Annotated in this window: 38 protein-coding genes; 20 read left to right on the forward strand and 18 right to left on the reverse strand. The window is 42.2% G+C overall.

Annotation, left to right across the window (positions count from 1 at the left end):
- Window positions 1-750: 750 nt before the first annotated feature.
- Window positions 751-2,160 (forward strand): S41 family peptidase, encoded by a 1,410-nt coding sequence (locus ATH1_RS0109380; protein ID WP_010420640.1) that lies wholly within the window; start codon window positions 751-753, stop codon window positions 2,158-2,160.
- A gap of 282 nt (window positions 2,161-2,442) precedes the next feature.
- Here the strand turns inward: ATH1_RS0109380 and ATH1_RS0109385 are convergent, their stop codons facing one another.
- On the reverse strand, window positions 2,443-3,216 hold the full coding sequence (locus tag ATH1_RS0109385; RefSeq protein ID WP_010420642.1) for an ABC transporter ATP-binding protein: 774 nt from the start codon (window positions 3,214-3,216) through the stop codon (window positions 2,443-2,445).
- Window positions 3,213-3,953, reverse strand: a complete 741-nt coding sequence (locus tag ATH1_RS0109390) for an MlaE family ABC transporter permease (RefSeq protein ID WP_010420644.1) — start codon at window positions 3,951-3,953, stop codon at window positions 3,213-3,215. Before ATH1_RS0109390 ends, ATH1_RS0109385 begins: the two co-directional genes overlap by 4 nt.
- A gap of 346 nt (window positions 3,954-4,299) precedes the next feature.
- Between ATH1_RS0109390 and ATH1_RS0109400 the strand changes: the two genes are divergently transcribed.
- On the forward strand, window positions 4,300-5,373 hold the full coding sequence (locus ATH1_RS0109400) for a mannose-1-phosphate guanylyltransferase (protein ID WP_010420649.1): 1,074 nt from the start codon (window positions 4,300-4,302) through the stop codon (window positions 5,371-5,373).
- A 231-nt stretch (window positions 5,374-5,604) separates the two neighbouring features.
- On the opposite strand, the gene porN is transcribed toward ATH1_RS0109400, so the two are convergent.
- The 7 genes from porN to topA all read right to left on the reverse strand — a co-directional run bounded on the left by porN (window position 5,605) and on the right by topA (window position 15,382).
- Window positions 5,605-6,516 (reverse strand): type IX secretion system ring subunit PorN/GldN, encoded by a 912-nt coding sequence (gene porN, locus ATH1_RS0109405; protein ID WP_010420652.1) that lies wholly within the window; start codon window positions 6,514-6,516, stop codon window positions 5,605-5,607.
- A gap of 34 nt (window positions 6,517-6,550) precedes the next feature.
- Window positions 6,551-8,104 (reverse strand): type IX secretion system motor protein PorM/GldM, encoded by a 1,554-nt coding sequence (gene porM / locus ATH1_RS0109410; RefSeq protein WP_081467437.1) that lies wholly within the window; start codon window positions 8,102-8,104, stop codon window positions 6,551-6,553.
- Window positions 8,105-8,143: 39 nt separating this feature from the next.
- Window positions 8,144-9,115 (reverse strand): type IX secretion system motor protein PorL/GldL, encoded by a 972-nt coding sequence (gene porL / locus ATH1_RS0109415; protein ID WP_010420658.1) that lies wholly within the window; start codon window positions 9,113-9,115, stop codon window positions 8,144-8,146.
- A 33-nt stretch (window positions 9,116-9,148) separates the two neighbouring features.
- On the reverse strand, window positions 9,149-10,477 hold the full coding sequence (porK, locus tag ATH1_RS0109420) for a T9SS ring complex lipoprotein PorK/GldK (RefSeq protein ID WP_010420661.1): 1,329 nt from the start codon (window positions 10,475-10,477) through the stop codon (window positions 9,149-9,151).
- A 33-nt stretch (window positions 10,478-10,510) separates the two neighbouring features.
- A complete protein-coding gene (locus tag ATH1_RS0109425) occupies window positions 10,511-11,626 on the reverse strand; it encodes a PorP/SprF family type IX secretion system membrane protein (RefSeq protein WP_010420664.1) in 1,116 nt (371 codons plus the stop codon).
- Between the two features lie 14 nt (window positions 11,627-11,640).
- Complete coding sequence (locus ATH1_RS0109430; protein WP_010420667.1) at window positions 11,641-12,813, reverse strand: arginase family protein; 1,173 nt, start codon at window positions 12,811-12,813, stop codon at window positions 11,641-11,643.
- Window positions 12,814-12,985: 172 nt separating this feature from the next.
- A complete protein-coding gene (topA, locus tag ATH1_RS0109435; RefSeq protein ID WP_010420670.1) occupies window positions 12,986-15,382 on the reverse strand; it encodes a type I DNA topoisomerase in 2,397 nt (798 codons plus the stop codon).
- Between the two features lie 347 nt (window positions 15,383-15,729).
- On the opposite strand from topA, the gene ATH1_RS0109440 reads away from it, so the two are divergent.
- A complete protein-coding gene (locus ATH1_RS0109440) occupies window positions 15,730-18,081 on the forward strand; it encodes a penicillin-binding protein 1A (protein WP_010420673.1) in 2,352 nt (783 codons plus the stop codon).
- 173 nt (window positions 18,082-18,254) lie between these two features.
- Here ATH1_RS0109440 and radA read toward each other — a convergent pair whose 3' ends face one another.
- From radA to panC, 3 genes are all read right to left on the reverse strand, one after another.
- The gene (gene radA, locus ATH1_RS0109445) at window positions 18,255-19,625 is read right to left on the reverse strand and encodes a DNA repair protein RadA (protein WP_010420676.1); all 1,371 of its coding nucleotides are present in this window, start codon (window positions 19,623-19,625) and stop codon (window positions 18,255-18,257) included.
- A gap of 834 nt (window positions 19,626-20,459) precedes the next feature.
- Window positions 20,460-20,810, reverse strand: coding sequence for an aspartate 1-decarboxylase (gene panD, locus ATH1_RS0109450; RefSeq protein WP_010420679.1), 351 nt, complete (start codon window positions 20,808-20,810; stop codon window positions 20,460-20,462).
- Window positions 20,811-20,818: 8 nt separating this feature from the next.
- A complete protein-coding gene (gene panC / locus ATH1_RS0109455) occupies window positions 20,819-21,661 on the reverse strand; it encodes a pantoate--beta-alanine ligase (RefSeq protein ID WP_010420681.1) in 843 nt (280 codons plus the stop codon).
- 974 nt (window positions 21,662-22,635) lie between these two features.
- Between panC and ATH1_RS0109460 the strand changes: the two genes are divergently transcribed.
- The 11 genes from ATH1_RS0109460 (at window position 22,636) to glmS (ending at window position 38,008) form a co-directional block, all read left to right on the forward strand.
- The gene (locus tag ATH1_RS0109460) at window positions 22,636-23,436 is read left to right on the forward strand and encodes a glycogen/starch synthase (RefSeq protein ID WP_010420683.1); all 801 of its coding nucleotides are present in this window, start codon (window positions 22,636-22,638) and stop codon (window positions 23,434-23,436) included.
- Window positions 23,437-23,838: 402 nt separating this feature from the next.
- Window positions 23,839-25,320, forward strand: a complete 1,482-nt coding sequence (locus ATH1_RS0109465; RefSeq protein ID WP_010420685.1) for a DUF4270 family protein — start codon at window positions 23,839-23,841, stop codon at window positions 25,318-25,320.
- An 843-nt stretch (window positions 25,321-26,163) separates the two neighbouring features.
- Window positions 26,164-26,784: an ATP synthase subunit E gene (locus ATH1_RS0109480; RefSeq protein WP_010420689.1), complete on the forward strand. Its 621-nt coding sequence runs from the start codon at window positions 26,164-26,166 to the stop codon at window positions 26,782-26,784.
- Window positions 26,785-26,789: 5 nt separating this feature from the next.
- Window positions 26,790-27,653, forward strand: a complete 864-nt coding sequence (locus ATH1_RS0109485; protein WP_010420693.1) for a DUF2764 family protein — start codon at window positions 26,790-26,792, stop codon at window positions 27,651-27,653.
- A complete protein-coding gene (locus tag ATH1_RS0109490; RefSeq protein ID WP_010420696.1) occupies window positions 27,637-29,433 on the forward strand; it encodes a V-type ATP synthase subunit A in 1,797 nt (598 codons plus the stop codon). The genes ATH1_RS0109485 and ATH1_RS0109490 overlap by 17 nt, the downstream gene beginning before the upstream one ends.
- A 184-nt stretch (window positions 29,434-29,617) precedes the next feature.
- A complete protein-coding gene (locus ATH1_RS0109495) occupies window positions 29,618-30,937 on the forward strand; it encodes a V-type ATP synthase subunit B (RefSeq protein WP_010420700.1) in 1,320 nt (439 codons plus the stop codon).
- 90 nt (window positions 30,938-31,027) lie between these two features.
- Complete coding sequence (locus ATH1_RS0109500; protein ID WP_010420701.1) at window positions 31,028-31,630, forward strand: V-type ATP synthase subunit D; 603 nt, start codon at window positions 31,028-31,030, stop codon at window positions 31,628-31,630.
- A complete protein-coding gene (locus ATH1_RS0109505; RefSeq protein WP_010420706.1) occupies window positions 31,627-33,465 on the forward strand; it encodes a V-type ATP synthase subunit I in 1,839 nt (612 codons plus the stop codon). The genes ATH1_RS0109500 and ATH1_RS0109505 overlap by 4 nt, the downstream gene beginning before the upstream one ends.
- Window positions 33,466-33,487: 22 nt before the next feature.
- Window positions 33,488-33,940 (forward strand): V-type ATP synthase subunit K, encoded by a 453-nt coding sequence (locus tag ATH1_RS0109510; RefSeq protein ID WP_010420709.1) that lies wholly within the window; start codon window positions 33,488-33,490, stop codon window positions 33,938-33,940.
- Between the two features lie 217 nt (window positions 33,941-34,157).
- Window positions 34,158-36,143 (forward strand): DUF4954 family protein, encoded by a 1,986-nt coding sequence (locus tag ATH1_RS0109515; RefSeq protein WP_010420712.1) that lies wholly within the window; start codon window positions 34,158-34,160, stop codon window positions 36,141-36,143.
- A 26-nt stretch (window positions 36,144-36,169) separates the two neighbouring features.
- The gene (gene glmS / locus ATH1_RS0109520; RefSeq protein WP_010420714.1) at window positions 36,170-38,008 is read left to right on the forward strand and encodes a glutamine--fructose-6-phosphate transaminase (isomerizing); all 1,839 of its coding nucleotides are present in this window, start codon (window positions 36,170-36,172) and stop codon (window positions 38,006-38,008) included.
- A gap of 109 nt (window positions 38,009-38,117) precedes the next feature.
- Here the strand turns inward: glmS and rfbB are convergent, their stop codons facing one another.
- On the reverse strand, window positions 38,118-39,173 hold the full coding sequence (gene rfbB, locus ATH1_RS0109525) for a dTDP-glucose 4,6-dehydratase (RefSeq protein WP_010420717.1): 1,056 nt from the start codon (window positions 39,171-39,173) through the stop codon (window positions 38,118-38,120).
- A gap of 1 nt (window position 39,174) precedes the next feature.
- Window positions 39,175-40,203, reverse strand: coding sequence for a UDP-glucose 4-epimerase GalE (galE, locus tag ATH1_RS0109530; protein WP_010420719.1), 1,029 nt, complete (start codon window positions 40,201-40,203; stop codon window positions 39,175-39,177).
- A gap of 365 nt (window positions 40,204-40,568) precedes the next feature.
- Here galE and ATH1_RS0109535 point away from each other — a divergent pair, with 365 nt between their 5' ends.
- Complete coding sequence (locus tag ATH1_RS0109535) at window positions 40,569-41,795, forward strand: IS256 family transposase (RefSeq protein ID WP_010420722.1); 1,227 nt, start codon at window positions 40,569-40,571, stop codon at window positions 41,793-41,795.
- A 476-nt stretch (window positions 41,796-42,271) separates the two neighbouring features.
- Entirely contained in the window at window positions 42,272-43,237 is a 966-nt protein-coding gene (locus ATH1_RS0109545) for an HU domain-containing protein (RefSeq protein WP_010420728.1), read from the forward strand.
- An 11-nt stretch (window positions 43,238-43,248) separates the two neighbouring features.
- Here ATH1_RS0109545 and metG read toward each other — a convergent pair whose 3' ends face one another.
- Window positions 43,249-45,282 (reverse strand): methionine--tRNA ligase, encoded by a 2,034-nt coding sequence (gene metG, locus ATH1_RS0109550; protein ID WP_010420731.1) that lies wholly within the window; start codon window positions 45,280-45,282, stop codon window positions 43,249-43,251.
- Between the two features lie 291 nt (window positions 45,283-45,573).
- On the opposite strand from metG, the gene ATH1_RS0109555 reads away from it, so the two are divergent.
- The 3 genes from ATH1_RS0109555 (at window position 45,574) to ATH1_RS0109565 (ending at window position 47,307) form a co-directional block, all read left to right on the forward strand.
- On the forward strand, window positions 45,574-46,488 hold the full coding sequence (locus ATH1_RS0109555) for a S66 peptidase family protein (protein WP_010420733.1): 915 nt from the start codon (window positions 45,574-45,576) through the stop codon (window positions 46,486-46,488).
- A 19-nt stretch (window positions 46,489-46,507) separates the two neighbouring features.
- Complete coding sequence (locus tag ATH1_RS0109560; RefSeq protein ID WP_010420736.1) at window positions 46,508-46,879, forward strand: YraN family protein; 372 nt, start codon at window positions 46,508-46,510, stop codon at window positions 46,877-46,879.
- A 77-nt stretch (window positions 46,880-46,956) separates the two neighbouring features.
- The gene (locus ATH1_RS0109565; RefSeq protein ID WP_029164062.1) at window positions 46,957-47,307 is read left to right on the forward strand and encodes an MmcQ/YjbR family DNA-binding protein; all 351 of its coding nucleotides are present in this window, start codon (window positions 46,957-46,959) and stop codon (window positions 47,305-47,307) included.
- Window positions 47,308-47,344: 37 nt separating this feature from the next.
- On the opposite strand, the gene ATH1_RS0109570 is transcribed toward ATH1_RS0109565, so the two are convergent.
- From ATH1_RS0109570 to ATH1_RS0109580, 3 genes are read right to left on the reverse strand one after another with little or no spacing between them, the layout of a single operon-like run.
- Window positions 47,345-49,723 carry a penicillin-binding protein 1A gene (locus ATH1_RS0109570; RefSeq protein WP_010420741.1) on the reverse strand — a complete coding sequence of 793 codons (2,379 nt, stop codon included), beginning with the start codon at window positions 49,721-49,723 and terminating at the stop codon, window positions 47,345-47,347.
- Window positions 49,724-49,726: 3 nt separating this feature from the next.
- Window positions 49,727-50,746 carry an NAD-dependent epimerase/dehydratase family protein gene (locus tag ATH1_RS0109575; RefSeq protein WP_010420744.1) on the reverse strand — a complete coding sequence of 340 codons (1,020 nt, stop codon included), beginning with the start codon at window positions 50,744-50,746 and terminating at the stop codon, window positions 49,727-49,729.
- A 19-nt stretch (window positions 50,747-50,765) separates the two neighbouring features.
- Window positions 50,766-51,173: an OsmC family protein gene (locus tag ATH1_RS0109580; RefSeq protein ID WP_010420748.1), complete on the reverse strand. Its 408-nt coding sequence runs from the start codon at window positions 51,171-51,173 to the stop codon at window positions 50,766-50,768.
- 196 nt (window positions 51,174-51,369) lie between these two features.
- Here ATH1_RS0109580 and ATH1_RS0109585 point away from each other — a divergent pair, with 196 nt between their 5' ends.
- Complete coding sequence (locus ATH1_RS0109585) at window positions 51,370-51,978, forward strand: riboflavin synthase (protein WP_010420751.1); 609 nt, start codon at window positions 51,370-51,372, stop codon at window positions 51,976-51,978.
- The last annotated feature ends 459 nt before the right edge of the window (window positions 51,979-52,437 follow it).

The following is a 52,437-nucleotide window of genomic DNA, read 5'->3' on the forward strand; positions in this document are numbered from 1 at the left end:
AAATTCAATGACTGAAAAATTTTTGGTCAGAAGGATAAGATAATAAAAATGACAAACAATGTCAATTTCCACAGGTGAAACGAGCATGACAAGGTTTGCCTTAATAGATTATCAGATTTTTAGAAATAAGATTTAAGATGAAATGAACATGACAAAAGTGCCACAAAAGAACATGTATAAAACTCAATCATGCGAGTTCCATCAGGCCAATAACTTAGACTTATTTTATACTGATGAAGAGTTTTGTCTGTTTTTATTCCACGCAAAGGTCGCAAAATTAAAGAACACTAAAATCGCAAAGAAAATTTTGTCTGTTTTTATTCCACACAAAGGTCGCGAAATTAAGGAACGCTAAAACCGCAAAGAAAATCTTTGATGAATGAGTGCAGTCTAAAAAGCATCTTTTTTGTCAAAATCCAGGCGTTTTCAATTTTTGTGCCGGAGTTAACTTGTTGTTAATGAGGATTCATCCGTATAAAATTTATTTTCAAGATCGGATGGAACTCGCATCCAAGGAGTTATACATGTTCGTTTATGACAGACCTTGTCATGTTCGTTTCAAAAATTTAAAACAACAATGAGTTTGGCAACAAAGATGCTTTTTAAACTGGGCTCAAGATTAAAAATATCATTATATTTAGAGCTATTTTTATTAGGGCAGAGGGGTAGAATAACTTTGAACATTTAGGAATTAACTACCCCAATAAGATTGACAAAAGGAATGGAGTAAACAATTAAACATTAAATTCTATGAAAAACAAAAACCTAATTTTAAAGCAACTGTTGATAGCGATTCTTATTTTTCCGCTGATGACCAATTGCTCCGATGAGGATGATGATATAACTCCCTCTCTGCAAATAGACGAAGAAACACTTAAAACCAACAAATTCATCAGAGACACTATGTCTGTTTTCTATTTCTGGAATGAAGAGATGCCCAATATAGACTATACCAGGGAAGAAAATTCTGAAGATTATTTTTACAAATTATTACATGAGGATGACCAATGGTCGTTTATTACAGATGATTACCAGGGGCTAATAAATTATTTTGCCGGAATTCAGAAAAGTCCAGGCTATTCCCTATTACCAATGTATCTGGAGCGTGGCAGCAATCAGGTAATCGCATTTATCGAATATGTTCACAGAAATTCTCCGGCCAGTGAAGCCGGATTGGAACGTGGTGATATGATTTACAGAATTGACGGTCAAATCATGACGGATCAAAATTACTCGGATTTGCTTAGTCGCACTGAATTTGATATTACTCTCGCTGAATTCGATGACTTCTTTGAAGTTATAGAGTTCCCCGAAACTATCCACATAGAAGCACGGGAGATGAATCTGCACCCGGTTTTAAAATCAAGCATTACTGAAACCCTGGGACACAAAATAGGTTATCTCGCCTATTCTTCCTTTATTGCCAATTATGACACTGCTCTGGTTAATGTTTTCAATCATTTCAAGGCTGAGGGAATAACCGATCTGGTTTTTGATTTACGGTACAACGGGGGAGGATCTGTTTCCTCTGCAAAACTGCTCGCCGACATGCTGGTTCCCCCGGGAAATATCGGGAACACATTCATCGAAGAGGTTTACAATGATTTACTTACCAATGAATTTGAAAAAGATCCCGCTTTCTCACCCGACCTGTTAAAAATAAAATTTGAGGCCAATGAGAACAACCTCAATTTGGATAGGTTATATGTTTTAACGACATCGTCCACAGCCTCGGCAAGTGAAATGATCATTTACGGTCTTGATCCATATATGGACATTATTCAGGTTGGAGATACAACTCATGGGAAATATTATGCCTCCTACACTTTTGCAGATGCCCAAAAAAAATGGGCTATTCAACCCATTATTTTACGATCTTCCAATGCTACCAATAATGTAGACTGGTCTATCGGGCTCCCTCCCGATCACATTCTTGACGATCTTTTTTATCTGATGCCCAAATATCAGCTGGGTGATCCAAATGAACTTTTCATGGCCAAGGCCATTTCACTGATTACCGGTGAGCCTTTCATTTATGAAGATTTTGTGAATGGTTTAAAATCAGCCTCAGCAATGCCCGCCGAATCATACAGACTCAGAAACAAGCTCTATCAAAAACGATCTGGAATGTGGGTTGAAAAACCCGGATGGATGAAGTAAAAGTATTTTGAGACGCACATACAATGCTCCCTTAGTTAGAGTATGTCTATAAACTCTCAAAAATTTTTACAAGATGTGTCTCTGCTCAGAAAGTGCCAGTTGCAATGCCTGCCCCGATATCATCGGGGGCTTGCGAAGCAGCTAAGTACGGAATCCAGAGTGTGCTTTTGTTGGTTTTTTATTAAGAAAAACCTTACAAAAGCTACTTCTGGATGAGTATTTGGGCGGCAAGCGGAACTCAGTAAATGACACTTTATGAACAAACACTATTTAAAAAACAGGTTAGCCCTCCCTCTTTGTTTTTGCTATTTCTTCCCGCATCTGTCTCAAAAACCGGGAGGCATAAATAAATTCGTTCAATTTTGAATTATCTGAAGTTAATATGTTTTCTTTTGTCCCCTCCCAACATTTTTCACCTTCCGAAATAAAAACAACCTTTTCACCTATACCCATCACTGAATTCATGTCGTGCGTATTGACGATGGTTGTCATGTTATATTCCTTGGTAATCTCATAGATCAACTCATCAATAACTATAGCTGTTCTGGGGTCAAGGCCTGAGTTTGGTTCATCACAAAACAGGTATTTAGGGTTGAGAGAAATAGCTCTTGCAATAGCAACTCTTTTCTGCATTCCACCACTCAACTCCGAGGGAAAGAGATCATTAACATTTTCCAGGTTTACTCTGTTGAGGCAAAAATTGACCCGATCGTCTTTTTCCGAAGCCGACATATCTGAAAAAACATCAAGCGGAAATCTTACATTTTCTTTCACAGTCTTAGAGTCAAACAGCGCCGACCCCTGAAACAGCATGCCCATTTCTTTTCGAATAGCCTTTCTGTATTTCTCGGACATGGCCGAAAAGTCACGACCATCATAGATGATCTTACCACGATCGATCTCGTGCAGTCCCACAATAGATTTAAGCAACACTGTTTTCCCGGATCCGCTTCTCCCTATTATCAAATTTACTTTCCCAGGTTCAAACAAAGCCGATATGTTTTTCAATACTTCTGCGCCTTCAAACGATTTGTATACATTTTTAACTTCGATCATGCCAGCAACATTTGAGTAAGAATGAGGTTAAATAACAAAATCTGAATACTGCTTACAACAACAGCTCTGGTACTACAGCGTCCTACTTCAAGAGAGCCTCCGGAAGTATAATAGCCCCAATAGCCGGAAATGGTCGCTATCAGGAATCCAAAAACGACCGACTTAATCAAAGAATACACAATATAAAACGGGATGAAAGCATATTGAATACCGTAAATATACTCTGCTGAAGAAACAACCCCTGTAAACACGCCTGCAGCCCATCCGCCGAAAATGCCTATTCCCATACTAATCATTACAAGAAAAGGATTGATAAATACCATGGCTACCACTTTCGGAAAAACGAGATAACTGGCCGAATTAATCCCCATTACATCTAATGCGTCAATCTGTTCTGTCACACGCATGGTTCCTATTTCTGATGCAATATGCGACCCAACCTTTCCGGCAAGTATAAGAGATACTATGGTGGAAGAAAACTCCAGAAGAATAGTATCACGGGCCGCCACTCCCACCGTATATCTGGGAATAATAGGCAACTCGATATTGTAGGCGGTTTGCAAGGTAATGACAGCTCCGATAAAAACAGAAATAATGGCTACTATCCCCAGAGAGCCAATTCCCAAATCATCAATTTCATCAATGATTTGTCGCACAAATATGCGGGGCTTAACCGGTTTTCCAAAAACCCGGACTAAAAACATAAAATACCGGCCTGTATGAAACAAAAAAGTCATCGCAAAAATTTTTTCTAAAAATAGTAACTAAATTAGTGGTACAAAACAAAATTTAACCGGATTATTCCCTGAGTTGAGATATCCTCACCCGGATGCCACTGAAAAATACGTATAAATTTCAACACGAGAATACCTATATGTTGTCCGATGCTTAAAATGACCCATAGTTGAAAAAGATTCCTGAGCCCGGTCTAAAAAGCATCTTTTTTGCCAAACTCATAAAATGCAAAGGTTAATACAAAAAAAGAAAAATAAACGGCATACTTTATGTAATTCATATTCAGCGAAAACATTCGTTTTTTGTACGATTAAGCTCTATTGTAATATATTAAAAAAATAATAAAAGATGAAAAACAACACTTATTGTGTCATAATGGCAGGTGGCATTGGCAGTCGCTTCTGGCCACTGAGCAAAACCAGTACACCAAAGCAGTTTCTCGATATTCTGGGGACAGGAAAAAGTCTTATCCGTCAAACCTATGAGCGGTTCGCACCTTTATGTCCAAATGAAAACATCATTGTAGTAACCAGTCGTGATTACAGCGATATGGTTCTGGATCATCTTCCGGAACTAAAACCCGAACAGGTATTATCAGAACCATTCAGAAGGAATACTGCCCCATGTATTGCCTTAGCCAACAAATGGATCGAAGAGAGAAATCCCGATGCCAATATAATTGTTACTCCTGCCGATCATCTAATCATTAACGAATCTGAGTTTCGACAAGCCATCGAGAATGGAATTGATTTTGTCAGCCAAAACGATGCACTGCTGACACTGGGGATAAAACCACATCGCCCGGAAACCGGATATGGATATATTCAGGCGGGAACCAACGATGACGATAACAGCAACTTCAAAAAAGTTAAAACATTTACTGAAAAGCCCAATGCAGAACTGGCCAGGGTATTTTTTGAGAGCGGAGAATTTTTCTGGAACTCGGGCATCTTTCTATGGTCGTTAAAATCCATTAATAATGCGTTCGACCGTTACTTAAAAGATGTAAAACAATTGTTCGATCCCCTGGAAGCATCTCCTGCCTTCGACATGAAAAAGATTGAGGATGTCTATGCAGAATGCAGAAATATTTCCATCGACTATGGTATTATGGAAAAAGCAGAAAATGTATATGTTCAGACAGTTAATTTCGGATGGTCTGATCTGGGAACCTGGTCCTCGTTGTATGAATATTCTGCTCAGGATAAAGAAAAAAATGCCATCATCAGCGGACAAGTTCTTCTTTACGATACAAATGGTTCTATTGTTAATGTCCCCTCCGGTAAAGTGGCGGTTATTCAGGGTTTGACAGACTATATAGTGGTAGATTCGGGTGATGCGTTATTGATATGTCCAAAACAAAACGAGCAGCAGATACGCCAATTCACCAGTGATATTAAAGCAGAATTCGGTAAAGAATAATAACTGAGCCCGGTCTAAAAAGCATCTTTGTTGCCAAACTCGTTGTTGTTTTAAATTTTGCATCCTCATTAACAGCAAGTTAACTCCGGTACAAAAATTTAAAACGCCTTGATTTTGACAAAAATATGCTTTTTATACTGCACTCATAACTGTATTCACCAAAAGGGGCTGTCACAATTTTGCAACAGCCCCCTTTTGACGTACGTATGATGAGATAAAACAATTAACCCGCTAAAACTCCCACAAGTCTTGTTCCCACTGAAAAATTTCGTTTTCAATTCTTTTGGACTCCAGTATCGCTTCTTTGCCAACCGTATAGTCCTGAATGCCCCTGTTATCATAAACATTAGCTTCCTGGGCTATATAACTGCCAAAATACCGTTTGATGAAAATGTCATCAAAACTCCTTCTCTGAGTATCATTTCGTGGGTTAAAAACTTCGTGCTGCGCCAACAATTCCCGCGCCTCAGGAAAATAAATCCAGAATACCATCTGCTTAAGAACACCTCCTTCTACACCTTCTGCTCCTTCAAAGTCTTCATCTACATACTCTCTGATGGGACACAGACCCAGAATTCTGACATCCAGACGGGAATAGTTTCTGTCGAAATACCATATTTCTTTAACCATAACCTGTTTCACCTCGTGGGTCCGTGGTCCCTGAACAACTTCCTGTTCTACTTGTGTCCCGTCAGCCTGGGTTACCATTACTGTTTTGGGACCGGCTCCCAACCTCTTCAGTATCTCACCTTCATTGTCCATCACTACTTTAAATTCATCGTTAGCATCGGGTGAATAAGCTGTTAATTCGCCTAACCTTCCATCATTCGGATCATCACCAACAACACCTTTCAACAACAAATCTATAAGACTGTAGCGACCATCCATTGGCGTAGTAGGATAATATAAAGGAAGATTCATTTTTTCCCTTAAGTCAACTATTCTCCATACCTTTTTCGACCACAGAACATCGGCTTCCCTTATACTGGGATAAGGAATTGGCTTCCGGTTTTTAACGTGTTTTCGTTCAAACAGCCCGTCAATAGGAAGATTGTCTTCTGCAACCGGTTCCTGTGCCGTAATATTAGAACCGAAAGTTCCCAGAAGACCTATTACCATTAATAAAAGAAGTTGCTTTCTCATCATAAAGAAATTTATACCATTCAAAAATTTTATTCTATCTCAAAGTAAAGTTAATTGAACCCAAATCGCGAACTGAGCCATCGGGTCCTTTGGCTTTGATATTATTAAACATCACCACGCTTCCGGGTGAAGAATTTTCAATCAGGTCCTTCTGATCCGTTGTAATAACAGCACTCTCACTATCTTTAAATACCAGATATCCGTTTCGGATGGTACTGATTGTAAAACTGACAACATTAAATTTCAGATCAAAATCAAAATTATCCATTTCAGCCACCACAATTTCCTGAGCCTTTAACAATGCTTTGTCTATTCGGCCACCTCTCATTCCGGCGACTGTGGCAACCGGGTCAGGTACCCGCTTAACACGAAAATCCTGGCTTCCGAGATTCTGAACTTTTCCTTCAACATTTGCCCTGACCGAAACGATACATTTTTTACCAATAGCATTGGGGCTGGGGTTTACGATATACTGATTAGCTGATAGTTTCCTCATCCTTCCGTTGGTAATCGTAACATCCAGTCTCTCACTGGGAATGCCGGGGGCTGAAACCTTAACCGGATTATCAACCCCGACATAGAAGACATTCATTTTAGTGGGGGAAATTACGACCCCCGGTTCGGAAACAATATACGAGCCACTAACTTCCCTTTTTGTTAAGGCGCCATCGGGCCCTACTATGGCAATTTCACCGCTCCAATGTTTTTCTCCGGTCGATGTGGCAGGAACTTCATAAATGCCCCGTCCGTTTTTGATCGGCAGTTTCTCGCCATTCACTGTAACAATTGGTGGTTGAGTAGTATCCCGTGCGGCAAGCATTATTTCAGCATAATAATTATCGCCCCGCATCACATATTCCGATCGTGGAACAACAATGGCTTCTATACTGTTAAAAGCAAAGGAGCCTTCATCAATTTTTGCATACAAATACCGCACTATGTCCGACTCCATATTTCTTACTTCACTCTGCAACTGGCTCATCATAGCCATACTGGCAGCCAATGGAACATGCTCAAACTTTTCACTTTCCCAACTTTTTTCAACTCCACCCTCTTTGGGAGGATCATGAGGTGTCAATGTCCTGTCAAGAGAGTTTAATAATGTCGTATCCTCTTCGTCAACCATCGCTTTCAATACGTCCCTGAAATGTATAAAATGTTCCTTCAGTTTTTCGCTTCGTTCTCCGCCTCTTTCGGTAATCATAATTTGGGCAGCTACATCCTGATTATCGATGGATTCATAGTTGTAGGGAGTAGCTTCTTTCCCGTCAGCCGCCTGAACAATCTCATATTTTAAATCCTCAATATGTTTATAGAGACTATCGGCTTCTTCCTTTACTTTTAAAGCAGCGAAATACTTATCTCTTACTTTGGCTTCATTTGTCGCATAGGCACTTTGAAATTCGGCATAAGCAAGACTATTCTTCTTTTCCATCGTTTCAATGGTTTTCCTGATACTCTTGTCGACCAGTTTAAATGCCTGAAGCAATTCTCCGGAAACATTGAGAGCTAACATAGCCGTGAGCATAAGATACATCATTCCGATCATCTTTTGTCTCGGCGTTTCAGGACAGTTACCACCACTCATATCAATACAATGTCTTTAGGTTAGTTAATACTTCCCGGGTTATTTTGAGTTGCTCCCCATGTTCATAGCACTGAGCATATTCCCATAAATAGTATTTAATTCTGAAATGGACTGGTTCAATTTGCTCAATTCTTCTTTATAAGCCTTTGCATCATCGACCGATTTATCGAATTGGTCATGAATAGCTCCCAATTTTTCTGTGACATTTTTTGATGCCTCCAGCTGGGCAGAGAAGCTTTTTAACTGCATTTCATAAACCGAGTTTATGGCAGTTAATTGTTTATTCGCCTCAGCAAGTTGCTGATTATAATTTTCAGCATTTCCGGTAACCTGCCCTGCATTTTCATTAATGGTCTGACTAAAGTTTCTGTAGGATGAAACCAGCTCTTTACCCGATTCTTCAATGTCACGGACAATAGTATTTCCTGCTGCAGCCATATTCTCGGCAAGCTGTTTTCCACCTTCGGCTACTTGTTGGGCAGCTGCACTGTAACTTTGGCTCAAATTATCAATCTCTCGAATACTTTTTGATTGAGAATTTGACAATTTACTGACCGATTCGGAAGCCATCTTCATGCTTTGAAGATAACTTTCGGTAGCTAATGACGCATCACTCAGGTCTGACAATTGCCCGGTGGTTGCCGTTAATTTCCGGATTCCTTCTCCCAATTTTTCAACCACTTCCGGCTCCAGTGCACCACTTTCTATCAAAGCTGCAAGATCACTGCCTCCCGAACCTCCGCCACCACGGCGACGGTCCTCTTTGGGTTCCAACCCTACCAACTCCGGATATACGATACTCCAATCCGGCATTTCATGTGGCGGCTCAAACGCCGAAAGAAAGAAGATAATAACTTCCGTTCCCATTCCAATATTCAGCATAAGGCCTGCCATGGGATAATGCTGAATCTTGAACAAGGCTCCCAACAATACTAATGAGGCGCCCCATCCGTATACTTTGGCCATTAACTTTTTATAGACAGGACCCTGAACAAATTCTGAAAGACCCATAAAACCAAATTTTTCTTTTCCAAACCTTAAAACTTAACTTCCTATATAATCACGAACACAGCGGAATCCGATATAAGATTTTGCAGAATCCTGGTACTCATAAGTACGTGCACCGTTCTGCAAAAAGTACCCGATATCTTTCCACGACCCACCGCGGATCACTTTTCTCTTCAACACTTCCGGGTCATCCGGTAGTGCATTATATTTATAGGTAGGACTGATGTCGTGCATAAATCCGTAAGCGGATTCATCATAAGCACTTGAAGTCCATTCGGCTACATTACCAGCCATATCAAACAAGCCAAAATCATTTGGCGCAAAATTGGCCACTGCCATTGTATACATTCCGCCGTCATCTCCATATCGACCACGCAATGGTTTAAAGTTGGCCAGGAAGCATCCCTGATTGTTGCGGGTATAATAGCCTCCCCATGGATATTTATTCTGATCCAGTCCGCCCCGTGCCGCATATTCCCATTCTGCTTCGCTGGGAAGGCGGTAATTCATCACCACAGGCTCACCCTTACTGGCCAGATAATTATTTAATAATTGAGTACGCCAAATGGCAAATGCCGTGGCCTGTTTCCAGGTTACTCCGACTACCGGATATTCGTCAAAACCAGGATGCCAGAAATATTTTTCGGTGAGTGGTTCGTTAAACGAATAGGTAAAATCGGCAATCCAACACAGAGTGTCGGGATAAACCAAAACCTGATCGCTCATAATAAATGCAGAACGATTAGCGATTTCACGTTCCTCTCCATACTGATCAAAAACGACCCCTTCATATTCCTTGGTTTCAAAATTGTACCGGTTGCTTTTTTGGGCTGCCTGTTGAAGATCGACCCACTGATAGTCATATACCAGCTTCCTTGTATCAATCTCTTTTCTCCGGAAAAATCTTTCGTTTTCAGGAAGATACATTTCTTCAAGAATGGGGGCATATTCCTCATCATCCCATTCAATTGGTTCGCTCCAGTTGAGGTAAGGCGGATCGATGGGATTACCGAATTCATCCTCAGCAATAAAAAACTCTTCGAATTGCTGACCCAATAAACGTCGGGCAATAGAATCGCGAACCCAGTAAACAAACTGGCGATACTCGGTGTTGGTAATCTCGGTTTCGTCCATCCAAAATGAAGGTACCGATATCGTCCGCTTCTGCGAATTCATGGTATAAGCCATGTCCTCATCAGCAAGTCCCATATTAAAACTGCCTTGTGGAATAAAAATCATTCCATAAGGATCGGGCTCATAAAAAGCCGCTTTCCGTGACACACCGACGAGTTCTCCTCCACCGGATTTGCCACATCCGTATAAAAATGTGACGACGATGATACTTAGGGTAACTACTTTCTTCATAGTATTTCGGATAATCAATTTTGTTCCTGTTTATTATAAGAATCTTACACTTTTATATTTCTTGCTTTGCTTATTTATATTCAAATCGAACGAGTAACCGACAATGATCTCGTGTGATCCGTTACTCCCTGCTTTCGATAGAGCGGATGTTGAAATGTCGTAACTGTATCCGGCCCAAACGCCATTGGATAATTTTAATCCTGCCAGTAACACAACAGCATCCTGATATCGATAAGTAATTCCTGCCCAGTACTTATCATTAAAATCAACATTCAGATTCCAGTCGATTTGCCAGCTTCCACCTCCAACCCGGGCGTAAACTGACGGCTTCAGGTCATATCTGCGCTCATTGGGGCTAATGGTATAACCTCCGGTTAAAAACACAGAGCGATGGATGTATACGTAAAAATCCTCCTGAAAGTTTGGTTCGGGTGCAAATAAATGCTGAATTCCCAATCCGGCATACAATTTATCTCCCTGAAAAAAAGCTCCAAGGCCAAAATCAGGAGTAAATCCGCTTACTTCTTCGGCAGGTATTAGCGGATCATTTTTATCGTGATAATGACTTTCCGGAATGTCCGGGATGATCACGCCGGTACCATCGAAACTCTGACTAATCACTCCGGCCGACAGGCCAACTCCCAATCTGCCTGCCGGAAGCAGAAACTGCCTTGCAAATGAGGCTTTGATAAACAAATTGGAAAACAATCCAATGTTATCATTCATCACTTCAAGACCCACGCCTGCTCTTTTCCCAAAAATATCAAGAGCTGCATCTGCTCCTGCTACCGTTGTAACCGGAGCTCCTTCCAGTCCTGTCCACTGGTTGCGGTTTGCCACGATCACATTCATCTGCCCGCTGCTGCCGGCATACCCCGGATTACCATTCAGCAGGTTGAACATATTCTGACTAAACATTGGATCAAACTGGGCAAAAGCGTTGGCTGATATGCAAAATAAAATAAAAAAAATAATACCCCCACTCCCAATCTTGTTAAAAAAGAGGGGTACCTGTTTTAAAAACAAATTTCGCAAAACAACCAAATGACTAATGAACAGGCCCTTGAAACTATTAAAAGAACGTATATTATTTGTGCTTTTTAATAAATCCATATACTGAATTTCCCCGGTAAAGGTTTCGTTTTTCATACAGAAACTCGAAATTATCGTTTGGTAATTTCAGGATTACCGGCTATTCTGATAAAATGTCGCCACCAAATTTGCGGAAGCTCTTTGTTTAATGCCAATTTATAATCGTCCGCATGGCATGGAACAATTTTACCACCCTTTTTGTCCGGCACGTTTATCCACCATCGGTCATTCGCCGGATTATGATAAAACTTAAGGGTTTCATCATACTCCTCAAGGTAAACCGCTTTCAATTCATACTCCTCAATGGGCTTAAGAGGATAATCTCCTTCTTTGGCTCCACATCCTTCCAGAAAATGCCAAACCATCTGGGCAGCGGTCACTTGCGACATTTTATCCTCTTTATCAAGGCTGATGTCAAAAAGCCCTGCAACTTTGAGCACATCACTTGCCCCGGCATACCAAAATATTCTGCAGGCCTCTGCTTCAGAAAACCCGTTTGGCATTTTTCCCCCGCAGGGAAGCGATGGTTGACCTCTTAGCGCCCCAAAGTCAAAACTCAGTAAAGATGCATTTCGGATAAAGACTTCAAAATAATCGATTCTTTCAGCCCGTAAATCTTTTAATCGAACAACCTGAAAATGAAATTTATCCATAAAATCTTCCTGCTCCTTTGAGCAATAATAGAGTTGAGTACCTAAAACGGATAAGTCACCGATTTTATTTCCCGTTTCTTCTGTTAATTTGTGAATATAGGCAGAAGATGAAAAATCAAGCCCATGAGGATCAACATCCAGAAAGGCATCTACAATAACTATATTTCCATCTTCTTCCTGCTTATCTAAAAACCTGCTTGCCGGCAGGGTTAAATCCTGGGACCCGCCAATCAGCAAAACCGGAACATTTTTAAGAAACAGGTAATTTATCACTTCTGACAAAGCATAATATCTGTCTTTCAAGCCGTTCCCTTTTATATCTCCCAAATCGGCGATCCTGAGACCCGATGATACTCTTCTCATTCCGTAAAGCCAACTGCGCACATAAGCGGGAACCTCCGGGATTAAAGAACGTGTGCTGTTTCTTACTTCAGGTATGCCAATGATTGCAACATCAAATTCATTATTTTCGAACCAGGCGGACTCTCCGTCAAAAAATATTGTTTGGCCCCCGAGTGACGCTTCTGTTGAGATTCCCGGACAGGCAATCCACTTCTTTTTCAATGGTTCCAAATAATGAACTATCTCCACAACATTAACTTAAGTTAAGTATTGAGCCCGGTCTAAAAAGCATCTTTGTTGCCAAACTCATTGTTGTTTTAAATTTTTGCATCCTCATTAACAATGAGTTAACTTCGGTACAAAAAATTCAAAACGCCTTGATTTTGACAAAAATATGCTTTTTATACCGCACTCAAGTATTTTAATTTTTATTGGTCCGGGACTTTGTCTGTTTCCCGGATTTTGTACCCGGTTTTTTCTTACTTTTATCTTTTGTTTTCTTCGTCTTATCTCTTTCTTCTATCAATTTAAGGCAATCCTCATAGCTTAACGCGGAGGCCTCTTTATCCTTTGGGATTTTATAATTTTTCTTTTTAAAACTGATGTAAGGCCCCCAGCGACCATTAAGAATTTGCAGGTCTTTGTTTTCTTCAAACGTTTTAATGGTTTTTTTATTGTCTCTTTCTCTTTTCTCCTCAATCAGTTCTATGGCACGGTCCAAACCTATGGTCAATGGATCATCAATTCCTTTTTTCAGGGAAACAAATTTTCCGTCGTGTCTCACGTAAGGACCGAACCGGCCAACCCCGACCACCACTTTCTTGTCTTCATAAGTACCTAATTCCCTGGGAAGATCAAATAATTTCAATGCTTCGTCAAAAGTAATGTTTTCGATGTGCTGTTCTCTGGTAAGGGGTGCATAGCGCGGTTTTTCTTCGTCGTCCGAACGGCCGAGTTGTGCCATTGGCCCAAACCGGCCGATACGAACGCTGACCTGTTTCCCCGTTTTGGGGTCTGTACCCAGAATCCGTTCTCCGGTTTTACGTTCTGATTTTTCCAGTGTTTCCTCTACCTGCCGGTGAAATGGTCTGTAAAAATCATCAATAGCTCTGTGCCATTCCACTTTACCCATTGCAATTTCATCGAATTCCTGTTCCACCTCCGCGGTAAAATCATAACTCACAATATTGGGAAAATAGTTAACGAGAAAATCGTTAACAACCATGGCAATATCGGTGGGAAACAGTTTGTTCCGCTCTGCATTGGCCACTTCTGTTTTTGCTTCCTGTTGAACTTTCCCGTCTTCGATCCATAAATACTGATATTTGCGCCTTTCACCTGGTCTGTCTTCTTTAACCACGTATCCACGCTGCTGAATGGTACTGATGGTAGGGGCATAGGTAGACGGGCGACCGATCCCCAATTCTTCCAGTTTGCGCACAAGACTGGCTTCAGAGTAGCGAGGCGGTTTCTGAGAGAACCTTTGACGGGCTTCCAGTTTTTTCATGTTAAGGAGGTCATTTTCTTTCATCGGTGGAAGGAAGGCAGCAGACTCTTCATCTTCCTCCTGATCTGTCGATTCGATATAAACCTTCAGAAAACCATCAAATTTCACCACTTCCCCTGTCGCTACAAACTGATGTTCCTGTCCGGCAACATCGATATTCACAGTGGTTTTTTCGATGATGGCATCACTCATTTGTGACGCCAGCGTACGTTTATATATCAGATCATAAAGTTTTTGCTCGGCCGGTGTTCCCGAAACGGAAGCCCTGTCGGGATAGGTTGGCCGAATGGCCTCGTGCGCTTCCTGGGCGCCTTTGGATTTTGTTTTATACTGTCTGACTTTTACATACTTTTCACCCATTTTGGATTTGATGGATGAAACAATCGAACCAATGGCCGACTTTGCCAGATTGACAGAGTCGGTCCTCATATAAGTAATTTTACCGGCTTCATATAATCGCTGAGCCACCGACATGGTTTGACCAACGCTGAATCCCAGTTTTCGTGCAGCTTCCTGTTGCAACGTTGAAGTTGTAAAAGGGGCTGCAGGCGACTTCACCGAAGGCTTTTGGATAACAGACTGTACCCTGAACTCGGCACTTATGCATCTCTCGAGAAATTCGCGAGCCTCTTCAGCGGTTTTGAAACGATGATTCAGGTCGGCTTTGAACTCGCTTCGTTTACCATTCTCATCAATTAAAAATATAGCGGATACCCTGAATGAAGAGTCGGCTTTGAAATCGAATATTTCCCGTTCACGTTCCACCAGCAGACGAACAGCCACAGACTGTACCCTTCCGGCTGACAGTGAAGGCTTCACCTTCTTCCAAAGAACAGGGGATAGTTCAAACCCCACCAGGCGATCCAACACACGGCGGGCCTGCTGGGCGTTAACCAGATTATAATCTATACCGCGGGGATTTTCTATCGCTCTCAAAATAGCCTCTTTGGTTATTTCATGAAAAACAATCCTTCGTGTCTTATCCGGTGATAGGTTAAGAACTTCACTCAAATGCCAGGCTATGGCTTCTCCCTCACGGTCTTCATCCGAAGCCAGCCAGACAGTACCTGAATTTTTTGCCAAAGATTTCAGTTCTTTTACTACTTCCTTTTTATCATCAGAAATTATGTATTGCGGCTGATAGTTGTTGTTAATATCAATTCCGAAATCCTTTTTTGCCAAATCCCTGATATGTCCGAAACTGGATTTTACCAAAAAATCCTTTCCTAAAAATTTTTCAATTGTCTTTGCCTTTGCAGGCGACTCCACAATAACCAGATTCTCTTCTGTCATCTTTTCTTTTTTCGCCATTTTCAATCGTTTGATTTTTGCCCCTCTCTGTTTGAATAACTCATCCGGGCTCTTTACATTATTATATCGGGCGGGACAAATTTATAAAATATTGTTAACAGCAATCAAGTTATTTTCTTCAAAGCCGATTTATGCCTGATACTGCCCACGGCAAAGCCAATGAATCCAAAAAAACCGAATGATCCTTTTCGCAGCAACCCCTTAACTTCATACTTGAATCCGGGGATTTTGGTTTCCTTATTTTTTGTATTTTTACAAATTCAACCTTTGGAGCAAATTTTGCACGATAAGAAATAACAACATCACCATAAACGTTAGAAAATGCAAAGTTTAAACAATATCTTCTGATGGAAAAAAAACTCTTGCAAAAATATATTCGCTGGCTGTATGGATTGTTTTTAGGTCTGTTAGGCTTTTCAATCCTGCTGTTTTTTTTGATCTCGATTGGTGGACTGGGCTTTATGCCAAGTTTTGAAGAACTTGAGAATCCCAAAACAAATCTTGCCACAATACTTTATTCTTCCGATCATGAAGTACTCGGGAAATACTTCCGGGAAAATCGAACCAATGTTACCTATGATGAATTAAATCCTTATGTAATAAATGCTCTGATATCAACCGAAGACATTCGGTTTTACAGGCACTCGGGGATTGATGCTCACGGATTGGGACGTGTCTTACTCCGTACCATCATCATGGGAGAAAAGAGTTCGGGCGGTGGCAGTACTATCACACAACAGCTTGCCAAACTTCTTTTTCACGATCCGGCCACAAATGTCTGGCAGCGAAGTCTGCAAAAACTTAAAGAATGGGTTATTGCCGTAAAACTGGAACGCAGCTATACCAAGCAGGAAATTCTTACAATGTATTTGAACAAAGCCCCTTTCATTTACGGGGCGTATGGTATTGAATCGGCAGCCCATACCTTTTTCAGTAAATCTCTGGATTCTATTCAGGTTGAAGAAGCCGCCACTTTAATCGGTATGCTGAAAAACCCTTCTCTTTACAATCCCATTCGCAGGCCGGAACTCACTCAGGCTCGTCGCAATGTGGTTCTTGGGCAGATGAGAAAAGCCGGGCACATTACATCTGAAGAATTTGACAGTTTGAAGATGCTCCCACTGGGTCTTAATTTTCAGAGAGATGACCATATTCACGGTTTGGCACCCTATTTTCGCGAATACCTTCGTCTAGTATTAACAGCCGAAAAACCGGAAAGAGAAAATTATGCATCCTGGCAGGAGCAACAATTCATAGAAGACAGCACGGCCTGGATAGAAGACCCTCTTTTTGGCTGGGTAAATAAAAACCTGCAATCTGACGGTACAAAATACGATATTTACGAAGACGGCTTACGCATTTACACAACCATAGACAGCCGGCTTCAGCAATATGCAGAAAAAGCAATGACGCAACATCTGGGTGAAGAGTTACAGCCCACCTTTTTCAGGGAAAAGAAAGGTCGTCCCCGGGCTCCGTTCACGAAAAACATTACTCAGGAACAATATGAGTCTATCATCAACCGTTCCATTCGCAATTCGGACCGGTACAGGTATTTACGGCAAGAAGGTGTTGAATGGGATTCCATAATGGCCATCTTTAAACAACCTGTAGAGATGGAAGTTTTCTCCTGGAAAGGCGATATTGACACCATTATGAGCCCATTGGATTCCATTCATTATTATAAGTCGTTCTTAAGGGCCAGCCTGCTTTCCATGAACCCCCAATCAGGACACGTAAAAGCTTACATCGGTGGTCCCAATTACAAGCATTTCAAATATGATATGGTTTCCATGGGGAAACGACAAGTAGGTTCTACCATTAAACCTTTTGTCTACACACTGGCCATGCAGGAGGGACTCACTCCCTGCGATATGGTTCCCAACATTCCGCAAACTTTCCATCTTCCTACCGGAAAAACATGGACACCCGGAAATTCAGGTTCGGCCAGAGCAGGTGAGATGGTTTCGCTCAAATGGGGACTGGCCAATTCCAACAACAACATTACAGCCTGGGTGTTAAAACAATTTAATCCTGAGGCAGTTGTCAACATTATTCACGAACTTGGAATAGATAGTCCTATGGACCCGGTGCCATCCATTGTTCTGGGTGTACCTGAGTTCGGGCTCAATGAAATGGTTTCTGCTTATTGTACCTATGCCAATAAAGGCGTGCACGTTGAACCTTTGATGGTAACGCGCATCGAAGACCGGTATGGGAATGTCATTTCAAATTTTACACCCCGGAAAAAAGAAGTGTTAAGCGAAGAAACAGCTTTTCTGATGCTTAATCTTCTGGAAGGAGTTGTCAACCAGGGAACAGCCATCAGATTAAGGCTAAGGTACAATTTCGAAGCCCAGATAGGCGGTAAAACCGGAACCACACAAAATCATTCCGACGGATGGTTTATGGGTGTCACCCCGAACCTCGTGTCCGGCATTTGGGTGGGAGGTGAAGACCGCGACATCCATTTCGACAATCTTTACTACGGACAGGGTGCAAACATGGCATTGCCAATATGGGCGCTATACATGAAACAGGTATATGAAGATGAAGAAATACCCATAACGCCTGAAGACACATTTGAAGAACCTGCTAATTTCAATATTGATCTGGAATGTCCCGATGAACATATTCCCGCCAACGAAGAACAACTCGAAGGAGGAGATACCACCATGTATGAAGAAGAATTTTTCTAATGAGCGCAGTATAAAAAGCATATTTTGGTCATAATCAAGGCGTTTTAAATTTTGTACCAGAGTTAACTTATTGTTAATGAGGCTGCAAAAATTTAAAACAACAACGAGTTTGGCAACAAAGATACTTTTTAGACCATACTCACTAATCGAAACACTATGGCATACTGATCAACTCAGGAAAACAAAAATCTGAATGCCTCTTCAATCTTTGCTGCCTGAACAACTTTAATATCGAAGTTTTCAAAATTGACCCCCCGGTTGTATTTAGGTACAATAATAGACCTAAACCCCAGTTTTTCAGCTTCACTCACGCGCTGTTCGATGCGGGTAACCGGCCGGATTTCTCCGGAAAGGCCAACTTCACCGGTCAGGCAAATCTCACGAGGAACAGGCAGGTCGGTATTTGAGGACAAAACAGAGGCAACCACCGCAAGGTCAATGGCGGGGTCGCTCACTTTAAGGCCACCGGCAATGTTCAGAAAAACATCTTTGGCCGCCAGTTTGAATCCGGCACGTTTTTCCAATACCGCCAGCAACATGTTTAACCGACGCAGATCAAACCCTGTTGAAGACCGCTGTGGTGTCCCATAAGCTGCTGTGCTGGCAAGTGCCTGAACTTCGATCATAAAGGGACGAATCCCTTCTAACGCAGCCGCAATGGCAATGCCGCTCATTTCTTCTTCATGATGAGCCAAAAGCATTTCCGAAGGATTACTGACTTCTCTCAGGCCGTCGCCCAGCATCTCGAATATGCCAATTTCAGATGTTGAACCAAAGCGATTTTTCACAGCTCTCAAAATACGATACATATAATGCCGGTCACCCTCAAACTGCAAGACCACATCCACAATGTGTTCAAGCACTTTGGGCCCGGCTAGGTTGCCTTCTTTATTGATATGGCCGATCAACAACACGGGAATATTTTTTTCCTTGGCTACTTTTAATATAGATGCTGTACATTCTCTTATCTGTGACACGCTACCGGGAGCCGACTCAAGGGCTTCTCTTTCCATGGTCTGAATGCTGTCGATAATAACCAGTCCAGGCTCCTCATGTTCGATATGGTTCACTGTCTGCTCAAGAGATGTTTCTCCAACAAGCAGGCAGTGGTCACCCCCCACATCACTCAGGCGGTCGGCACGGAGCTTGATCTGCTGCGGACTCTCCTCACCCGATACATAAAGTATTTTGCGCGTATTGAGCTTCATAGCCATTTGCAAAACAAGCGTTGACTTCCCGATGCCCGGTTCACCACCCAAAAGTACCACAGACCCGGGAACCAGTCCACCGCCAAGTACCCGGTTCAGTTCTTCTATGCGGGTGTCTATTCTGGGGATTTCATCTACAAATACAGAAGAGACCGGAACAGGCTTTTGCTTTTCTTTCCCAAAGGTGAGCGACAATCGCCTGTCTTTGTTTCTCCCCGTGATGGTCACTTCTTCCACAAAGGTGTTCCATTCACCACAGGCATAGCATTTACCCATCCATTTGGGCGATTCGGCTCCGCAATTCTGACAAACGAATACAGTTTTGTTTTTGGCCATAGTCGAGGTGATTTTAATACAAACTTAAACTTTTTTGTATTCCATCTCCGTGCAATGTCTAAAAAATAGATTGTTGGATTTATAGATGAGACTGCACCCCTAATGGAACAAGCATAGCATGAATTTTTATAGTAGATTTTTAGATTTTTAGATTTAAGATGAAATGAATATGACAGGGTTTGCCTCAATAAAGATGTGTATAAATCCTTGCTTGCGAATTCCATTCAACCTTAAAAACAAATTTTATACGAATGAAAAATTGTTATAAAATTGTTAGGACTGTTAGATTGTTAGGACTGTTAGATTGTTAGGACTGTTAAATTGTTAGATTATTAGATTGTTAGATTGTTAGATTGTTGGGGTTGTTAGCTAATGTAATAAAACTTATACTATTCTAACAAGTAACACATTAACAATATTAACAACTTTAACAATTCTAACAGCCGTAACAATTTATTAAATGTAAGATGAAACGAGCATGACAAAGATTGTCTCAAAAGAACATGTATAATTAACATCTAATCATCTAAGAAACCAAAAACAGGTAACAGATTCTTCGTCGTTACCTCCTCAGAATGACATTAAACAGTCTGTCATTCTGAGCGGAGCGAAGAATCTAATATCAATTAAAGTATAATAAATTGCATCATTCCAACAACTTAGACTAATTTTATACGGATGAACATCTTGTATCTTATATCTAAAAATCTAACGGTCTATTGTGTTTATAAAAAAAAATGTGACTTTTCAAGTAAGTGCATTCCCGGAAGGATATTGTTCAACAAAAAACCCCGGCTAAACCGGGGTCTGTTAATAATATAAAATTCCTTTACTCTATACCAGTTTATTTGTAGCGGTATCGGGAAAAACAAAAACCGGCTTATACTTTTTAGCCTCTTCAACAGGCATAGAAGCATAGGTTATAATTATGACTGTATCGCCCACAGCTGCCTTACGGGCAGCAGCCCCGTTTAAGCATATCACACCCGAACCGGGTTCGCCTTTAATTACGTAAGTTTCAAGACGTTCCCCGTTGTTGTTGTTGACCACCTGAACCTTTTCGTTTTCAATAATGTTGGCTGCTTCCATCAATTCGGCATCGATGGTGATACTACCCACATAATTAAGATTGGCCTCAGTGACCGTAACATTGTGTAATTTAGATTTTACAACCTCTATGTTCATTACTACACTTATTTGTAAACAACATTATCAATCAGTCGGATTTCACCAGCAAATACTGCTATACATCCAACAATATAATTACTTTCCTCCCAACTGTCAACAGATTGCAATGTGTTTCCGTCAACAATCTGAAAGTACTCCAGTCTCAGGTCTTCATTTCTGCCGATGTTCTCCCTGACAAATTTTTCGGTATCGGCAACTGAATTATTCTTTGCAAAATTACAAGATTCAAATAAAGTTTTGGCTATCAGCGGAGCACTTTTTCGATGTTTTTCCGATAAAAGCCGGTTTCGCGAGCTCATCGCCAGTCCATCTGACTCTCTGATTATAGAACATGCAACAACTTCCGTTCCAAGATTCATCTGTCTGACTAAATCGCGTATTATGACAAGTTGTTGAAAGTCTTTTTGACCAAAAAAAGCCTTATCGGGTTTAACCATGTCAAAAAGTCGGCTCACAACCTGTGCTACCCCGTTAAAATGACCGGGACGATGTTTCCCTTCCATGACTTTGTCCAGATGACCGAAGTCGAAGACCCGTTTGTCGGGTTCGGGATAAATTTCTTCTACCGAAGGTGCAAAAAGAAGATCGCAGGAAGTTGTTTCCAGAAGTCTGATATCTTCCTCCAAATTTCGGGGGTATCGTTCCAAATCAGTAGGATCATTAAATTGTGTTGGATTTACAAATATACTTAGCACAACAACATCACACACTTCTCCGGCATTCCTGACGAGGGAAAGATGTCCTTCGTGAAGAGCTCCCATCGTCGGGACAAATCCAACCTTTTTGCCGGGATTCCTGAGAACGGTCAACCGTTCCTCCAGTTCATTTCTGGTTTTTACTACTTCCATAAGAGTCAACAGTTCATTAAAATTTTGCTACCTGAGTCTAAACCAAAAAAAGCTTGTTTTGCCAAAATCGAAGCAAAAGATTTTTCGAACCTGAATTAACTATTTGTTAATAAGGTTAGTGTTAAAAAATTCCTTTGGCGATTCTTTAAGCAAAAAAGCTACTTTACAGAATAGACTCATAACTGCCTGCAGTCAATTAAAACCTGATTTATTTCAAAAAACGCGGCAAAATAAAAAATAATTGTTATAAAAGGAAAGAAATTTTCTCACCCCCTATTATCAGACTTCGCAAGCCTTGTACCGGCATTTTCTGAACAAACACATGATAAGTAAGAACCTTTCCCGATTTAACAGACAGGCACTAAATATTTTCGAGGTGCTTTGGAGTTTTATCTGTTTTCATAAAATTAATCTAAGTTATTGGCCTGATGGAACTCGCATGTCAAAATTTATACTTGTCTTTATTGAGGTAACCTACGTCATTCTCGTCTTATCTTAAATCTTATCTCTAATAATCTATTAATCTATTAAGGTAATCCTTGTCATGCTCGTTTCATTCCACGCTGAGAACGCAAAATTAAAGGAACGCTAAAGTCGCAAAGAAAAGATTTTATAGTTTTTTGCGCTTCTTGCGTTCTAATATTTTGCGGCTTTTGCGTGGGAAATTTCAAATTTAGCCGGTCTTCATCTTTCTAATAAAACAGCAAAACCAGCCAGGAATCAGAAATGAAATACACTTGACTTGTCAGGGACAACAAAGCTTCCTGAGAGGCAAAGTAAGACGGACCATCAACGTAAATTCATGCGCCAATAAGGCAGCTTCCCACAAGATTATCTACGGATTGATTCCACAACAATCTCATGTAAACATTGATAATCAATTCAAAAGAAATGCCGGGAAAATATTCAACTTTGTTTAGATTGCAGATTTTTTGTACTTTTGTGAAATATTTATCTTAATATATCCTTGAAAAATGGAAAATAACAAGGTCTTATTCATCTCGCAGGAAATAACACCCTATCTGCCCGAAAATTCAATGTCGTCTCTTTGCAGAAACCTTCCCCAGGGGATTCAGGAAAGGGGTAAACAAATCAGAACTTTCATGCCTCGTTTTGGCAACATCAACGAAAGACGCAACCAACTGCACGAAGTCATTCGTCTTTCGGGCATGAATCTCATCATCGATGACACTGACCATCCGCTGATCATTAAAGTGGCGTCCATTCAGACGGCCAGGATGCAGGTTTATTTCATCGACAATGAAGATTATTTTTCCAGAAAAAATACCATCTCGGATGATGATGGCAAGGAATTTGAAGATAACGATGAACGCATTATCTTTTTTGCCCGCGGGGTACTTGAAACAACCAAAAAGTTGAGATGGGCCCCGGATGTGGTACATTGCCAGGGATGGTTTACTGCCCTTGCCCCATTATATATCAAAAAAGCCATGAGCGAAGACCCTTACTTTGCAGATGCCAAAGTAGTATACTCTGTTTTTAACGATGAATTTAAGACCGCGCTCAATCCCGCCATCAAAGAAAAGGCTAAAGTTGAAGGAATAAAAGATAATGACCTGAAAATATTGAACCCGGCCAATTTCATCAATCTTACAAAACTGGCCATCGATAATTCAGACGGAATCATTCAGGGGTCGGAAAAGATAAATCCTGAAATTGAGAATTATATAAAAGAATCGGGAAAACCTTTTTTGGAATATCAGCCCGAAGATCAGTATATTGACGCTTACAACAAATTTTACGACAGCTTATGATTTAGTCAATAGTTTTTAGTCAGTAGTTTTTAGTCAGTAGTTTTTAGTCAGTAGTTTTTAGTCAGTAGTGATGGAGATTTACCTGTGCTGACGAACACAAAAATTTAACAAAATTACACAACTACCACATTCTAAGCAATTTATAAAAAGTAACACAGAGAGAAGTTTGACAGGCAGAAGAGTGAGGCAGAGAGCATGGAGCATGGTGCAAAGACCGGTATCCGCCGTTTTCCAAACTATATTTCTAACCTGATTTATGAATAGATCACGTTACAAATAACAACAAATTATTGATGAGGCCGGCCTAAAAAGCATCTTTTTTGCCAAAATACACTTTTTATATCACACGCATTGATTGTTAAAAAATAACTTTTTTAGAACGCCAAAACAGATTGGATTTTTATGCTGAATAAACGAAAAATCAGGTTTTTATTGCCTTTTCTTATGGTAGCGGTTGCTGTATTTGTTTCATGCGAAAACGATACAGGAACCTTAGGTTTGGATGTTTTACCACAGGATGAACTGTTCTCAGGTGCAGATGAAATCGCATATATGCCCGTCAGTAATGAAAATCCGACACGGTTCCGTTCCGACGATGTGGATTATACCATTATTGGTAGTATTGATGACCCTTATGCCGGAAAGACCGGGGCTTCGTTCATTACCCAGGTAAATATCGGAGAGTTTATTGGCACGTTAAACAAATCCGACTCCTTGCATGAATATTTTGTTGACTCTTTGGTTTTAAATCTAGCATACCGCAGAAATTACTGGTTTGGGGATAAAGATGCACGTCATTCCGTCCGGGTTTACCGGTATACTGAACCGTTGAACTACTCAACCGATTATTACTCCGATATGGAAGTTGAAGGATTATATGACCCTGCACCCGTTGGAGAAAGAATCAGCAGTGCATGGGATGCTTTGACCGATTCGGTTTGGGAAGATCCTAATTATATCCATCAATGGCAGATAAAGCTAAACAACAACCTTGCTGAAGAAGTGTTCAACTACTCCGAAGATGTAATGAATTCCCGTGAAACATTTAAAACCACTTTTGGAGCATTGTTCGTGAAATCGGAATTACTGGATTCCGACACCCCGGGCTCACTTATTAGAATTAATATCCTGGCCTCCCAATCAAACATGCGGCTGTACTATTCCTACAATGTAATAGATTCTGTCACAAATGAAGCAGATACAACCATGCATAGGTCCTATACGTTCCCTATCAATGAAGAATGCGTCAGAATCAACCGTTTTACCCACGATCACGACGGGCAAGTGGAATTTTCAACCCCTGACGCAGAGCGGTTTGTGGTACAGGGAATGGCAGGAAGCTATGTAAAAGTAGACTTCAACGATGTAGAACTGAAATCCGGAGTGGGTTTGTTTGAATTCTGGGAAGAAAAGTTATCCGCAAATACGAGTAATAATCCTTCACAATATCACGGAATAAGTGCTGTAGACATTTACTTTGAAGCAGATACAACGCTTCAGTTTGGTGATGAAAACTTTTACTCTCCTATCCCCCAGGCCCTCGCTCTGAACGTCATGAATGATGACGGAGAACTCAAAATCCCTTCTTACTACTATCTGAGCAAAGAAGTAGCAGAGGCCGAAGGCATAGAAGATTATAAAGAAGACTGGTCTCCCCAATTTGAAGATGGAACCTACAATAACGAAACAGGCCAATACCGGTTTCGGATGAGCAGAGAAACTTTCCGCATGATGGTTGAAAAGCCCGAACTCAGAGGGCCATATTATCTGGCACCTTACAATACCACTTCCTATCCATGGAGAGTTGTCCTGAAAAACAATCCATATTCAGAGAACGCCGTACCTTACTTAAGAGTAAAGTATGTCTCAGTTTCAAAAGAATAATTCGGGACAACAAATAAAATACTAAAATTTATTAAAAATACCAAAAAAGATTTACTGGTTTTAAACTTGCATAGCGTTTTTTGTTTGCAGCAACAAAATTTGCTACAAACAACAGGAGCCATTCAGGGTGTATTATTTTCAGACTAAACAATATGACAATGAAGGCGGTCAAATGTTTATGACAGAAAAATGTAACTTAAGCCCCACGACCTCAAAGCGGATCGCACCCATTTTTTCGTAATAAACTGAAAAACCGGCCCTTTTCATCCGTATAAAATTTATATATTAAGGTCGGATGGAACTCGCATGATTGAGCTTTATACATGTTCTTTTGTGACAATCTTTGTCATGCTCGTTTCATCTTAAATCTTAAATCTAATAATCTAATAATCTATTACGGCAAACCTTGTCATGCTCGTTTCATCACTGTAAATATTCTTTCTTTATACGGGCAAGCTGTAGTGTTGCATGGGGTTAGAAAAAAAGCTTAAACGCAAAGACGTATGTTGTGTTTATAATTCACACTATTGGCTAATGACTAATGACTAAAAACTAATGACTAAATTACTTATATCTAAAAATCTAATAAGGCAATCATTGCCATGCTCGTTTCAGTGCGCAAAAATGACGCCCCGGCAAAATACTGTTGTTAACATATCTGTATTGTGATAATTTTGTAACGTACTGAAAAATAAAAAAATAATCTTAATCTATCGATTCAAATTCTTAACAATTCGATATGAGGCTTGATGCCTGAATTTTTGTTTGATAATTACAAAATACTTATTTTAGAGCCACAAATTCAGATTCAAAAGTCGTTTCTACCCGATAAAAACTGGAACTATGACAAAAAAACTTGAGGACCTTACCGAAAAAATTTACAACGAAGGGGTCCAGAAAGCCAAGGAAGAGGCCGATAAGATACTAAAAGAAGCCAGAGAAAAGGCTTCGGCAATAGAAAAAGAGGCCCAAAAAAAGGCCGAAGAAATAATTTCCGAAGCCGATAAAAAGGCCGAAGAAACAAAAAAGCATGTTGAAACAGAAATGAAAATGGCCCTGGAACAATCTGTTGCTGCACTCAAACAGGAAATTACCAATCTGGTAACCATGCAGGCCATTGAACCCGCCACCAAAGAGTTGTTTTCCGACAAAAATTATCTTGGAGACCTGATCGTAAAAGCCGTTGATGGCTGGATCAAAAATGACAGCATGGACCTGGAAATTATCCTTCCCGAGTCGGATCGTGAAAAAATGGAAGACCGTTTTAAGAAACAACTGGCTCATCATCTGAACAAAGGTCTTAAACTTACCTTTTCTAAAAATCTGAAGTCCGGGTTTAAGATTGGTCCGGCCGACGGTGGTTATGTGATCAGTTTTACCGATGAAGATTTCAACAATTTCTTTAAGACCTACCTGCGACCAAAATCAACCGAATTACTCTTTGAAAAGAAAGAAAAGAAATAAAATATATGTCGAAAGGTTACTACTGTCTTGTTGCCGGACTTCCCGACCTTGTTCCTGAAGAAAAGAAACTGACTTTCTCTTCGGCCGGCTTTCGGGAAATGATGAAAGACGAGCTGACCCCGGGGGATTTTGCTTTGTTGCGACTTTTTTATCTGCCATTTGACCATGAAAACCTGCTCAACTTGTTCTTCAACGAGAAAAAAGAGTGGGACGACCGTGGCAATTTCAGCAAAGAAGAGCTGGAACCACTTACAGACAAAAAAGTGGATTTAACCGAAGAACTGTCTCAATTACCCCCCTATCTGATCGATTTTGTCTTAACCATACATGGCGACGAGGCTAAAGACACCCGCGTGGAAGCCAGCCGGAAATTGTCTTCCGACTACTACGAATATCTTGAAAGCTCGAAAAATCTTTTTGTCAGGAAACTTGCAAAATATCAGCGCGACACATCCAATATTCTGACCGCACTGAACGGCCGCAAATATGAACTGGATTTTGAAAAGGCCCTGATAGGAAATGATGATGTCACCAATGCTTTGAAAAAAAGTCGTGTCAGAGATTTCGGACTGAAATCTGAAGTGGAGCATATAGAAGACCTTTTACAGATATTTGAGATTGAAAATCTAAAAGACAGGGAACTCAGACTGGACGTACACAAATGGCATTTTGTTGAAGATGCCACCTTCTTTAATTACTTTACCATAGAAAGAGTTCTTGCATTTCTGCAAAAATTATTCATAGCAGAACGCTGGATTAACCTTGATCCGGAGAAGGGACGTGAGATGTTTGAAAAATTATTTAATGAACTGAAGTCGGGTTTCGAATTCCCCGAAGAATATACATTGACCTATGGAAAAAAACGATAAAACAACCGGAACGGTATCAGGAATCATTGCCAACCTTGTGGTGGTAGATATTGATGGTCCGGTAGGACAGAATGAGATTTGCTACATCTTCCACAACGAAGAGCGATTAATGGCAGAGGTCATTAAAGTAACAGGGAGACAGGCCTATGTACAGGTGTTTGAGAGCACACGTGGTTTGAGACCCGGAAGCAAAGTTGAATTTGAAGGTCACATGCTTGAAGTAACACTTGGCCCGGGCATGCTATCCCGCAATTACGACGGACTGCAAAATGACCTCGACAAAATGGATGGTGTCTTCCTGAAACGGGGAGAATATACCGATCCCCTGGACAGGGAAAAGAAGTGGAACTTTAAACCCCTGGCCAAAAAGGGGGATGAAGTCATTGCCGGCGATTGGCTCGGTGAAGTAGAAGAAAACGGCATGCCCCACCGTATTATGGTGCCCTTTAAACTGGAAGGCACCTATAAAATTCAATCAATAGTAAAAGAAGGTGACTACACCGTTGATGACGAAATTGCAGTCATCGAAGACAACAACGGAGATGCCATTTCTGTAAACATGGTACAGAAATGGCCGGTGAAAGTACCCATCAAAGCATACAAAGAAAAACCGCGTCCGTTCAAGCTTCTGGAAACCGGTGTTCGCTGTATAGATACCTTAAACCCGATTACCGAAGGAGGAACAGGATTTATTCCCGGTGCATTTGGTACCGGAAAAACGGTTCTCCAGCATGCCATTTCCAAGCAGGCCGAAGCAGATATTGTTATCATGGCAGCTTGCGGTGAGCGGGCCAATGAAGTCGTGGAGATTTTTAAAGAGTTTCCGGAACTTGAGGATCCGCGAACCGGGAAAAAACTTATTGAGCGAACCACCATCATTGCGAATACTTCCAACATGCCGGTGGCTGCTCGTGAAGCATCGGTTTATACTGCTATGACACTTGGAGAATATTACCGTTCCATGGGACTAAAAGTGCTGATGATGGCCGACTCCACGTCACGCTGGGCCCAAGCACTTCGGGAGATGTCAAACCGTTTGGAGGAACTTCCAGGACCCGACGCTTATCCCATGGACCTCTCATCAATTATTTCTAATTTTTACTCTCGTGCAGGTTTTGTGTATCTCAACAACGGGAAAACCGGTTCCATCACTTTTATCGGTACCGTGTCGCCAGCCGGCGGTAACCTGAAGGAACCCGTTACCGAAAATACCCGTAAAGCAGCCCGTTGTTTCTATGGTCTTTCGCAGGACCGTGCAGACAGTAAACGTTATCCGGCCATCGACCCCATCGATAGTTATTCAAAATATCTGGAGTATCCCGAGCTTCAAAAATCACTCGGTGAAAATCTGGGTGAACACTGGCTCGATAATGTTCTGAAAAGCAAAGACATTCTGCTCAGGGGAAAAGAAGCCAACGAACAGATCAACATCCTTGGGGATGATGGTGTCCCCATCGATTTCCACGAACGCTTCTGGAAAGCCGAACTCATCGACTTTGTAATACTTCAACAGGACGCATTTGACGATATTGACGCTTCTACCCCCCTTGAACGACAAAAATATATGCTCGAAAAAGTACTCGGCATTGTTGATACCGATTTCGAGTTCAAGCATTTTGAAGAGGTAGGCGACTTTTTCAAACGACTTATCAACCAATTCAAGCAGATGAACTATTCGGAATTCCAATCGGATAATTTCAAAGGTTTCGAAAAAGAACTCGATGAGATGCTGAAAGAGCACGCGGTAGAAGAGAAAAAGCAGGAAGAGATAGTTGTATAATTGAGTCATCAGGGGTTAGCCGTGAATTGCATCTCAGCGCTTACGCTTAAATATCCCGGGCGTTGAGACGAGATAGACAAACAACTTATGAAACGAGCATGACAAGGTTTGTCACAAAAGAACATGTATAAAACTCAATCATGCGAGTTCCATTCGACCAATAACTTAAATAAATTACATACGAATGAAAAGTCAGGCATTTCAAAAGGTATATACCAAACTGACCAGTATCACTAAAGCCACTGTATCGCTTAGCGCCAAGAATGTAGGCTACGATGAGATGGCTGTGGTCAACGGGCGGATGGCCCAGGTTGTGAAAATCGAGGGCGACGAGATCGTTCTTCAGGTTTTTTCAGGAACGGAAGGAATTCCAACCAATGCTGAAATAACCTTTCTGGGAAATCCGCCACAAATAAAAGTAAGCGACGAGCTTTCGGGCAGATTTTTCAATGCTTATGGCAACCCCATTGACGGAGGCCCCGAAATAGAAGGTGAAATTCGGGAAATCGGAGGACCGTCGGTGAACCCTGTTCGTCGTGAACAGCCCTCACACCTTATTGCCACCGGTATCGCAGGAATTGACCTGAACAACAGCCTAGTTTCCGGGCAAAAGATACCTTTCTTTGCGGACAGTGATCAGCCCTACAATCAGGTAATGGCCAATGTGGCCCTGAGAGCTAAAGCCGACAAGATCATTCTGGGAGGGATGGGACTTTCAAACGACGATTACCTCTATTTCAGGCAGGTGTTTGAGAACGCCGGAGCACTCGACCGTATAATAAGCTTTGTAAATACAACAGAAGACCCGCCGGTTGAGCGATTGCTGGTTCCGGATATGGCTCTGACTGCTGCCGAATACTTTGCTGTTGACAAAAACGAAAGTGTGTTGGTTCTTCTGACCGACATGACCCTGTTTGCCGATGCACTCAGTATTGTATCAAACAGGATGGACCAGATCCCCTCGAAAGACAGCATGCCGGGTTCGCTCTATTCCGATCTGGCCAAAATCTATGAAAAAGCCGTGCAATTTACATCGGGAGGCTCTATTACCATTCTGGCGGTAACGACACTTTCGGGAGGCGATATTACACACGCCATACCAGATAACACAGGTTACATTACAGAAGGCCAGCTGTTCCTGAGAAGGGATACCGATATCGGAAAAGTCATTGTTGACCCCTTCCGTTCATTGTCACGACTGAAACAGTTGGTTATTGGAAAACAAACACGCGAAGACCATCCACAGGTTATGAATGCGGCCGTTCGTCTTTATGCCGATGCAGCCGGTGCCCGTACCAAACAGGAGAATGGGTTTGACCTTACCGACTATGACCAGAGAACATTGAATTTCGCCAAAGACTACTCGGAAAAACTGTTGGCAATTGATGTCAATGTTGATACGGATACCATGCTCGATATCGCGTGGAAGCTTTTTGCCACCTACTTTTCTAAAGCAGAAGTGGGAATCAGAAAAGACCTGGTGGACAAATACTGGAAAGAGTAAATGCACCGTAACATACAGAAAGTCAGCCATTGATACTCTATTAAGTTAATTACTGAATATGAGATATTAATAACGAAAGAAGGAGAAAACGTGGCAATAAAATTTCAATATAATAAAACATCACAACAGGCCCTTGCCAAACAGCTTCAGGTAAGAGAAAGAGCTTTGCCGACGCTCAAAAACAAAGAATCGGCACTGCGGATGCAAGTGAAAAATGCCAAAGATAAGGCTACCGAATTGGAAGAACAACTGAAAAAAGAAATGGGGCTGTATGATGATATGGTCCGCCTTTGGAATGAATTTGACCCTTCTTTGGCACAGATAGAGGATGTAGAACTCACCACTAAAAAAATTGCAGGTGTGCAGACACCGGTGCTTGAGAAAATTCACTTCGCGGTACGTGATTATAACATGTTCGAAAAACCCGCCTGGTTCCCCGATGGCATTGCCATTCTTGAAAAGTTGGTTAAACTTGCCATCGAAAAGGAAGTATTTGAACGAAAAATGGAGTTACTCGACTTTGCCCGAAAAAAAACAACGCAAAAAGTAAATCTGTACGAAAAAGTTCAAATTCCGGGATTTCAGGACGCAATTCGAAAGATTAAACGTTTCCTTGAAGATGAAGAGAATCTGTCGAAAGCAGCCCAGAAAATCGTCAAAAACAGGCAACAAAACGTGGAGGTGGAGTCATGATTGTACCAATGTTTAAATATTCGTTTCTGGTGTATCACGCCGACTATGAACAATTTCTAGATCACCTCAAGGAAATTGGCGTGGCACATATCGTTGAGCATCAGGATGAACCCACCACTGAAATGCAGGATTTATACCGGAAAATCAGTGATCTTTCCAAAACAATAAAAACATTGGAAAGGCGTAGAAAACAAATCCCGGATCCTGCTGTAGTCGAAAATATAACAGAAAAATCAGGTGAAAAGCTCAACCAACGAATAGCAGAAATTGAGAGCAGTCTCGAACAAATACAACAGCAACTCTCTGCCCTGCAGAAAGAGGAAAAAAATATCGAGCCTTGGGGACAATTTTCTTTGGAAGCCATAAAAAGACTTTCGGAAGCCAATATAAATCTGCGTTTTCTTATTTGTCCCGATTCGAAATACAATCCTGAATGGGAAGAAAAATATCCCATTGAACTCATTTCTGAAACCGACGGCTATAGTTATTTTGTCTTGGTTGATGAGTCAGAGAGCAAAGAGTTGCCCGAAGACATGGAAGAGACAGACGAGATAGCTCTGCCCAAAAAAACCCTTGAAGAAGTCCGTAAAGAAATTTCGGCAACACAAGCACAGGCAGATGAGCTCAATTATGAGTTAGACAAGATTGCCGTACACGGTATTGAATTGCTTGAAGAATATCAGGCAAGATTGGAAGAGCAATTAAGCGATATTAATGTCAGATTTCAAACGGTCACTGAAGTAGAAGGGAAAATACGACTGGTTGAAGCGTGGGTTCCCCAGATGAAGACAGACGAACTGGAAGAATGGGTGGACCAAAAAGAGGTTTATTATTTAAAAGAGCCGGCAAGCGCGGATGAAAAACCACCCATATTATTGCGTAATAACCGCTTTGCCAAATTATTCGAGCCGGTGACTAAACTTTTTTCTTTACCGTCATATACAGAATTAGACCTCACCCCTTTCTTCGCCCCGTTTTTCATGTTATTTTACGGATTCTGCCTGGGAGATGCGGGATACGGCCTGCTTTTGGTTCTGGCCATAGCCATATACAAACCAAAAGCGAAACAAAATATGCGTCCCCTGCTGACCCTGGCACAGCTGCTGGGACTGGCCACTATTCTTTTTGGGGCGATTACAGGCACATTCTTTGGAATAAACCTGATCGAAAATCCACCGAAATTCCTGGCGGATGCGAAAGATATGTTTTTGGACAGCAATCAAATGTTCACACTGGCATTGGTATTTGGTGCTGTTCAAATTCTTTTCGGGATGGTACTGAAAGCCATCAATCAAATCCGTCAACAGGGCTTTGGTTATTCATTATCCACGTGGGGATGGTTCCTACTGATTGTATCATCAGTGGTATTCTACCTTCTGGATACGCAAAACCCGGAAGCCGGTTATTTTTTCGGTCCGATACACACCATATTGGTGGGCGTCTCTGTTCTGGGAATATTTATTTTTAACCATCCCAAAAGAAACATTTTCATTAATGTAGGAGCAGGCTTGTGGGACGCATACAATATGATTACAGGTGTAATAGGCGATTTGTTATCATATATACGCTTGTTTGCCCTCGGCCTGGCAAGTGCCATTCTCGGACAGGTGTTTAATCAGTTCGCGTTCGACCTGGCACCCGATATTCCATTGGTCGGCATATTGGTGACCCTGATTATTCTGCTGATCGGACACGGCATCAACATTTTTATGTCAGGGCTTGGTGCTTTTGTGCACCCGTTACGTCTTACATTTGTGGAATTTTATAAAAATGCAGGATTTATAGGAGGAGGAAAAGAATATAAACCATATCAAAGAGTTCAAGTAAAGAATTAATAACCTTTAAAACAGAAAAAATATGACTCCAATTTTATTGGCCTATATAGGCATTGGTTTGATGATTGCACTGGCTGGTATCGGAAGCGTTTACGGTGTATCTTATGGTGGTAATGCATCATTGGGAGCGATGAAAAAGAATCCCGATGCATTTGGCAACTATCTTGTTTTAAGTGCACTTCCCGGAACACAGGGGCTTTATGGATTTGCTGGTTACTTTGTAATTAACGGAACAGGAGTGCTTTCACCTGAAATTACCGCTATCCAGGGCGTTGCCGTATTAGGTGCCGGTATTGCACTCGGGCTCGTCGGTCTTCTGTCAGGGATCAGACAAGGACAGGTCTGTGCCAACGGCATTGCCGGAATAGCCTCCGGACATGATGTTTTCGGAAGTACCCTGGTATTGGCTGTATTCCCTGAGTTGTACGCCATCCTTGCATTTGCGGCAACGTTTATGATCAGCGGAACTCTTTAGTGAGAAATAACAATTTCAAAAAAAACCTGCTTCTTCTATTCGAGGCAGGTTTTTTTTGAATAAACATTTTTTTCAAGCAACTGTTACAATTTATTACTAACTTCGCCATTAACAAATAGTTATAGATACTATTGTAAGATGTGTGACCAATTAATGTCTGTCTGTAAACCCGGAACTCTTTTTACAAAATGTGTGTCTGTCCTCAAAGCAAGTCATTATGTCAGAATACCGGCCTTTAACCACCCGTGAAATTGAGACACTCGAAAAGCAGGGATGCTTCAGTAATGAATGGAACAACATAGAAGTAAAAGACGGCTTCGACCCTTCATTCGTCAGGCAAACCGCATTCTCGGGAAAAATAAGGCTGGGCTGCTTCCGGCGAAGTTTTCAATTTGCAGGAGGTGTTACCAAACACTCAGGTATTTCGAATGCAACCATTCACAACTCAATCATTGATGACGATGTTTACATCAGTCAGATAAGAAATCAAATTGCCAACTATCATATAGAAAGCAATGTCATCATCGAAAATGTGGATTCCCTCACCACCGAAGGAAAATCCTGCTTTGGTAACGGAGAAAAGGTGGCGGTTTTAAATGAAGCCGGTGGCAGAGAAGTCCCCATTTTTAATGAATTATCCGCCCACACTGCCTATCTTCTTGCCTTCTATCGTCATCGCCCCATGCTTATTGAGATGTTGAACAACATGGTAGACACCTATTGCCAGAATATATGTTCCGAAAAAGGTACTGTAAAAAGCGGGGCACGATTACTCAACTCAAGAACCATCCTGAATGTAAATATAGGAACCGACGCAATCGTTGAAGGCATTTACCGGCTGGTTAACGGCTCCATCAACAGTTCCCGCGAGCATCCATCATACTTCGGACCGGGCGTGATTGCTGAAGATTTTATAGCAACCAGCGGTTCAACAGTGACCGACGCCACCCTGATATCCAAATGTTTTATCGGCCAGGGCTGCACACTGGGAAAGCACTACTCGGCAGAAAACTCGGTCTTTTTTGCCAACTGCCAGGGATTCCATGGTGAAGCCTGCTCTATATTTGCCGGTCCATACACCGTTTCGCACCACAAATCCACGCTTCTGATCGCCGGTTATTACTCATTTCTTAATGCAGGAAGCGGTTCAAATCAAAGCAATCACATGTACAAGCTGGGCCCCGTTCACCAGGGAGTAATAGAACGGGGCAGCAAAACAACCAGCGATTCGTACCTTCTGTGGCCGGCTAAAATCGGGGCCTTTTCCCTGGTTATGGGGCGACATTACCGCAATCCGGACACATCGAATTTCCCTTTTTCGTACCTCATCGAAAACAAAGACGAAAGTTACCTGGCACCAGGCGTCAATCTACGAAGTGTAGGAACCATGCGCGATGCCCGCAAATGGCCAAATCGTGACAAGAGAAAAGACACGCGAAAACTCGATTACATCACATTTAACCTGTTAAGTCCCTTCTCTGTCGAAAAAATGATCAAGGGAAAAGAAACGCTCATCAAATTAAAAGAAACATCCGGCGCCACTTCGGAATATTTCATGTATAACAGTGTAAAAATCGAGGCCAAAGCACTTGAACGCGGCATCTTTTTATACGATATTGGTATCATAAAATTCCTGGGGAACGGTCTGATGAAAAAACTTGAATCAGAAGCGTTTTCATCCATCGAGGAACTACATGAAGTTTTAAAACCAGCATCCGGCGAAGGAACAGGAGAATGGGTTGATATGGCCGGACTTATTGTCCCAAAAGAAAAAGTCCTCGAATTGGTTGAAAAGATTGAGAAAGGAAAAGTGAAGACTTTCACTGAAATGAACGCAATATTCGGGGAGTGGCACCGCAACTATTACACCTGGGCCTGGAACCGGGGCTATTCCATGTTCCAATCGGCCCTGAATATTGATTTGGGCACCATCTCGAAGCAAGAATTGCTCGACTTTATTGAAGATTGGAAAAATGCCGTTGTCAATCTGGACAAAATGATGTTTGAGGATGCACGCAAGGAATTCACACTAAAAGCCCAGACAGGCTTTGGGATGGACGGAGAAGATGAAATTCGGAACGTTGATTTTGAGCAGGTTCGCGGGGCTTTTGAAAAACATCCTGCCGTGTGTGATATTCTTGAACACATCGAACGAAAAAAGACGCTGGCATCAAAAATATCAGAAAAAATAAAATCATTGTAGAATAGTAAAACAAATCGACGAAATTTATGTGTGGCATTGTAGCTTATGTAGGAGAAAGAACTGCTTACCCGATACTGATAAAGGGCCTGAAACGCCTGGAATATCGTGGATACGATTCTGCCGGGATCGCCCTGATGAATAACGAGACGCATTTGTATAAATGCAAAGGAAAAGTAAAAGACCTCGAAAACATTATTAAAGGTCAGGAAATTTCCGGTTCCATAGGGATGGGACACACCCGCTGGGCTACTCACGGGGAACCCAACGATATTAATGCCCATCCGCACAAGTCGGAAAAAGGTAAATTTATTGTTGTACACAACGGTATTATCGAAAACTACGGTCACCTAAAAAAGGAACTGACCAATCGTGGTGTTTCTTTCATTACTGAAACCGACACAGAAGTTTTGGCCAACCTCATCGAAAATATTTACTTAGAGAAAAAAGTCCCTGCCGAACTGGCTGTCAGGTTGGCCCTGACCAAAGTTGTGGGAGCGTACGGACTGGTGATTTATTGCACTGATGAGCCCGGCCGGTTGATAGCCGCCCGAAAAGGAAGCCCGCTGGTTATCGGGATCGGTGAAAACGAGTATTTTATGGCTTCAGATGCCACACCCATTATTGAATACACCGACAAGGTGGTTTTCCTGAATGATGAAGAAGTAGCGATTATCGATCACGACAAGTTCGACCTTAAAAATCTGCATAATGACATCAAAACACCTCAGGTGCAAAAAATTGAGCTGAGCATTGATGAAATAGACAAAGGAGAATACCAGCATTATATGCTCAAGGAGATACACGATCAGCCTTCTTCCATTGAAGATACTTTTCGTGGACGGATTTCGATGGACCACAGTAAGATTTTCCTGGGAGGAATACTGGATGTACTTCCCAAGTTGATCGATGCCCGCCGGATAATCATCATAGCCTGTGGAACTTCATGGCATGCCGGGTTGGTGAGCGAATATCTTTTTGAGGAATATGCAAGAATTCCTGTTGAAGTGGAATATGCTTCCGAATTCCGCTACCGCAAACCCATAATATATCCCGATGATGTGGTTATTGCCGTTTCGCAAAGCGGAGAAACCGCCGATACGCTTGCTGCCATCAGGATGGTCAGGGAACAATCGGATGCTACCATCCTTGGTATTTGCAATGTTGCCGGCTCATCCATTGCCAGGGAAACAGACGCGGGTGTCTATACACATGCAGGCATCGAAATCGGGGTAGCTTCGACCAAAGCCTTTACGGCACAAATTACTGTGCTTACCATGATGGCATTCCTGATAGGACACAGAAAAAAGCTGATCCCCGAATCGGATTATGTAGCCCTGGTACATGCCCTGACGGAAATACCCGGAAAAATGAAAGAAATACTCGACCATGAAGGCTTTATAAAAGATGTGGCCAACCAGTATGTCAATGTCACCAATGCATTGTATATGGGACGGGGAGTATTGTATCCCGTAGCACTTGAGGGTGCCCTCAAACTGAAGGAAATATCCTACATCCATGCCGAGGGGTATCCTGCTGCCGAAATGAAACACGGCCCTATCGCGCTGATCGATGAAAACATGCCGGTTTTTGTGCTGGCAGTTAAAGACGGCTCATACGAAAAGATTGTCAGCAATATCCAGGAGGTAAAAGCACGAAACGGGAAAGTTGTTGCCATTGTAACGGAAGGAGAAAAAACCATCAAAAAGCTGGCCAATCATGTGATAGAAATTCCGGCATGTCATCCGTCTCTGTCGCCGCTTCTGGCAGTAGTGCCTCTGCAGATCATCTCCTACCAGATTGCTGTGATGCGAGGATGTAACGTCGATCAGCCAAGAAACCTGGCTAAATCGGTTACGGTGGAATAATTGGTATCTGTCCGGAAAGTACCATTTGCTGAGCTACGCCTGCAACCGGTGCTTTCAGTACAGACACATATCGGCAACCACTTTTCCAGACTTTACAGACGGGCATTAATTAACGGTTGTCGTACTGGCGGGAATAATATTTTGCGTAATCGCCGGAGATAACGTCATTCATCCACTCTTCATTATCGAGATACCACTTCACGGTTTTTTCGATCCCTTCTTCAAACTGTAAAGAAGGTTTCCATTCCAGCTCGGTCATCAGTTTTGATGAGTCGATGGCATACCGCTTATCGTGTCCGGCACGGTCTTTCACAAAAGTGATCAGTTTTTCCGAATCGCCGGGTTCCCTGTTCAGTGCCTTATCCATTACCTGGCAAATCTTTCGAATCAAATCGATATTGGTCCACTCGTTGTTGCCGCCTATGTTATAGGTTTCCCCGTTTTTCCCCCGGTGAAAAATAAGGTCTATGGCTGCCGCATGGTCTTCCACATAAAGCCAGTCCCGGACATTTTCCCCCTTCCCGTATATGGGGATGCTCTTTTTGTGTTTGATATTATTAATAGCCAGAGGAATCAATTTTTCAGGAAACTGATTTGGTCCGTAATTGTTTGAGCAATTGGAAATTACGAACGGCAGGTTGTAGGTATGATGCCAGGCCCGTACCATGTGATCGCTGCTCGCTTTTGAAGCAGAATACGGACTACGCGGATCATAGGCAGTCTCCTCGGTAAAAAAACCGGTATTTCCTAAAGACCCGTACACTTCATCGGTTGAAATGTGATAAAACCGCTTATCGTCAGGTTTTTCATGCCACACATCACGTGCTGCATTAAGCAGGTTAACGGTTCCGATAACATTGGTCCGGATGAAAGCCAGGGGATCGCTAATAGACCGGTCGACATGCGACTCAGCAGCCAGATGAATAACGCCATCGGGCCGGTATTCACGAAATATCCGGTTAACAGCTTCCATATCGGTAATATCGCCCCTGATAAATTCATAATTGGAGCAGCTTTCAATATCCTTCAGATTTTCAAGATTCCCGGCATAAGTAAGCGCGTCCAGGTTCAGTATTTGATAGTCGGGATATTTATTTACCATAAGGCGGACTACATGTGACCCTATAAAACCCGCACCACCAGTTATTAATATTGTTTTACTCATATTATCTTATGTTTCTGACATGCTTTTCCCATTCCCATGCACTCTTCAGCGTTTCTTCGAGGGTTTTCTCAGCCTTCCATCCCAATTCATTATTCGCATACGAGGTATCGGCCCATATTTTTTCAATGTCGCCGGCCCGTCTTCCAACAACAGAATATTTTAAGTTAACACCTGTAACTTTTATAAACGCCTTCACAAGTTGCATGACCGAGTATCCTTCGCCAGTACCAATATTAAAAAATTCGTAGGACGCTTTCTGTTTGTTGTTAAGCAGTCGGTTGATCGCCACGACATGGGCTTTAGCCAGATCGACCACGTTAATATAATCCCTGATAGCAGTGCCGTCGGGTGTATTGTAATCGTCGCCAAAGATTTTCAGCTCATCCCGCAACCCGGCAGCTGTCTGGGTAATAAAAGGCACTAAATTATTCGGAACGCCCACCGGAAGTTCTCCAATAAGCGCTGACGGATGAGCACCAATGGGATTAAAATACCGCAAAGCAATACAATTAATGCCCTCCGTAGCCCTTGCAAAGTCGCGCATAATATCTTCCGATACCGCTTTTGTATTTCCATAAGGTGATTCAGCAGGCTTTCGCGGCGTATCTTCTGTAACGGGTAATTTTTCCGGCTGACCGTAAACCGTACAGCTGGAACTAAACACCATATCGGGAATCTTATGCTCCCTCATACTGCGGAGAAGATTCATAAGTGATACCAGGTTATTGTGATAATACTCGAGTGGTTTTTCGACCGATTCGCCCACAGCTTTGAAGGCCGCAAAATGAACAATAGCGGCAATCCCCGGATATTTCTCAAAAAAAGCGTTGGTTTTATCCTGGTCAGTAAGATTGAATTTCTCAAAAGCAGGTCGCTTTCCTGTTATTTTTTCGATGGCATCCAGCACTTCAATGCCCGAATTGGACAAGTCGTCAACGATCACTACATTAAACCCTTCGTTCTGAAGTTCAACGACAGTATGGGAACCAATATAGCCGGTTCCGCCGGTAACCAGAATTTGTTTGCTCATAGAAATGATGTTATCAGATTATCGTTTTCGTGAAGTACGTAAAATTAAGAAAAGGAAATTAATTCAAGCAAAATATCAATGGTGCCGGTTAAATTCTTTCACTAAGGCTAAAATTTTTCCACGCAAAAGGCGGAAAATATTAGTACACAAAAATGCGGAAAGACAATATTAAGTATGGTCTAAAAAGCATCTTTGTTGCCAAAATCGTTGTTGTTTTTAAATTTTTAAAACGAGCATAACAAAAATAATAAACAGACACATAATTTGGCACAACTTGTCCAGACTTTAAAGACGTGCCCTAATTAGTCTTTGAGACTGTAAAGTAAACTCTGTCCATAAACAAAAAATTCTTAAAATTGCAGTTTATGACAGACAAGAAAAAAGACACCCCAGAGTACAGAGCCATGCGGGACTTGGCACTGGAACAATTGCGTAGTGGTCAATCCCTTACAAGTGAAGGCGGCGTTTTTGCACCTATTATTAAAGAATTCTTAGAAAGCGCACTTTCTGCAGAGATGGATGATCATTTATCGGAAGAAGAGCGATGCGCCGGCAATAAGCGCAATGGGAAAGGCACAAAAAATTTAAAAACCAATTCTGGCACAATTTGCATAGATACGCCCCAAGACCGGCATAGCAATTTCGAGCCGGAAATAGTAAAGAAGCGACAACGCGTTCTGGCCGATAGTTTGGCACCGAAAATTATAGGGTTATATGGAAAAGGAATGAGTTTAAGGGATATTTCCTCACATATAGCAGAAATGTACGATACAGAGGTATCACCGACTGTATTGAGTGAAATAACCGATAGGGTCATCCCTCAGGTAAAAGAGTGGCAAAATCGGCCCTTAGACGATGTTTATCCCATCGTATGGTTGGATGCCATGCATTACAAAGTAAAAGATGAAGGCCGTGTTGTCAATCGGGCCGTATATAATATCTTAGCCATAAATAAAGAGGGCAAGAAGAGCCTGATCGGCATGTATATATCGGAAAGTGAAGGTGCAAAATTTTGGCTATCGGTATTAACCGACTTAAAAAACCGGGGCGTAAAAGATATACTGATAGCCTGTACAGATAATCTAAAAGGTTTTTCCGAGGCAATATTGAGCGTTTTCCCTGATACAGAAATACAAAAATGTGTCATTCATCAAATACGCAATTCTCTAAAATACGTGGCTTCAAAAGACCAGAAGCCCTTTATGAAAGATTTGAAGAAGGTTTATCGTGCTGTCAATAAATCTGAAGCAGAAACAGAATTGTTAAATTTGGAGGAACAATGGGGCAAAAAGTACCCTATTGTGATACGCTCCTGGAATGACAACTGGGAAGAGCTTTCCAACTATTTCAAATATGATGAGCCCATTAAAAAGCTGATTTATACAACCAATGCGGTTGAGGGCTTCCATCGCCAGGTAAGGAAAGTGACCAAAACAAAAGGGGCTTTCACCAGCGATATGGCCCTGCTGAAATTGATCTATTTGACCACCGAAAATATTGCCCAAAAGTGGACACGCCCTCTGCAGAACTGGGCCTTAACATTACAGCAATTGTGCATTCAATTTGAAGGTCGAATAAATATAAAAGTGTAACATCCAAAACCCTAAAAGCAAAGATAGGTCGTCTTCAGAACCTGTCAAGGGTATATAAACGGCTTCGCAACCTCAGCCGCCCTTGACAGAACCTGAAAACTACCCAAACAAGCTTTTAAGAATTGGATGAAAGAAAAAATATGAGTTATTTTGATTTACTGAAAATGCAACCGGACAGAGTTAAATTTACATTCCCTAGTCTTTGCAAGAAAACACCAACTACTGCGTTATTCTCGTTTTTGAATCAGTTATTTACGAAGAGTAAACTCCTTGGATTCAATAACTTCGAAAGCCTTGTATTTGGCGCTTTCTTATCAAAGACTTAAAAAATCTTAGTTTTCTTGCCGGCCCTAATTAATTACTTCTGCCTTCTGCCTGTCAACCTTCTGCTTATAACGAGCCTTTTTCAACACTTTATCAACACCTGTTTAAAACAAAACGATGCAAAGAGCGTATAAATTGTTTAAATTTGCAATATGGCAAGCATCGAAAAACACATATCGGATTTATTATGCCTGCACGATTGCGTTATTGTGCCAGGACTTGGAGGTTTTGTGGCCAATTATAAACCGGCTGCCCTTATTGAAGAACGAAATCTTTTCCAGCCCCCTAAAAAGGAAATCGGATTCAACAGAAGTTTGTCGCACAACGACGGACTTCTCACCAACCATATCTGTAAACAGGAACATCTATCCTGGAACGAAAGTACCGAACGGATACACAGTTTTGTCGACGGTTTTCAAACGAAGATCAATAATGGGGAAACATTTGTTTTTGAAGGCATCGGAACCTTCAGGAAAGATGCACTGGGAAATCTTCAGTTCACCCCCAATGTACACAATAAGCTTCTTCCTGATGCTTACGGTCTTATCGAATTCCATTTTGAACCGCTTCAATACGTTGCACTCCAACAGAAACGCGAAGAGCCGGTAAGACTGTTATTGCGCAGCCGTTCGCCCCGCTATTGGGCAACTGTTGCGGCAATGATTGCAGGGTTATTCCTGTTTACCCCGGAGCTCAAAATGCCGGAACATCAGCAAATTGACACCGGCAATATTATTTCATCTGTAGCCGAAAAATCTGCAATTGCAACACAGCCTGCAACCTATGCTCCGAAGCAACTTACCAATTCCGATAATAGCGCATCCGATGTTTCCGAAAAGTCTGACATTGCATCCGGACGGACGGACGATCAGGTCAAAACCCCGTTTCACCTGATCGCTGCCAGCTTTAAATATGAAGCACCTGCCCAACAAACTGCCGAACAAATGAAAAAAGAGGGGTTTCCTGACGCACAGATTCTTCTCAGCAGTAACGGACGATTCCGGGTAGCTTTGGAGTCTTTCGAAAAACGGGACAGCGCAGTTGAAAGACTTTTTGCTTTACGGAAAAACGAAAAGTTCGAAAACGTTTGGCTCCTTGATGATTTATCAGGCAAATGATAAAACGCAAATTACCGGATTTGTGACCCGGGCTTTATTTTTGTGCCAGGCGCAACAAAGTCAAGGCGGCCGTCGGCATCCTCAGCCATCAGAATCATTCCCTGCGATTCGATCCCTTTAATTTTGCGTGCGGCAAGATTTACCAGGATGCACACCTGACGTCCGACTAACTGTTCCGGTTCAAAAAATTCGGCAATGCCTGAAACAACCGTTCGCTTATCAATGCCCGTGTCGACTTTTATTTTCAGAAGCTTTTTGGTTTTGGGAACTCTTTCGGCTTCCAGAATGGTGCCCACGCGCATATCCATTTTAGAGAACTCATCAAACGAGACATCGGCTTTTGCCGGCTCGGCTTCTTTGTTCTCTGCTTCATTGCTGGTTTTAGTGCGGGCCAGACGATCCAGCTGTTCCTGAATTTTTTCGTCCTCTATTTTTTCGAAAAGCAACTTAGCCTCATTAATGGCATGGGCGGGCTTCAGGAGTTCTGTCTTACCACAATCGCTCCAGACGGCTTGCTGCATATTCAACATATTACGCATTTTTTGTGCCGTAAACGGGAGGAACGGTTCCATAACAATGGCAAGATTGGCTGTAATCTGAAGTGAAATGTTCATTATTGTTTTCACCCGCTCAGGGTTTGTTTTCTGCAATTTCCATGGCTCGGTATCGGCCAGATACTTATTGCCGAGTCGGGCAAGATTCATGGCTTCACGCAGAGCTTCTCTGAATTTAAACTGATCAAGATTTTTCTCAACGCTGCTAATAATGGCCGGAATTGATTCCAGTGTCTGAACATCAAAAGGTTCAGTTTCTCCCATCAGGGGAACTTTTCCTTCATAATACTTATGAGTCAGCACTACAGCACGATTCACAAAATTGCCCAGTATCGCAACCAGCTCATTGTTATTTCGTGCCTGGAAATCTTTCCAGGTAAAGTCGTTGTCTTTTGTTTCGGGCGCATTTGCCGTCAATACGTACCGCAAAACATCCTGTTTGTCTTCAAAATCCACCAGGTATTCATGAAGCCAGACGGCCCAGTTGCGGGAAGTTGAAATTTTATCTCCTTCAAGGTTCAAAAATTCATTTGCAGGCACGTTATCGGGTAAAATAAATGAACCCTCTGCTTTCAGCATCGTCGGAAATACAATACAATGGAATACAATATTGTCTTTACCGATAAAATGGATGAGACGTGTTTCGGGGTCTTTCCAGTATTTCTCCCACTCCGGCGTCAGTTCCCTGGTTGCCGAGATATAACCAATCGGGGCGTCAAACCAAACATAAAGCACTTTTCCTTCTGCCCCTTCGATCGGGACGGGAACCCCCCAGTCGAGATCACGGCTTACGGCCCGCGGCTGAAGGCCGAGGTCCAACCATGACTTACACTGACCATAAACATTGGGTTTCCACTCCTTGTGCTCTTCGAGAATCCACTTTTCGAGGAAGCTTTGATGCTGATCAAGTGGCAGGTACCAGTGTTTGGTTTTTCTCATTACCGGTGTACTCCCCGATACCATCGATTTGGGATTGATAAGATCGGTGGCATTCAGTGAAGTACCACAGCTCTCACATTGATCTCCATAAGCACCGGTGCTGTTACAATGCGGGCAGGTGCCGGTTATATAACGGTCGGCCAGGAATGTTCCTGCCTCTTCATCATAGTACTGGTCGGTTTCTTTTTCAATGAAAGCACCATTGTCGTACAATTTTTTAAAAAATTCCGAAGCTGTTTTATGGTGTATCTTATTGGTTGTCCGGGAATATATATCGAAACTGATACCGAACTTTTCAAAAGAATCTTTGATAAGCTGATGATATTTATCTACCACATCCTGAGGGGAAACTCCTTCTTTTCTTGCCTTCAAAGTAATAGGGACACCATGCTCGTCCGATCCGCCAATAAGGAGCACATCTTCACCTTTCAATCTGAGGTAACGCACATAAATATCGGCCGGGACATATACACCGGCCAGGTGACCAATATGAACCGGACCGTTGGCATAAGGAAGAGCTGTTGTAACAAGCGTTCTTTTAAAATTATTCATAATATTGTATCTGAACTTTTAACAGGTTTATTTTCGATTACTGCGTGCAGTATAAAAAGCCTTCAAACTGCTGATTTTCACCATTTTTACCCCTGACCCTTAAAGGGGAACTGCTAAAAATCAGCAGTTTGAAAAAGTCCCCTTCAGGGGATTCAGGGGTCAAAAGGCTTTTTATACTGCACCCATAAATGACAACAAAAATAAAACAAAACCGGGCAAATGAGCCAGGTTTTGTTTAACTTCACAAAGATAACCAAAGATGTTAAAATCTTGTACACAAAGCTCTAAGATATGTCAACAACAACACCCCCGTTTATAAAAAAAGGAGCCCTCTTCGGGTTGGTTTCACCGGCCGGCAGAATTGATTCCGATGTGATTTCGAGGGCCGGGGTATTTCTGGAGAGAAATGGTTTCCGAAGCCGCAGAGGAAAATATGTGACCCATGAACATTATCAATTTTCGGGCACTGATGAGGAGCGAATTGATGATCTGCAGGCTATGATTGACGATCCGGAAGTAGAGGTGATATGGTGCTGCCGGGGAGGTTACGGAACGCTCCGCATTATTGATGCACTGGACTTTTCGCGCATGCCTGTTCAACCGAAATGGCTGGTCGGATTCAGCGACATCAGCGTCATTCATGCAACACTTCAAAATAACTACAATACTGTGTCTGTTCACGGACCAATGCCGGTTAATCTCCCTGCAGACAACAATTATGGAGCGGAATGGAACCATCTTCTGGATATACTTCAGGGGCATGATATAGTTTACCGGACACCGGCCAATATACTTAACAAACAAGGGACATCAGCCGGTCAGCTGATTGGAGGGAATTTATCCCTGCTGGCAGCCATGACCGGTACCAGATATGATTTTGACCCGCGCGGGAAAATACTTTTCATTGAGGAAGTCGGAGAACAATTATATCACCTCGACCGAATGATGTACCAACTCCGGCTCAGTGGAAAACTGGAACATCTGAAAGGCCTTATAGTAGGACACCTGACCGATATGAAAGACGGCAAAATTCCTTTCGGAAATTCAGCCCGGGAGATTATCAGAAACATAACGGAACACTATGACTACCCGGTGTTGTTTGATTTTCCGTCCGGACACGAATCGCCTAACGAACCTTTACTTATGGGTGCTCAGGTACATCTTCAGGTGACCGACGAAGGCGGGTTGGTGGTGTATTACATCTAATCATCTAACATCAAAACGTATGGCGCAACATAATGAACTGGGCAAAAAGGGGGAGGACAAAGCTGCATCCTATCTGCTCGACCAGGGATACCGTATTGTGGCACGAAATTATCGCTTCGATCGTAAAGAAATAGACATTATAGCATGGGACGATGACCAACTGGTGATCGTGGAAGTTCGCACACGCGCATCCGAATACCACGAACACCCCAGAGAGAGCATTACTCCTGCCAAAATGAATGCCATTGCTTACGCGGCAGAAGCTTATATTTTAGAAAACGAACTCGACTGCGAAACCCGTTTCGACGTGATTTGCTGGTTGCCACATGATGATGAAGACCAATGGGAAATGGAGCACATTGTAGATGCATTCCGCCCCTTGCCCGGCTAAAAACAGACGTTGACCCAAATTCTTGCAAGCAAGAACTGAGGTTTGATTGTCAAACCCAACGATCAAAATTCATGTTTATGAACATTGAAGAGCTCAGAGATTATTGTCTTTCGCTGCCTGCTACGTCCGAAGACCTGCCATTCGATGAAACTTCGCTGGTCTTCAAGGTTGGTAATAAAATGTTTGTAATGACTGATTTGGAAGGTCCGCTTTGGGTCAACCTTAAATGCGCTCCCGAAAAAGCCATAGAATTGCGAGAGCAATATCCGGCTGTGAAACCCGGTTATCACATGAACAAAAAGCACTGGAACACCATTGAAGTGGACGGCTCGATCCCGGATAATCTCCTGAAACAATGGATCAAAGAGTCGTATGACCTGGTGATTAAGGGAATGACGCGTAAGGAACGGGAACGCTTGTTTATTTAGGTCACCAGACAGGCAGGACATCAGGTAAAATACGCCGTCAGTCTTTCTTTCTGAAAATATCCTTCATCCTGTCAAGAAGAGATTTTCTCTTCTCTTCGGCTGGTTTCTTTTCTACCTCGCCGGTATCAGGCGTTTCCTCACTCACTTTCTTTTGCTTTTTCCCGCCAAACAGTCGTTCAAAGAAATTCAAATCCGGGTCTTCTTCCGAATAATCGGGACAATCTGTCTCTGAAATTAAACTTTCAGGCAGCGGATAAAAACTTCGCCGGCCGATATCGGAATGGAAGGATGCTTTTTCGACTTCCTGCATAAATCGTCCGAATATGGGCAAAGCGGTATGAGCACCTTGTCCAAGAGCCATACTGCGAAAACGAATCGCCGGATTTTCGGCGCCTACCCATGCCCCTGCCACCAAACCGGGACTAAAGCCGATAAACCATCCGTCGGCATTGTTCTGGGTAGTTCCGGTCTTACCGGCCAGTTCGGAACGTATACCGTAAACATCTCTCAGTGAGCGGGCTGTGCCTCTCTCAACAACACCCTGCAACATGTGCACCATGAAACGTGCTGTTCGCTCTCCAAACGCGGCATCACGCAAGCGGGCGGAAGGCGCCTGATAGAGTACTTTCCCGTTCGCATCCTCAATGCGCACAAGGCTTTGAAGTTCCGTTCCGCTTCCGTAATTGGCAAAAGCCGTATAAGCCGCTATCATCTCATAAAGAGAGAGGTTGGCGGTTCCCAGTCCGAGTGAAGGAACATCAGGCAAATCACTTTCAATGCCTGCTTTTCTTGCCAGATCGGCCACATCATGAGCACCTACATCCATTGTTAATTCGGCCGTTACGGTATTAACAGAATGAATAAGTGCACCCTGAAGGGAATAATAGCCTTCATGTTTGCCATCACTGTTGGCTGGCGACCAGTCGTCGTATCGCTTATAGACTCGTCGTTCGTTGCTGATGTAATCGCACGGATCGTATCCCTCCTCAAGTGCTGTAGCATAGACAAAAGGCTTGAAGGTACTTCCCACCTGCCTCTTAGAGAGGACATGATCGTATTGAAAAAACTTAAAATCCGGACCTCCTACCCAGGCCAGAATACGACCGTTGGCAGGATCAACTGCCAGAAACCCTGCCTGAAGTTGCCGAATGGCCCATGCAACGGAATCGACCGGTGACATTTCCACTTTCTTCTCTTCTCCATCCTCCAGGATGAACATTTTTACAGGTTTTTCCATCTCCTGCATGATCTCATTCTCACTGAGGCCACGTTTGCTGAGTGTCTGATAACGATGTGATTTTTTTAATGCAGAAACAAAAATTTCGGGACGTCCTTCCCATGGATTTCGGTTTTTCCAGTGTGCATCGAATTCCCTTTGCAGCCTGACTAAATGACCATTAACTGCCTGGTTGGCAAAGCGCTGAAGTCGCAAGTCGAGAGCAGTATATATTTTAAGTCCGTCCTCATAAATGCTAATGGAATCGCCATACATCTCATCAAGAATTCTTTCGGCCTGAATGCGGATGTGTTCAACAAAATAAGGCGCAGGTCCGTCATTGTGATCCAACACACGATAGTTAAGCTCCAACGGCTTTTCCTGGTAAAGCTTTCCCTTCTCTTCAGTCAGAAACTCCTGTTCAACCATCCTTTTAAGAACGATGTTACGCCGCTGCAAGCTTTCCTCAGGATGGAGACGGGGATTATAACGTGTATTGGCGGCAAGCATTCCCACAAGGGTTGCCGCCTCATGTGGAGCCAGTTGGGATGATGATTTACTGAAAAACCGGTTGGCCGCGACCTCTATACCGAAAATATTTTCTCCAAACGGAACCGTGTTGAGATACAGATTAAGTATTTCTGCTTTGGAGTAGACCTCCTCAAGACGCGCTGCCGTAAACATTTCTCTTGCCTTATTCACCGGAAGAGAAAGGAATTTATAATCGCGTCTGGGATATAGGTTTTTAGCCAGCTGCTGACTAATGGTGCTTCCTCCTCCCTGGCCGCGATCGCCCAGAAGAACAGAGTGCACCAAAACCCTGCCCATACTGATATAATCCAACCCTTTATGTTCAAAGAACCGGCTGTCTTCAGTGGCGATAAGCGCATGAATAACATGTTCCGAAATATTCTGATTTTCGATATGCCGCCTGTTCTCAATAAAATACTTGCCAATCATCTCTCCGTCGGACGAATAGACCTCCGATGCCGTATGATTAATGATATTCTGTAGTTCGTTCGTTGTTGGAATCTTTCCAAACAGCCCGATGTAAACCAACAAGAGGAAAGCTCCTATAAAAGCCACACCCGCGATAAATAATTTAATCAGTGCTTTCAGGAGCCAGTGCCGAAAACGCTGTCTCTTACCTTTACGTGGTTTCTTACTTTTGTATTGCTTATTGTTATTTTTTCGATTCATCAATTAGTCCTTTGAATGGGTCATTCTATACCATTCTACTGTATTTTTAATGGCATCATCAATAGGCCGAAAAGAAAAATTAAACTTACCGGAAAACTTCCCTGCAGAATAAAATGATTTGTTATGGGCAGCTCTGGCAGTATCCTTTGTAATAGCCGGCGCTTTACCTGCAAGGATACATAGAATATGATTCAAACGCCATCCGATTTCAGCCATCCATGGGGTTGCTTTTACAAAAGGTGCTCTTTTACCGAGGGCCCGGGCCACTTTTGAAAAGAAATCCTTAAACGTAAGATTCTCGCTATTGAGGATAAAACGTTCATTCACCACATCACTGTTCAACAAAAGGACAATACTTTCTGCCACATCACGCACATCCACGAAACCTGTCACGCCGTTTGTGTAAAAAGGCATCCCCTTCTGTACGGAGTAAAACAGACGTCCGCTACTGTGCTTCCAGTCTACCGGCCCGATAATAACAGAAGGATTGACAATGATGACCGGCAATCCCTCTTTGGAAGCACGCCAAACCTCCATTTCGGCCCGAAACTTGCTGTGCGAATAAGCCGAACGGTTATCATCCGGCTGCCATTCAACTTTTTCATCCACCTCTTTTCCATCGGGATGTCTTCCCAGGCTGGATATGGAACTGACATATACCAGTTTTTCGACACCTTTGCTGATGCATGCATTTACCAGGTTGGCTGTTCCCGATGCATTTACCTCTAACATTCTGGCAGCTTCTCCCGGATTGAATGAAACCTTTGCCGCGGCATGAACAACATGAGTCACCCCTTCCAACGCATCTTCAATACCGAAATAATCAGCTAAATCCGCATCAATCCATTCCACTTTGTCAAGCAAATCAGAAGCATCGTCTTTACTGTAATAGCGGAACAAGGCTTCAACCTGCCTCAAATTGCTGGTTTTACGTTTTGTAGCCCTTACTTTGTAGCCTTTCAGTGTCAATGACCACAGAACATGCGATCCGACAAGCCCTGTAGCACCGGTTAGTAATATCATATCACACAAAATTAATATTTTACCAATAAAAACGAATGGTCTGTTTCACTTCTGAGGATATGCTCAACGGCACAGGACTGGAACCGGCAACGTTCTCAATTATTTTTTTTTCTTTTTCTGTATAGCCTTTGGCAGGAAAATAAAACGCCACGATCACTTCTTCCACTCTCCCTGGAGAGGCAGACATTATTTTTGTTATTTCCACTTCCGTCCCTTCTATGTTGATTTTATTATCTCCGGCAGTAATCCCCATGATGGTCATTATGCAACTTCCCAACGATGGGGCCGGAAGATCGGTCGGGGAAAACGACTCTCCCTTTCCCCGGTTATCGGTAGGTGCATCGGTAATAATTTTTGTCCCCGAACGGAGGTGGGTGCTTTCCACACGCAAATTCCCCAGATAACGGCTTTTTATTGTGACTGACATAAAGATTTATTTTAACGATTGGTCATCTACAAAAATTTTTTCTAATTTAGCATATCTATAAATGAGCTGACCCCCAAATTAAGTAAACATGAAATTACAAATTATGTTTCTCTCTCATAGTCGTGTCATGCGCAAAATGCAGCATTAATTTGAGAATAAACAAATAGCCGATAGATAATAACCAAAATATACAGACATGTTTTCAGGAATAATAGAAGAAGCAGCTACCGTTGTTGCAGTCGAAAAAGACAAAGGAAATGTACACATCACCTTAAAATGCTCATTTACAGATGAATTAAAGATCGACCAGAGCATTTCTCACAATGGTGTTTGCCTTACTGTCGTAAAAAAAGAGGGCGATACATATACCGTAACGGCAATCAAAGAAACGCTCGAAAAGTCGAATCTCGGACTACTCAAGCCGGGGGATAAAGTTAACCTGGAACGAAGTATGCTAATGAACGGAAGACTGGACGGACATATTGTGCAGGGTCATGTTGACCAAACCGCACGTTGCACAGAAGTCAAAGAAACCGATGGTAGTTGGTACTTTACTTTTCAGTATGACGTTGACAGGGAAAAAGCAGCACAAGGATATATGACTGTAGAAAAAGGTTCGGTTTGTGTCAACGGTGTCAGCCTTACGGTTGTTAACAGCCGCGACGACAGATTTTCGGTGGCTATAATCCCTTATACCTACGAGAATACTAATTTTCATCAAATCAAGGCGGGAACAGTTGTAAATCTTGAATTTGACATCCTCGGAAAATACATCAGCAGGCTCCTTCATTTCAGGGAAGATTAGTGGTTTAAAATGGCACATGCTTCTGCCTGTCGGATACTTTAAGCAAAATGTGATATTTCGTTAAATATTAAAGCGAATTATTAGCATACGCCAATAAAAATCCGTAAATTAGTTTCTATATGAAACGAGCATGACATAGTTTGCCGTAATAGATTATTAGATTTTTAGATATAAGTAATTTAGTCATTAGTTTTTAATCATTAGTCAGTAGCCAGTAGTGTGAATTATAAACACAACATACGTCTTTGCGTTTAAGCTTTTTTTCTAACCCCATGCAACACTAAAGCTTGCCCGTATAAAGAAAGAATATTTACAGTGATGAAACGAGCATGACAAGGTTTGCCGTAATAGATTATTAGATTTAAGATTTAAGATGAAACGAGCAGGATAAGGTTTGCCACAATAGATTTTTAGATTTAAGATTTAAGATGAAACGAGCATGACAAAGATTGTCACAAA

Origin of the sequence: Anaerophaga thermohalophila DSM 12881 (genome assembly GCF_000191885.1) — a bacterium.
Taxonomy (GTDB): domain Bacteria; phylum Bacteroidota; class Bacteroidia; order Bacteroidales; family Marinilabiliaceae; genus Anaerophaga; species Anaerophaga thermohalophila.

Bases quoted from the DNA above. Each gene is read 5' to 3' on its own strand.
- ATH1_RS0109380 (WP_010420640.1), top strand. From the start codon at position 751: ATGAAAAACAAAAACCTAATTTTAAAGCAACTGTTGATAGCGATTCTT.
- ATH1_RS0109385 (WP_010420642.1), bottom strand. From the start codon at position 3,216: ATGATCGAAGTTAAAAATGTATACAAATCGTTTGAAGGCGCAGAAGTA.
- ATH1_RS0109390 (WP_010420644.1), bottom strand. From the start codon at position 3,953: ATGACTTTTTTGTTTCATACAGGCCGGTATTTTATGTTTTTAGTCCGG.
- ATH1_RS0109400 (WP_010420649.1), top strand. From the start codon at position 4,300: ATGAAAAACAACACTTATTGTGTCATAATGGCAGGTGGCATTGGCAGT.
- porN (WP_010420652.1), bottom strand. From the start codon at position 6,516: ATGAGAAAGCAACTTCTTTTATTAATGGTAATAGGTCTTCTGGGAACT.
- porM (WP_081467437.1), bottom strand. From the start codon at position 8,104: ATGAGTGGTGGTAACTGTCCTGAAACGCCGAGACAAAAGATGATCGGA.
- porL (WP_010420658.1), bottom strand. From the start codon at position 9,115: ATGGGTCTTTCAGAATTTGTTCAGGGTCCTGTCTATAAAAAGTTAATG.
- porK (WP_010420661.1), bottom strand. From the start codon at position 10,477: ATGAAGAAAGTAGTTACCCTAAGTATCATCGTCGTCACATTTTTATAC.
- ATH1_RS0109425 (WP_010420664.1), bottom strand. From the start codon at position 11,626: ATGAAAAACGAAACCTTTACCGGGGAAATTCAGTATATGGATTTATTA.
- topA (WP_010420670.1), bottom strand. From the start codon at position 15,382: ATGGCGAAAAAAGAAAAGATGACAGAAGAGAATCTGGTTATTGTGGAG.
- ATH1_RS0109440 (WP_010420673.1), top strand. From the start codon at position 15,730: ATGGAAAAAAAACTCTTGCAAAAATATATTCGCTGGCTGTATGGATTG.
- radA (WP_010420676.1), bottom strand. From the start codon at position 19,625: ATGGCCAAAAACAAAACTGTATTCGTTTGTCAGAATTGCGGAGCCGAA.
- panD (WP_010420679.1), bottom strand. From the start codon at position 20,810: ATGAACATAGAGGTTGTAAAATCTAAATTACACAATGTTACGGTCACT.
- panC (WP_010420681.1), bottom strand. From the start codon at position 21,661: ATGGAAGTAGTAAAAACCAGAAATGAACTGGAGGAACGGTTGACCGTT.
- ATH1_RS0109460 (WP_010420683.1), top strand. From the start codon at position 22,636: ATGGAAAATAACAAGGTCTTATTCATCTCGCAGGAAATAACACCCTAT.
- ATH1_RS0109465 (WP_010420685.1), top strand. From the start codon at position 23,839: ATGCTGAATAAACGAAAAATCAGGTTTTTATTGCCTTTTCTTATGGTA.
- ATH1_RS0109480 (WP_010420689.1), top strand. From the start codon at position 26,164: ATGACAAAAAAACTTGAGGACCTTACCGAAAAAATTTACAACGAAGGG.
- ATH1_RS0109485 (WP_010420693.1), top strand. From the start codon at position 26,790: ATGTCGAAAGGTTACTACTGTCTTGTTGCCGGACTTCCCGACCTTGTT.
- ATH1_RS0109490 (WP_010420696.1), top strand. From the start codon at position 27,637: ATGGAAAAAAACGATAAAACAACCGGAACGGTATCAGGAATCATTGCC.
- ATH1_RS0109495 (WP_010420700.1), top strand. From the start codon at position 29,618: ATGAAAAGTCAGGCATTTCAAAAGGTATATACCAAACTGACCAGTATC.
- ATH1_RS0109505 (WP_010420706.1), top strand. From the start codon at position 31,627: ATGATTGTACCAATGTTTAAATATTCGTTTCTGGTGTATCACGCCGAC.
- ATH1_RS0109510 (WP_010420709.1), top strand. From the start codon at position 33,488: ATGACTCCAATTTTATTGGCCTATATAGGCATTGGTTTGATGATTGCA.
- ATH1_RS0109515 (WP_010420712.1), top strand. From the start codon at position 34,158: ATGTCAGAATACCGGCCTTTAACCACCCGTGAAATTGAGACACTCGAA.
- glmS (WP_010420714.1), top strand. From the start codon at position 36,170: ATGTGTGGCATTGTAGCTTATGTAGGAGAAAGAACTGCTTACCCGATA.
- rfbB (WP_010420717.1), bottom strand. From the start codon at position 39,173: ATGAGTAAAACAATATTAATAACTGGTGGTGCGGGTTTTATAGGGTCA.
- galE (WP_010420719.1), bottom strand. From the start codon at position 40,203: ATGAGCAAACAAATTCTGGTTACCGGCGGAACCGGCTATATTGGTTCC.
- ATH1_RS0109535 (WP_010420722.1), top strand. From the start codon at position 40,569: ATGACAGACAAGAAAAAAGACACCCCAGAGTACAGAGCCATGCGGGAC.
- ATH1_RS0109545 (WP_010420728.1), top strand. From the start codon at position 42,272: ATGGCAAGCATCGAAAAACACATATCGGATTTATTATGCCTGCACGAT.
- metG (WP_010420731.1), bottom strand. From the start codon at position 45,282: ATGAATAATTTTAAAAGAACGCTTGTTACAACAGCTCTTCCTTATGCC.
- ATH1_RS0109555 (WP_010420733.1), top strand. From the start codon at position 45,574: ATGTCAACAACAACACCCCCGTTTATAAAAAAAGGAGCCCTCTTCGGG.
- ATH1_RS0109560 (WP_010420736.1), top strand. From the start codon at position 46,508: ATGGCGCAACATAATGAACTGGGCAAAAAGGGGGAGGACAAAGCTGCA.
- ATH1_RS0109565 (WP_029164062.1), top strand. From the start codon at position 46,957: ATGAACATTGAAGAGCTCAGAGATTATTGTCTTTCGCTGCCTGCTACG.
- ATH1_RS0109570 (WP_010420741.1), bottom strand. From the start codon at position 49,723: ATGAATCGAAAAAATAACAATAAGCAATACAAAAGTAAGAAACCACGT.
- ATH1_RS0109575 (WP_010420744.1), bottom strand. From the start codon at position 50,746: ATGATATTACTAACCGGTGCTACAGGGCTTGTCGGATCGCATGTTCTG.
- ATH1_RS0109580 (WP_010420748.1), bottom strand. From the start codon at position 51,173: ATGTCAGTCACAATAAAAAGCCGTTATCTGGGGAATTTGCGTGTGGAA.
- ATH1_RS0109585 (WP_010420751.1), top strand. From the start codon at position 51,370: ATGTTTTCAGGAATAATAGAAGAAGCAGCTACCGTTGTTGCAGTCGAA.